49 protein-coding genes and 2 pseudogenes (1 of these 51 running past the window's edge) are annotated in these 57,671 nt (G+C 64.8%); 23 read left to right on the top strand and 28 right to left on the bottom strand.

Going from position 1 to position 57,671, the window contains the following annotated elements; all coding sequences use genetic code 11:
- The 6 genes from AB3X96_RS04195 to AB3X96_RS04170 all read left to right on the top strand — a co-directional run.
- A protein-coding gene (locus AB3X96_RS04195) for a YeiH family protein (protein WP_368588703.1) crosses the window boundary here: on the top strand, positions 1-812 show its 3' portion. The gene continues 268 nt to the left of window position 1, outside the view; 812 of the gene's 1,080 nt are visible here — the last part of the coding sequence; the start codon falls outside the window, past its left edge; the stop codon is at positions 810-812.
- A 202-nt stretch (positions 813-1,014) separates the two neighbouring features.
- Positions 1,015-1,752, top strand: a complete 738-nt coding sequence (locus tag AB3X96_RS04190) for a glutathione S-transferase (RefSeq protein WP_368588702.1) — start codon at positions 1,015-1,017, stop codon at positions 1,750-1,752.
- A 112-nt stretch (positions 1,753-1,864) separates the two neighbouring features.
- Positions 1,865-3,598 carry a ClcB-like voltage-gated chloride channel protein gene (locus AB3X96_RS04185; RefSeq protein ID WP_368589059.1) on the top strand — a complete coding sequence of 578 codons (1,734 nt, stop codon included), beginning with the start codon at positions 1,865-1,867 and terminating at the stop codon, positions 3,596-3,598.
- A gap of 153 nt (positions 3,599-3,751) precedes the next feature.
- Positions 3,752-5,089 (top strand): C45 family autoproteolytic acyltransferase/hydolase, encoded by a 1,338-nt coding sequence (locus AB3X96_RS04180; RefSeq protein WP_368588701.1) that lies wholly within the window; start codon positions 3,752-3,754, stop codon positions 5,087-5,089.
- A gap of 216 nt (positions 5,090-5,305) precedes the next feature.
- A complete protein-coding gene (locus AB3X96_RS04175) occupies positions 5,306-5,560 on the top strand; it encodes a hypothetical protein (RefSeq protein ID WP_176108347.1) in 255 nt (84 codons plus the stop codon).
- Positions 5,561-5,752: 192 nt separating this feature from the next.
- Complete coding sequence (locus AB3X96_RS04170; RefSeq protein ID WP_176379263.1) at positions 5,753-5,983, top strand: DUF2795 domain-containing protein; 231 nt, start codon at positions 5,753-5,755, stop codon at positions 5,981-5,983.
- A gap of 31 nt (positions 5,984-6,014) precedes the next feature.
- On the opposite strand, the gene AB3X96_RS04165 is transcribed toward AB3X96_RS04170, so the two are convergent.
- On the bottom strand, positions 6,015-7,082 hold the full coding sequence (locus AB3X96_RS04165) for a LysR family transcriptional regulator (RefSeq protein ID WP_368588700.1): 1,068 nt from the start codon (positions 7,080-7,082) through the stop codon (positions 6,015-6,017).
- Between the two features lie 266 nt (positions 7,083-7,348).
- On the opposite strand from AB3X96_RS04165, the gene AB3X96_RS04160 reads away from it, so the two are divergent.
- Positions 7,349-7,561 (top strand): hypothetical protein, encoded by a 213-nt coding sequence (locus AB3X96_RS04160; RefSeq protein WP_368588699.1) that lies wholly within the window; start codon positions 7,349-7,351, stop codon positions 7,559-7,561.
- Positions 7,562-7,638: 77 nt separating this feature from the next.
- Here the strand turns inward: AB3X96_RS04160 and AB3X96_RS04155 are convergent, their stop codons facing one another.
- The gene (locus AB3X96_RS04155; protein WP_368588698.1) at positions 7,639-8,256 is read right to left on the bottom strand and encodes a TetR/AcrR family transcriptional regulator; all 618 of its coding nucleotides are present in this window, start codon (positions 8,254-8,256) and stop codon (positions 7,639-7,641) included.
- 217 nt (positions 8,257-8,473) lie between these two features.
- On the opposite strand from AB3X96_RS04155, the gene AB3X96_RS04150 reads away from it, so the two are divergent.
- The 3 genes from AB3X96_RS04150 to AB3X96_RS04140 are packed head-to-tail and all read left to right on the top strand — an operon-like array spanning position 8,474 to position 14,336.
- Positions 8,474-9,622, top strand: a complete 1,149-nt coding sequence (locus AB3X96_RS04150) for an efflux RND transporter periplasmic adaptor subunit (protein ID WP_368588697.1) — start codon at positions 8,474-8,476, stop codon at positions 9,620-9,622.
- Positions 9,619-12,747 (top strand): efflux RND transporter permease subunit, encoded by a 3,129-nt coding sequence (locus AB3X96_RS04145; protein WP_368588696.1) that lies wholly within the window; start codon positions 9,619-9,621, stop codon positions 12,745-12,747. Before AB3X96_RS04150 ends, AB3X96_RS04145 begins: the two co-directional genes overlap by 4 nt.
- A 14-nt stretch (positions 12,748-12,761) precedes the next feature.
- The gene (locus tag AB3X96_RS04140; protein ID WP_368588695.1) at positions 12,762-14,336 is read left to right on the top strand and encodes an efflux transporter outer membrane subunit; all 1,575 of its coding nucleotides are present in this window, start codon (positions 12,762-12,764) and stop codon (positions 14,334-14,336) included.
- Positions 14,337-14,742: 406 nt separating this feature from the next.
- Here AB3X96_RS04140 and AB3X96_RS04135 read toward each other — a convergent pair whose 3' ends face one another.
- Positions 14,743-17,244, bottom strand: a complete 2,502-nt coding sequence (locus tag AB3X96_RS04135) for a penicillin-binding protein 1A (RefSeq protein ID WP_368588694.1) — start codon at positions 17,242-17,244, stop codon at positions 14,743-14,745.
- A 558-nt stretch (positions 17,245-17,802) separates the two neighbouring features.
- On the opposite strand from AB3X96_RS04135, the gene AB3X96_RS04130 reads away from it, so the two are divergent.
- From AB3X96_RS04130 to AB3X96_RS04120, 3 genes are all read left to right on the top strand, one after another.
- Entirely contained in the window at positions 17,803-18,465 is a 663-nt protein-coding gene (locus tag AB3X96_RS04130; RefSeq protein WP_368588693.1) for a hypothetical protein, read from the top strand.
- Positions 18,466-18,924: 459 nt separating this feature from the next.
- Positions 18,925-19,605: a PspA/IM30 family protein gene (locus tag AB3X96_RS04125; protein WP_018417715.1), complete on the top strand. Its 681-nt coding sequence runs from the start codon at positions 18,925-18,927 to the stop codon at positions 19,603-19,605.
- A 179-nt stretch (positions 19,606-19,784) separates the two neighbouring features.
- Positions 19,785-20,969, top strand: coding sequence for a tetratricopeptide repeat protein (locus AB3X96_RS04120; protein ID WP_368588692.1), 1,185 nt, complete (start codon positions 19,785-19,787; stop codon positions 20,967-20,969).
- 92 nt (positions 20,970-21,061) lie between these two features.
- Here AB3X96_RS04120 and AB3X96_RS04115 read toward each other — a convergent pair whose 3' ends face one another.
- Complete coding sequence (locus AB3X96_RS04115) at positions 21,062-21,730, bottom strand: TetR family transcriptional regulator (protein WP_368588691.1); 669 nt, start codon at positions 21,728-21,730, stop codon at positions 21,062-21,064.
- 211 nt (positions 21,731-21,941) lie between these two features.
- On the opposite strand from AB3X96_RS04115, the gene AB3X96_RS04110 reads away from it, so the two are divergent.
- On the top strand, positions 21,942-23,432 hold the full coding sequence (locus AB3X96_RS04110; RefSeq protein ID WP_176108334.1) for an NAD(P)/FAD-dependent oxidoreductase: 1,491 nt from the start codon (positions 21,942-21,944) through the stop codon (positions 23,430-23,432).
- A gap of 27 nt (positions 23,433-23,459) precedes the next feature.
- On the opposite strand, the gene AB3X96_RS04105 is transcribed toward AB3X96_RS04110, so the two are convergent.
- From AB3X96_RS04105 to AB3X96_RS04085, 5 genes and pseudogenes are all read right to left on the bottom strand, one after another.
- On the bottom strand, positions 23,460-23,585 hold the full coding sequence (locus AB3X96_RS04105; protein WP_255208739.1) for a hypothetical protein: 126 nt from the start codon (positions 23,583-23,585) through the stop codon (positions 23,460-23,462).
- 45 nt (positions 23,586-23,630) lie between these two features.
- The gene (locus AB3X96_RS04100; RefSeq protein WP_176108333.1) at positions 23,631-24,449 is read right to left on the bottom strand and encodes an ABC transporter permease subunit; all 819 of its coding nucleotides are present in this window, start codon (positions 24,447-24,449) and stop codon (positions 23,631-23,633) included.
- Positions 24,446-25,378 carry an ABC transporter permease subunit gene (locus AB3X96_RS04095; protein ID WP_368588690.1) on the bottom strand — a complete coding sequence of 311 codons (933 nt, stop codon included), beginning with the start codon at positions 25,376-25,378 and terminating at the stop codon, positions 24,446-24,448. The genes AB3X96_RS04100 and AB3X96_RS04095 overlap by 4 nt, the downstream gene beginning before the upstream one ends.
- Positions 25,375-26,463, bottom strand: a pseudogene (locus tag AB3X96_RS04090) (ABC transporter ATP-binding protein); the annotation flags it as partial. The gene AB3X96_RS04095 and the pseudogene AB3X96_RS04090, both read right to left, overlap by 4 nt.
- A gap of 168 nt (positions 26,464-26,631) precedes the next feature.
- Entirely contained in the window at positions 26,632-27,732 is a 1,101-nt protein-coding gene (locus AB3X96_RS04085; RefSeq protein WP_368588689.1) for a polyamine ABC transporter substrate-binding protein, read from the bottom strand.
- 534 nt (positions 27,733-28,266) lie between these two features.
- Here AB3X96_RS04085 and AB3X96_RS04080 point away from each other — a divergent pair.
- From AB3X96_RS04080 to AB3X96_RS04070, 3 genes are all read left to right on the top strand, one after another.
- On the top strand, positions 28,267-29,568 hold the full coding sequence (locus tag AB3X96_RS04080) for an Nramp family divalent metal transporter (protein WP_176125574.1): 1,302 nt from the start codon (positions 28,267-28,269) through the stop codon (positions 29,566-29,568).
- A 122-nt stretch (positions 29,569-29,690) separates the two neighbouring features.
- A complete protein-coding gene (locus tag AB3X96_RS04075; RefSeq protein WP_368588688.1) occupies positions 29,691-29,894 on the top strand; it encodes a DUF1289 domain-containing protein in 204 nt (67 codons plus the stop codon).
- Between the two features lie 43 nt (positions 29,895-29,937).
- Positions 29,938-30,822 (top strand): uracil-DNA glycosylase, encoded by an 885-nt coding sequence (locus tag AB3X96_RS04070; protein ID WP_368588687.1) that lies wholly within the window; start codon positions 29,938-29,940, stop codon positions 30,820-30,822.
- A gap of 102 nt (positions 30,823-30,924) precedes the next feature.
- Here the strand turns inward: AB3X96_RS04070 and AB3X96_RS04065 are convergent, their stop codons facing one another.
- Positions 30,925-32,517: an ABC-F family ATPase gene (locus AB3X96_RS04065; protein WP_176108328.1), complete on the bottom strand. Its 1,593-nt coding sequence runs from the start codon at positions 32,515-32,517 to the stop codon at positions 30,925-30,927.
- Positions 32,518-32,610: 93 nt separating this feature from the next.
- Positions 32,611-33,552 carry an NAD(P)-dependent oxidoreductase gene (locus AB3X96_RS04060; RefSeq protein ID WP_368588686.1) on the bottom strand — a complete coding sequence of 314 codons (942 nt, stop codon included), beginning with the start codon at positions 33,550-33,552 and terminating at the stop codon, positions 32,611-32,613.
- A gap of 247 nt (positions 33,553-33,799) precedes the next feature.
- Between AB3X96_RS04060 and AB3X96_RS04055 the strand changes: the two genes are divergently transcribed.
- Positions 33,800-34,009, top strand: a complete 210-nt coding sequence (locus tag AB3X96_RS04055; protein WP_018435559.1) for a dodecin — start codon at positions 33,800-33,802, stop codon at positions 34,007-34,009.
- A 108-nt stretch (positions 34,010-34,117) separates the two neighbouring features.
- On the opposite strand, the gene AB3X96_RS04050 is transcribed toward AB3X96_RS04055, so the two are convergent.
- From AB3X96_RS04050 to AB3X96_RS04035, 4 genes are all read right to left on the bottom strand, one after another.
- Positions 34,118-35,212 carry a BMP family ABC transporter substrate-binding protein gene (locus AB3X96_RS04050; protein ID WP_176379245.1) on the bottom strand — a complete coding sequence of 365 codons (1,095 nt, stop codon included), beginning with the start codon at positions 35,210-35,212 and terminating at the stop codon, positions 34,118-34,120.
- A gap of 62 nt (positions 35,213-35,274) precedes the next feature.
- Positions 35,275-36,204 (bottom strand): ABC transporter permease, encoded by a 930-nt coding sequence (locus AB3X96_RS04045; protein ID WP_368588685.1) that lies wholly within the window; start codon positions 36,202-36,204, stop codon positions 35,275-35,277.
- 40 nt (positions 36,205-36,244) lie between these two features.
- A complete protein-coding gene (locus tag AB3X96_RS04040) occupies positions 36,245-37,351 on the bottom strand; it encodes an ABC transporter permease (protein ID WP_368588684.1) in 1,107 nt (368 codons plus the stop codon).
- A gap of 92 nt (positions 37,352-37,443) precedes the next feature.
- Entirely contained in the window at positions 37,444-39,042 is a 1,599-nt protein-coding gene (locus AB3X96_RS04035) for an ABC transporter ATP-binding protein (protein WP_368588683.1), read from the bottom strand.
- Positions 39,043-39,314: 272 nt separating this feature from the next.
- Here AB3X96_RS04035 and AB3X96_RS04030 point away from each other — a divergent pair, with 272 nt between their 5' ends.
- Positions 39,315-40,247 carry a LysR substrate-binding domain-containing protein gene (locus AB3X96_RS04030; protein WP_018435555.1) on the top strand — a complete coding sequence of 311 codons (933 nt, stop codon included), beginning with the start codon at positions 39,315-39,317 and terminating at the stop codon, positions 40,245-40,247.
- 82 nt (positions 40,248-40,329) lie between these two features.
- Here AB3X96_RS04030 and AB3X96_RS04025 read toward each other — a convergent pair whose 3' ends face one another.
- Positions 40,330-41,718, bottom strand: coding sequence for an 8-oxoguanine deaminase (locus tag AB3X96_RS04025; protein ID WP_368588682.1), 1,389 nt, complete (start codon positions 41,716-41,718; stop codon positions 40,330-40,332).
- Between the two features lie 499 nt (positions 41,719-42,217).
- Here AB3X96_RS04025 and uraH point away from each other — a divergent pair, with 499 nt between their 5' ends.
- The 4 genes from uraH to AB3X96_RS04005 all read left to right on the top strand — a co-directional run bounded on the left by uraH (position 42,218) and on the right by AB3X96_RS04005 (position 45,816).
- A complete protein-coding gene (gene uraH / locus AB3X96_RS04020) occupies positions 42,218-42,571 on the top strand; it encodes a hydroxyisourate hydrolase (protein WP_176108321.1) in 354 nt (117 codons plus the stop codon).
- Positions 42,572-42,741: 170 nt separating this feature from the next.
- The gene (locus AB3X96_RS04015; protein ID WP_368588681.1) at positions 42,742-43,935 is read left to right on the top strand and encodes a urate hydroxylase PuuD; all 1,194 of its coding nucleotides are present in this window, start codon (positions 42,742-42,744) and stop codon (positions 43,933-43,935) included.
- 271 nt (positions 43,936-44,206) lie between these two features.
- Positions 44,207-44,473 carry a helix-turn-helix transcriptional regulator gene (locus tag AB3X96_RS04010; RefSeq protein WP_008920757.1) on the top strand — a complete coding sequence of 89 codons (267 nt, stop codon included), beginning with the start codon at positions 44,207-44,209 and terminating at the stop codon, positions 44,471-44,473.
- Entirely contained in the window at positions 44,470-45,816 is a 1,347-nt protein-coding gene (locus AB3X96_RS04005; protein ID WP_368588680.1) for a type II toxin-antitoxin system HipA family toxin, read from the top strand. The genes AB3X96_RS04010 and AB3X96_RS04005 overlap by 4 nt, the downstream gene beginning before the upstream one ends.
- A gap of 95 nt (positions 45,817-45,911) precedes the next feature.
- Here the strand turns inward: AB3X96_RS04005 and AB3X96_RS04000 are convergent, their stop codons facing one another.
- From AB3X96_RS04000 to AB3X96_RS03945, 12 genes and pseudogenes are all read right to left on the bottom strand, one after another.
- A complete protein-coding gene (locus AB3X96_RS04000; protein ID WP_368588679.1) occupies positions 45,912-46,424 on the bottom strand; it encodes an ureidoglycolate lyase in 513 nt (170 codons plus the stop codon).
- On the bottom strand, positions 46,421-47,431 hold the full coding sequence (gene alc / locus AB3X96_RS03995; RefSeq protein WP_368588678.1) for an allantoicase: 1,011 nt from the start codon (positions 47,429-47,431) through the stop codon (positions 46,421-46,423). Before alc ends, AB3X96_RS04000 begins: the two co-directional genes overlap by 4 nt.
- A 67-nt stretch (positions 47,432-47,498) precedes the next feature.
- Positions 47,499-48,020: a 2-oxo-4-hydroxy-4-carboxy-5-ureidoimidazoline decarboxylase gene (gene uraD / locus AB3X96_RS03990; protein WP_368588677.1), complete on the bottom strand. Its 522-nt coding sequence runs from the start codon at positions 48,018-48,020 to the stop codon at positions 47,499-47,501.
- Positions 48,017-48,967: an allantoinase PuuE gene (puuE, locus tag AB3X96_RS03985; RefSeq protein ID WP_368588676.1), complete on the bottom strand. Its 951-nt coding sequence runs from the start codon at positions 48,965-48,967 to the stop codon at positions 48,017-48,019. Before puuE ends, uraD begins: the two co-directional genes overlap by 4 nt.
- Positions 48,968-49,177: 210 nt before the next feature.
- Positions 49,178-49,972 carry an aspartate/glutamate racemase family protein gene (locus tag AB3X96_RS03980; protein WP_368588675.1) on the bottom strand — a complete coding sequence of 265 codons (795 nt, stop codon included), beginning with the start codon at positions 49,970-49,972 and terminating at the stop codon, positions 49,178-49,180.
- 55 nt (positions 49,973-50,027) lie between these two features.
- Positions 50,028-51,509, bottom strand: coding sequence for an NCS1 family nucleobase:cation symporter-1 (locus AB3X96_RS03975; protein ID WP_368588674.1), 1,482 nt, complete (start codon positions 51,507-51,509; stop codon positions 50,028-50,030).
- A 367-nt stretch (positions 51,510-51,876) separates the two neighbouring features.
- Positions 51,877-52,590: a GntR family transcriptional regulator gene (locus AB3X96_RS03970; RefSeq protein ID WP_368588673.1), complete on the bottom strand. Its 714-nt coding sequence runs from the start codon at positions 52,588-52,590 to the stop codon at positions 51,877-51,879.
- A 318-nt stretch (positions 52,591-52,908) separates the two neighbouring features.
- Positions 52,909-53,835, bottom strand: coding sequence for a muramoyltetrapeptide carboxypeptidase (gene ldcA, locus AB3X96_RS03965; protein ID WP_176108311.1), 927 nt, complete (start codon positions 53,833-53,835; stop codon positions 52,909-52,911).
- Between the two features lie 26 nt (positions 53,836-53,861).
- Positions 53,862-54,593 carry a tRNA adenosine(34) deaminase TadA gene (tadA, locus tag AB3X96_RS03960; RefSeq protein ID WP_368588672.1) on the bottom strand — a complete coding sequence of 244 codons (732 nt, stop codon included), beginning with the start codon at positions 54,591-54,593 and terminating at the stop codon, positions 53,862-53,864.
- Positions 54,590-54,991, bottom strand: coding sequence for a DnaJ family domain-containing protein (locus tag AB3X96_RS03955; protein WP_176125601.1), 402 nt, complete (start codon positions 54,989-54,991; stop codon positions 54,590-54,592). Before AB3X96_RS03955 ends, tadA begins: the two co-directional genes overlap by 4 nt.
- A 514-nt stretch (positions 54,992-55,505) precedes the next feature.
- Positions 55,506-56,105: a 2'-5' RNA ligase family protein gene (locus AB3X96_RS03950; protein WP_368588671.1), complete on the bottom strand. Its 600-nt coding sequence runs from the start codon at positions 56,103-56,105 to the stop codon at positions 55,506-55,508.
- Between the two features lie 1,124 nt (positions 56,106-57,229).
- Positions 57,230-57,490: pseudogene (locus tag AB3X96_RS03945) on the bottom strand (transposase); the annotation flags it as partial.
- Between the last annotated feature and the right edge of the window lie 181 nt (positions 57,491-57,671).

Genomic DNA, 57,671 nt, shown 5'->3' with positions numbered 1-57,671 from the left:
CGTTCTTCGGTCTGCGCGTGAGCCTGCAGGAAATCGCCCAGGTGGGCCTGCCGGGTCTCGCGGAATCGGTGCTGATCGTCGTCAGCACGCTCGTGATCGGCACCTGGGCCGGTATCAAGATCATGAAGCTCGATCGCGACACCGCGCTGCTGACGGCGGCCGGCAGCGCGATCTGCGGCGCGGCCGCGGTGCTCGCTTTCGAATCGACGCTGCAATCGAAGCCGCACAAGAGCGCGATGGCGGTCGGCACCGTCGTGCTGTTCGGCACGCTGTCGATGTTCCTGTACCCGGTGCTGTTCAACGCGGGCTGGCTGCATCTCGATACGGTCGGCGCGGGTCTCTTCTTCGGCGGCACGATCCACGAGGTCGCGCAGGTGGTCGGCGCGGCGAGCAACGTGAGCCCGGAAGCGACGCACATCGCGACGATCGTCAAGATGACCCGCGTGATGCTGCTCGTGCCGGTATTGCTGGTGGTCGGCCTGTGGGTGAACCGCGCGGCGCGCGGCGCGAAGGATGGCAGCACGGACGGCGTCGTCCCACGCAAGCTTGCGATCCCCTGGTTCGCACTCGGCTTTCTCGCCTGCGTCGCGATCAACTCGCTGCATGTGCTGCCGCAAAGCGCCACCTCGTCGCTGAACCTGCTCGACACCTTCGCGCTGACGATGGCGATGACCGCACTCGGCATGGAAACGCGCATTTCGCAGATTCGCGAAGCGGGTCCGCGCGCGCTGACCACGGGCCTGATTCTGTATGTGTGGCTGATCGCCGGCGGACTGGGCATCACATGGGCCGTCCAGCACCTGTTGCGCTGAGCCGTCGCCGGCTTCCCCGCCTTCCCCGACACCCCGCCGCGCGCGGGGTTTTGGGCATTCTGGCGCCCCATCCGGCCCGCTCACACGGCATACTCGTTGCTGCGAACTTTGCTCCCACAACCCGCCTGTGCGCATGGTCCGATGGCAGCGGTGAAACCGTCTTCCCGCGACGCGTCCCGGCGACCGGAATGAGGATCGATCGATGAGCCTGGAACTGTACTACTGGGATGGCCTGCAAGGCCGCGGCGAATTCGTGCGGCTCGCGCTGGAGGAAGCCGGCGTCGACTATGTCGAAGTCGCGCGCGGCAAGCCTTCGAAGGGCCTCGGCACCGAGGCGATGATGGCCGTGATGGACAGCCCCGACGAGCCGTATCCGCCGTTCGCGCCGCCGTTTCTGAAAGACGGCGATCTGGTGATCCCGCAAACCGCCAACATCCTGTTCTATCTCGGCCCGCGGCTCAATCTCGCGCCCACGGTGGAGAGCCTGCGCTACGTCGCGAACGGCCTGCAACTGACGATCGCCGACGTCGTCACCGAAGCGCACGACACCCACCATCCGCTCGCGAGCGGCCTCTACTACGAGGAGCAGAAAGATGCGGCGAAGGTGCGCGCGCACGATTTCATCGAGCATCGGATTCCGAAGTTCATGTCGTACTTCGAACGCGTGCTCGCGCAGAATCCGGCCGGCGACAGCTTCATGGTCGGCGACGCGCTGACCTATGTGGATCTGTCGATGTTCCAGTTGATCGATGGTCTGCTGTATGCGTTTCCGCGCGCGCTGAAGCGCTTCGGCGAGCACTATCCGCGGCTCGCCGCGCTGCACGACAGGGTGATCGCCAGACCGAACATCGTCGCGTACCTGGACTCGGACCGGCGCATCGCCCATAACGAAAGCTGCGTCTTCCGGCACTACCCGGAACTCGACAAGGCGGCGACTTGAACCGCGCCGCCCGGCCCCGCCCGCTCGCCGCCGCGCGCCCGCCATTCGACGCGGGCGCGCTGTTGTTATGGCGCGGATTTTTCAACCTCCCATCACGCCCCGTACCGTCGACGTGCTTTCATTCCTGCTGAAGCTGCGCACCCGCGCCCAACGCCTTTTCCGCCTCTCCGATGCCCATACGATGCTGGTCTGGTCGGTCGTCGTCGGCATTGCCGGCGCGTTCGCCACCGTGGCGTTTCGCAAGGGCATCGAACTGCTGCAACTGGCGATAACCGGCCACTCCGGCAGCTTCGTCGAAACGGCGCGCAGCCTGCCGTGGACCGTGCGCATCTGGGTGCCGGCCGCGGGCGGTCTGGTCGCCGGCGTGTTTCTGCTGATCGCGCAGCGTCACGCCGACCGGCACCCGCACTCCGACTACATGGAAGCCGTCGCGATCGGCGACGGCGCCGTGCCGGTGCGCCTGAGCTTGTGGCGCAGCGTGTCGTCGCTGTTTACGATCGCGAGCGGCGGCTCGATCGGCCGTGAAGGTCCAATGGTGCAGCTCGCGGCGCTCGCCTCGTCGCTGATCGGCCGCTGGGTCCACTTCGATCCGCCGCGGCTGCGCCTGCTGGTCGCGTGCGGCGCGGCGGCCGGTATCACGTCCGCGTACAGCGCGCCGATCGCGGGCGCGTTTTTCGTCACCGAGATCGTGCTCGGCTCGATCGCGATGGAGAGCTTCGGGCCGGTGGTGGTCGCCGCGGTCGTCGCGAACATCACGATGCGCGAATTCGCCGGCTACAAGCCGCCCTACGAGATGCCGGAGTTTCCGACCGTGACCGGTCCCGAGGTGCTGCTGTTCGTCGCGCTCGGCGCGCTGTGCGGCGCGGCCGCGCCGCAGTTCCTGCGGTTGCTCGATGCCTCGAAGCGGACCTTTCGCAAGCTGCCGGTGGCGCTGCCGGTGCGGCTCGCAATCGGCGGTCTCGTGGTTGGCATCATCTCGGTCGCGGAGCCCGAGGTGTGGGGCAACGGCTACAGCGTCGTGAACTCGATCCTGCATTCGCCGTGGACGTGGACCGCGCTCGTGCTCGTGCTCGTCTGCAAGCTCGCGGCGACCGCGGCGACGGCCGGCTCCGGCGCGGTCGGCGGCGTGTTCACGCCGACGCTGTTCGTCGGCGCGGCGGTCGGCTCACTGTTCGGCCAGGGCATGCACGCGTTGTGGCCGCACGCGACGTCGGCCGCTTATGCGTATGCGATGGTCGGCATGGGCGCGTTCCTCGCGGGCGCGACCCAGGCGCCGCTGATGGCGATCCTGATGATCTTCGAAATGACCTTGAGCTATCAGGTCGTGCTGCCGCTGATGGTGTCGTGCGTGGTCGCGTACTTCATCGCGCGCGCGATCGGCAAGACCTCGATGTACGAGATCACGCTGCGCCGCAATCGCGAGGAGCAGGAACGAACGCGACTGCGCGCGACGCAGATGCGCGAGCTGATCCGCCCCGCGCAGACCGTCGTACCGCCGAACGCGAGCGTGCACGACATGACGCGCGTGTTTCTCGAATATCCGGTCAAGTACCTGTACGTCGCCAACGACTCGGGCGCATTTCTCGGCGTGGTCGCGCTGAAGGACATCACGTCCGATCTGCTCGACCGGACCGACACGTCGATGAAAACCGCCGCCGATTATCTGCAGCCGCACTTCGACGTGCTGACGCCGGACATGTCGCTTGCCGTCGCGTTGCAGCACTTCATGGCGTTTCAGGGCGAGCGGCTGCCGGTGATCGAAAGCACCGCGCGTCCGTTGCTTGCCGGGGTCGTCTACAAGACCTCGCTGCTCGACGCGTACTTCCGCATGAATCCGTCGCGCTAGGGCCTTCGCGCAAGCTTCGCGGCGCGCGATGCAAAGCGCCGCGGATTCTCTACAATGAACAGACTGCCCGCCCTTCATGCGGCCGGCACACGTGAGCCCAGCATGGGCGCGGCGACAGCGCCCGCCCTATACGCCGTATCGTCGGAGCCGAAGATGAGCGAACCGTCCCCCGAGGCCGTACGCCGCGATCAGGCCGGCTGGATTTTCGTGCATATCGAAGGCGAGCCGTACGATCGCGGCGAACAGCACGGCCAGTTGCTCGCCGACGAAATCAGAAACGCGATCCGCACCGCGCGCTATCTCGCCAGGTGGGACACCGGCGAGGAGTTCGACACCTTCGTCAACGCCGCGACGAGTCAGTTCGCGAGCAAGCTCGACACCGAATTCGCCGACGAAATTCATGGCATCGCCGATGGCGCGAAGCTGCCGTTCGCCGAAGTGCTCGCGTGGAACGGCTACATGGATCTGCTGCAAAGCTGGTGGCCGACACATGCGGCGCAGGCACAGCCGCATCTGGGCGCGAAACTGTGGCGCGGCCGGCGCGGTCACCACTGCAGCGCGTTCATCGCGACCGGCAGCGCGACGCGCGACGGCCGCATCGTGATGGCGCACAACTCATGGGACCGCTATGCGGCCGGCGACGCGTTCAACGTCGTGTTCGACATCGTGCCCGACCGCGGCAACCGCATCCTGATGCAGGGTCTGCCGGGCTGCATCTCGAGCCTGACCGATTTCTGGGTCACGGCGGCCGGTCTGATGATCACCGAAACGACGATCTCGAACTTCGCGGGCTACAACCCGGCCGGCGCGCCCGAGTTCTATCGCTCGCGGCGCGCGTCGCAATATGCGAACAGCATCAAGGAATGGTGCGAGATGTTCTCGCTCGCAAACAACGGCGGCTACGCGAACAGCTGGCTGCTCGGCGACACGAAGACCGGCGAGATCGCGCGTTACGAACTCGGGCTGCACTATTCGGGCTTCGAGACCACCAGGGACGGTTTCTACAGCGGCTACAACACCGCGACGGATCTGAAGATCCGCAACCAGGAATGCATCGGCGAAGGCGAGGACTATACCGACGTGCGCAAGAACGGCGCGCGGCGTCTGCGTTTCATGCAGCTCGAGGAAATGCATCGCGGCAGCATCGACGTCGAACTCGCCAGGCAGATGATCGCCGATCATCACGACGTCTATCTCGATCGCAACGACAACCCGTGCTCGCGCACGATCTGCGGGCATCTGGAGCTCGACGACGCGCGCTTCGGCGGCACCGATCACGGCCCGTTCAATCCGTGGGGCGCGAACGACGGCAAGGTGGTCGATAGCGAAATGGCGCGCGAGATGGCGTTTACCGCGCGCTGGGGGCATCCGTGCGGCCGGCCGTTCGACGCGCAGGCGTTTATGAAGCGGCATCCGCAGTGGAACTGGCTGAACGGCTATATGCGCGACCGTCCGTCGTGGCCGTGGACGCGCTTCGACGTGCTGCGCTAACGCATGGCGGACGCGCGCGGTGGTTCGTGCGATGATGGAATCTACAATACGGTTTTGTCGCAAATGTGCGCGCCTTGCAGTATTTGCCGTCTAACATGGTAAGGAGCTTGCGCCGCGTAGCGCTACGCCGTCCTTGGCTTGCACCGTCCTTTCGACGCGGGACGGCACAGGGTTTGCTCGATTGTCAGCGCCGCATGAGCTTTAGGAGGTCGGGCGATGAAAACCTCGACACTGTTAATCATGGTGACGCTGTCAGCCTCGTGTTTCGCCGCGCCGGTTCATACCGCGCCGGACAGCAAGGATTCCATTACGCTTGCGCAACGCGTGGACGCCGCGCCGGTCGCGCCTCCTGCCCCGGACGTGGCGAGCGCCGACTCGAGCCGTCCGCAGCACTGGGAGCATATTGCGCTCCCAAAGTCCCGACATCTGGAACGCAGCCTGACCGGGCAGCACGAGCATCTGACCACGTGAGTGCGGCCGCAACGGCGGGCGTTGGCGCTGCCGCGACGGCGCGCCGGCCCGGCTTGCGCCGGCTGTCATGAAGATGGGGTGGCGATACGCGTGGGATTGCGACACGCTGCGAGAAACTCATCGCGGCGAGGCGCTAGCTTTTCGCGGCGGCAATAACAACGTGACTAACTCGAGCTCGACAGGAGCATGCGCATGACGGCCTCGGACATCCCCGGCGAATCGATCGATCTGCAGATCGCCGATCTTCTCAGCGAAGTCGAATTTCCCACCAACAAAGATGCGCTCGTCGACGCGGCACGCGAAGCCGGCGCGAGCAACGAGGTACTGGCGATGCTCGATAGCATGCCGGAGCAGGATTATGTCGACATCGAGTCGGTCACGCGCCTGATCGGCGGCAATTATGGTCCGGGCTTAGGCATCTGAAGCCGGATTCAGACACGCATCACCTCACCCTTCAGAACTGCGACGACGCCGCGATCCGCGTGCGCGGCACCCTTGTCACACGGCGTGTCGTGCGGGTGCGTTCGAGCGCGTCTTCGGCCATCTCGCGCGCGACCTGATCGTCGGCCCCCCTCACCTGCGCTACCGCCCGCACCAGCGCCGCACTGCGCGAATCCCGCACCTGTGCGCTTTCCGGTTGGAAATGCTCGACCAGATGATCGATGAACGTCCGTACCTTCGCCGGCAGATGCAGCCGGCTCGGATACGCAATCGTGATTTCGATGGGCGGCAGGCTGTACTGGTCGAGCAGACGCACGAGCCGCCCAGCCGCCAGATCCCGCCCGATCAGGTAGCTCGGCAGAATCGCCACGCCCATGCCCAGCAGCGCGAACTGCCGCAGCATCTCGGCGTTGTTCGCCGCGATCGCGTTGGTCGGCCGCACCCGCACTTCGCCGTCCGGCCCGCTGAACACGCGCTCCTCGCCGCCACCCTGCTCGGCCGGCCGGCTCAGGCACGAATGCCCGAGCAGATCGTCGGGGCGTTTCGGCGTGCCGTGTTGCGCCAGATACTCGGGCGTCGCGCACACTGTCATATAGCCGGTCGTCAGCCGCCGCGTGACGATGCTCGCGCTGCGCATCTGCCGCGCAACCAGAATACCGACGTCGAAGCCCTCTTCGACGAGATCGACGTGGCGGTCGGCGAGCGTGACGTCGGGCACGACGTCCGGATAGCGCGCCGCGTACGACTGCACGACCGGCGCGAGACTATGCAGCCCGAACACGACCGGCGCGACGATGCGCAGTGTGCCGACTGGTTCGTGATTGCGCGCCACCACCATCTGCTCGACGCCTTCGAGATCGGCGAGGATGTGACGTACGCGCTCCAGATAGGTCGCGCCGGATTCGGTCAGCGACAGACGGCGGGTCGTGCGGTTCAGCAATCGGGTGCCGAGCCGCGCTTCGAGATCCGCGACGTGCCGCGTGACGACCGCGGTGGACAGATCCAGCGCGGCCGCCGCGCCAACGAAACTGCCGAGGTCCGCCACCTTGACGAACACGCGCATCGACTGCAGTTGATTCATGGGACGACTCCTGCCTCGGTAAAGCCGGGCCGGCGCAATGGTTGCCGCCTGCGTGGACCCGCGCGGCATGCGCATGGGCCCGCCCAACCCAACCGATTCTAGCTATCGGACATGTCCCAACCCTGACCCAGACATGACATTCCGGTCAGATTCGAGGTGGCGTGTCGATCCCGCCACTATTGCGGCGTCTATTGTGGGTTTTAACTAGGTATAAACCCTAGTCTATTGGTAAAATAGCGGCCGAAAGAAATTACCGCCCCATCGCCATGCCACATCGTTTTCATCTGCTCGAAAAAATCGCGTTTTCGCTGGTTTGCTGGTCGGCCGCCGCCAGCTCGGCATATATCGCTTATGAGCGCTGCGCGGATATCAAGGTCGCCCTGCACGCAGGGGCAAAGATCCTCGACGCCAGCGGCCAATACGCGTTCGCTTGCGCGGCGCCCGCCGCCGAAGCCTGCGCGCAACTGCCGGTCGACTGATTTTTGCGGTTCTAGCCGTATCTGATGCGCGATCCGTCGGGGTCGCGCGTTCTTGCATCCGGGCTCAACGCCCACTGTCACGCATCGCGCCCGAACACCACGCGCGAGAAAAACCCCGCCAGCACCATTTCGGCCATTTCGGTCGGCACATTCTGCGGATCGACCGTGTAGAAGAACTGGACGCCGTCGCATAACCCCATCAGTCCGATCGCGAGCTGCTCGGGCGGCATCGACATCGGCGTGCCCACGCGCTCCGAGAACTCGCGCACATAGGCGCTCAACTGTTCGATCTTCTCGTGCATGTACGCGTTGAAGCGCAGCCGGAAACGGCCGTCGCGCACCGCCAGCAGCTTCGCCTCGACCCATAGCAGAAAACACTTGTTCTCGCGATGCAGCGAGCTGTAGTAGCGCAGCACGCGCGCCTCCATCTCCTCGCGCGACGCCGCGTTTTCGAAGATCGCATGCAGTCCCGCCTGCATCGCTTCGTGATCACGCCGCAACAGCTCCAGAAACAGCTCGGTCTTGCTGCGGAAGTTCGAATAGAACGCGCCGCGCGTATAGCCTGCCGCCGCCGCGATGTCCTCGACACTCGCCGCGACGAAGCCCTTCTTCATGAAAGTTGCCTGCGCAGCATCGAGCAGCCGCCCCCGCGTCTGGTCTTTGCTCTGCTCTCGTGTCAGTCTTTGACGTTTCATGGCCGCAAGCCTAGCATCCAAAAGAATTCAAATCCATCTATACATTCAGATACACGAGTGTATTAGAATGCATTTCGTCATCCAAAGCCATATCTGTATGCCATTAGCATGAACGGCGTGCAGGTCTTCGCTGGCGGGCCACGCGGCTTGCCGTGTTCGTTCGCTGTCTCCAGTTGGGGTAATTGTGAAGCGTCCCGGTTCTCCCGCATCGTCAGCGATGCGCCAGCAGTCTCCCCCATCCCATCACCGCGGTTTCGCCATGCAGACCTGCGCGCTGGCGCTGGCAGGCGTGCTCGCGCTCTCGGCCTGCTCGAAGAAGGAAGCCGCGGCACCCGCGCCGCGCCCGGTGGTCGCGCTCGCCGTGCATGCGGACGGTCACGCGCTGCAGGCGGCGTCGCTGCCCGGCGAAGTGCAGGCGCGCTATTCGACGCCGCTGTCGTTTCGCGTCGCCGGCAAGATCATCGAGCGGCGGGTGCGGCTCGGCGACACGGTGAAGAGCGGCGAAGTCGTCGCACTGCTCGACCCGGCCGATGCGCAGAAAAACGCCGCGAGCACACAGGCGCAGGTCGAAGCCGCGCAGCACAACCTCGTCTATGCGCAGCAGCAGCTCGAACGCGACAGGGCCCAGGCCAAGGAAAACCTGATTGCACCGGCGCAGCTCGAACAGACCACCAACGCCTACGCGTCCGCGCTCGCGCAGCGCGATCAGGCGCGGCAGCAGGCGGCGCTCGCGAAGAACCAGTTGCAGTACACGACGCTCACCGCCGGTCATGCGGGCGTCATCACGGCTGAACAGGCGGACACGGGACAAAACGTGTCGGCGGGTCAGGCCGTCTACAACCTCGCGTGGAGCGGCGACGTCGACGTGTTGTGCGACGTGCCCGAAAGCGCGCTCGCCGCATTCGCGGTCGGCCAGAATGCGAGCGTCACGCTCGCCGCGCTGCCGGGCCGCAAGCTCAGCGCGCGCGTGCGTGAGCTGTCGCCGGCCGCCGATCCGCAAAGCCGCACATGGCGCGCGCGTCTGACGCTCGTCGATGCCGGCGCCGACGTGCGCCTCGGCATGACCGCCGACGTCACGCCGGCCCTGCCGCTCACCGCGGCGGCCGCGCAGCACGGCGTGTTCACGCTGCCGGTCACCGCGCTGTTTCACGAGGGGCGTGAACCGGCCGTGTGGGTCGTGCGCGCCGCGGACAACACGCTCGAGCTGCGTCGCGTGACCGTCACGCGCTACTACGAGCGCACGTTTGTCGTCAGCGAGGGCCTGAAAGATGGCGAAAGCGTCGTACTGCAAGGGGTGCACACCGTGAGCGCCGGCGAGAAAGTCCGCGCGATCGCGCCGCTGCATCCCGAGGACTTCGCTTCATGAGCACGGCGCACGAAGAAGGCCGCTTCAATCTTTCCGCGTGGGCGCTGCGTCATCAGGCGCTGGTCGTGTTCCTGATCGCGCTCGCCACCGCGTTCGGCATCCTCGCCTACACGCGGCTCGCGCAATCGGAAGACCCGCCCTTCACGTTCCGCGTGATGGTGATCCGCACGTTCTGGCCCGGCGCCACCTCGCGCCAGGTGCAGGAGCAACTGACCGATCGCATCGGCCGCAAGCTGCAGGAAACGCCGTACATCGATTTCGTGCGCAGCTACTCGCGCCCCGGCGAATCGCTGATCTTCTTCACGATGAAAGACTCCGCGCCGGTGAGCCAGGTGCCCGAAACGTGGTACCAGGTGCGCAAGAAAGTCGGCGACATCTCGGCGACCTTGCCGCCGGGCATCCAGGGCCCGTTCTTCAACGATGAATTCGGCGACGTCTACACCAACATCTACACGCTCGAAGGCGACGGCTTTTCCGCCGCGCAACTGCATGATTACGCGGACCAGTTGCGCTCGGTGCTGCTGCGCGTGCCGGGCGTCGGCAAGGTCGACTATTTCGGCGACCCCGATCAGCACATCTACATCGAGATCGCGAACACGCAGTTGACGCGTCTGGGCATCTCGCCGCAACAGCTCGGCCAGGCGATCAACGCGCAGAACGCAATCGCGCCCGCGGGCACGCTCACCACCACCGACGACCGCGTGTTCGTGCGCCCGAGCGGCCAGTTCAACGACGTCAACGCGCTTGCCGACACGCTGATCCGCATCAACAACCGCACGTTCCGTCTCGGCGACATCGCGACGATCAGGCGCGGCTACGACGACCCGATCGTCACGCAGATGCGCTTCGGCGGCAAACCCGTGCTGGGCATCGGCGTGACGATGCAGCCTGGCGGCGACGTGATCCGCCTCGGCCGCGCGCTCGATCAGCAGATGACCCAACTGCGCGCCGCGCTGCCCGTCGGATTGAATCTGGTCGAAGTATCGAGCATGCCGCACGCGGTCGCGCGCTCTGTGAACGACTTCCTCGAAGCGGTCGCCGAAGCAGTCGCGATCGTGCTGATCGTGAGTCTGGTGTCACTTGGCGTGCGCACCGGCATGGTCGTCGTGATCTCGATTCCGGTGGTGCTCGCGGTCACCGCGCTGTGCATGTACCTGTTCGATATCGGCCTGCACAAGGTATCGCTCGGCACCCTTGTGCTCGCGCTCGGCCTGCTCGTCGACGATGCGATCATCGCGGTCGAAATGATGTCGGTGAAGCTCGAGCAAGGCTGGAACCGCACGCGCGCCGCGGCCTTCGCGTACACCAGCACCGCGTTTCCGATGCTGACCGGGACGCTCGTGACCGTGTCCGGCTTCCTGCCGATCGCGCTCGCGAAATCGAGCACCGGCGAGTACACGCGTTCGATCTTCGAAGTGTCGGCGATCGCGCTGATCGCGTCGTGGCTCGCGGCGGTCGTGCTGATTCCGCTGCTCGGCTATCACATGCTGCCCGAGCGCAAGCGCCATGCGCACGAGCCCGACGATCACGAACACGACATCTACGACACGCGCTTCTACACGCGCTTGCGCGGCTGGATCGGCTGGTGCATCGAGCGGCGCTTCGTGGTGCTCGCGATCACCGTGCTGCTGTTCGTGCTCGCGATGGCCGGCTTCTCGCTGGTGCCGCAGCAGTTCTTCCCGAGCTCGGACCGGCCGGAGTTGCTGGTCGATGTGCGGCTACCCGAAGGCGCGTCGTTCGATGCAACGCTGCGTCAGGCGCAGCGGCTGGAACAGGTTCTCAAAGGGCGGCCGGAAATCGATCACTCGGTCAGCTTCGTCGGCACCGGCGCGCCGCGCTTCTATCTGCCGCTCGATCAGCAATTGCAGCAGCCGAACTTCGCGCAGTTCGTGATCACCACGAAGTCGGTCAAGGATCGCGAGAAGCTCGCACAGTGGCTCGAACCGGAGTTGCGCAACGACTTCCCGGCGATCCGCACGCGCCTGTCGCGCCTCGAGAACGGCCCGCCGGTCGGCTATCCGGTGCAGTTCCGCGTGAGCGGCGACGACATCGCGACTGTGCGCTCGATCGCCGAACGCGTCGCCGCGACGATGCGCGCCAATCGCGGCACGCGCAACGTGCAGTTCGACTGGGACGAACCCGCCGAGCGCTCGGTGCGCTTCGAGATCGACCAGAAACGCGCGCGCGAGCTCGGCGTGACATCCGAAGACATCTCCAGCTTCCTCGCGCTGACAATGTCCGGCTACACGGTCACGCAGTATCGCGAGCGCGACAAGCTGATCAGCGTCGATCTGCGCGCGCCGCGCGCCGAACGCGTCGACCCGTCGCAGCTGACCGCGCTCGCGATGCCGACGCCGAACGGCCCGGTGCCGCTCGGCACCCTCGGACATCTGCGCAACGACCTCGAATACGGCGTGATCTGGGAACGCGACCGCCAGCCGACCATCACCGTGCAGTCCGACGTGTCGGCCGGCGCGCAAGGCATCGACGTGACCCACGCGGTGGACCGCGCGCTCGCGCCGATCCGCGCGACGCTGCCGGTCGGCTACCGGATCGAGATCGGCGGCTCCGTCGAGGAAAGCGCCAAGGGTCAAACCTCGATCAACGCGCAGATTCCGATCATGGTGATCGCGGTGCTGACGCTGCTGATGATCCAGCTGCAAAGCTTCGCGCGCGTGCTGATGGTCGTGCTGACCGCGCCGCTCGGCCTGATCGGCGTCGTGCTGACGTTGCTGCTGTTCGGCCAGCCGTTCGGCTTCGTCGCGATGCTCGGTGTGATCGCGATGTTCGGCATCATCATGCGCAACTCGGTGATTCTCGTCGATCAGATCGAGCAGGACATCGCGTCGGGGCACAAGCGTTTCGATGCGATCGTCGGCGCGACCGTGCGGCGGTTCCGGCCGATCACGCTGACCGCCGCCGCCGCCGTGCTCGCGCTGATCCCGCTCTTGCGCTCGAACTTCTTCGGGCCGATGGCGACCGCGCTGATGGGCGGCATCACGAGCGCGACGATCCTGACGCTGTTCTATCTGCCCGCGTTGTACGCCGCGTCGTTCCGCGTGCGTACCGACGAGCGCGAGCCGCAGACGCCGTCCGGTTCCGGCGCCACGCATACGGGTAACTGAGCATGAGCACGAGCATGACTACTCCCGCCCTATCCCACCGCCGCGCGCGCTTCGACGCGCTGGCCCGCACCACGCTGGCCACCGGCATCGCGAGCATCACCTGCATGCTCGGCGCCTGCTCGTTCGGACCGAACGGCGACGCGCCCGCGATGCCGCAGCCCGCGCACTACGGTGCCGAGCCGCTGCCGACGCAAACCGTGCCCGCGCAGGGCATCACGCAGCAGTTCGTGACCGGCGCGCAGCCGGTGCCCGAATGGTGGAAGCTGTACCGCTCCGAGGCGCTGAACGCGCTCGTCGACGAAGGCTTGCGCAATAGTCCGACGCTCGACGCGACCGACCGCAGTCTCGCCGCCGCGCGCGAGCAGTTGCGCGCGCAGGTCGGCAGTTCGCTGCTGCCGACCATCGACGCCGGCGGCCAGGCCACCCGCAATCGCGCGCTCGCGATCCCCGAGATCGGACCGAACACGTTTCTGTACAACGTGTTCGTCGGCCAGTTGCAGGCGCATTACACGTTCGATCTATTCGGCTCCGCGCGGCTCGCGAACGCGGCGCTCGCCGCGCGCGTGAACGTGCAGGTCTACCAGCTCGAGGCGGCGCGGCGCGCGCTCGCGGCGAACATCGTGACTGCGACGATCACGAGCGCCGCGCTGCATGCACAGATCGATACGACCGAGCGGCTCGTGGTCCTCGCCAACGATCAGGCACGCGATACCGAACGGCGCTTCGCGCTCGGCGCGGTCTCGCATGCCGATCTGCTGAACGCGCAGCAGAGCGCGGCGAGCGTGTCGGCGAGTCTGCCGGCGCTGAAGCAACAGTGGCTCACCACGCGTCACGCGCTCGCGGTGCTGCTTGGCCGCACGCCCGATGCAGCGCCGGACGACATCGATCTCGTGCAATTGCATCTGCCCGAGCAGGTGCCGGTCGTGGTGCCGTCGGAGCTGCTACGCACGCGGCCTGACATCGAGGCCGCCGACGCCGCGCTGAAGGCCGCTGCGACCGATGTCGGCGTCGCCACCGCGCAGATGTTCCCGAGTCTGTCGCTGTCGGCATCGATGGGACAAGGCGGGTTTAGCTGGCCGGTCGCGATGTCCGGTGCGGGGGCGATCTGGAGCATCGGCGCGTCGCTGTCGCAACCGCTGTTTCATGGCGGCGCGCTGCTCGCGCAGCGCCGCGCGGCGCAACACACCTACGAAGCGAGCGTGTCGCAGTACAAACAGACCGTGCTGGCCGCGTTCCAGAACGTCGCCGATACGCTCGCCTCGCTCGAGCACGACGCGCAGTCGCTCGATGCCGCGAACATCGCCGCGCGTTCGGCACAGGGCGTGTTCAACGAGACGTCGGCGCGCTATCGGCTCGGCTCGCTGCCCGTCGCGGCGACCCGTTCGAGCGAGCAGCAATGGCGCAACGCGCAGCTCGACGAGATCCGCTATACGAGTGCGCGGCTCAGCGACACGGCTGCGCTGTTGCAAGCGATGGGGAATCCGCCGCTCGATCAGGGCCGGACATCGTCCGCGCCGGCTGCGGCCGCTTCGACTGCTGCGTCTGCGTCGGCGCCCGTCGGTACACCGAACACAACCGCATCCAACTAAACCTGGGATTCCCTACCGAACGCCGCGCACTTATTCCCAATTCGTGTTATCCCCAGTTTGTGTTGACAGACTTGTTGATAAGCCAGCGGCGAAGCGTCTAAGTGCTTGAGGCGAATCGCTTTGTCCCGCGTGTTATCGGGCGTAGCAATTTCGAAGCAACGACGCGATCAAGCGGAGTCACGACGGTAAAAAAACGGCCAGCGCCGTTATCCACAGAATGTGTTGAAAGACCTGTTGATAAGGCCTGGAGATCGCGTCCAAGTGCTTGAGCGCGCGATGGATTCAGCCGCCGATGCATTCGCGCACGCATCGCGCAAAGAAGGAAGGATAGGTCAGGAATCCGACCCGAAGGGGTGAACGCGTGCGCGACCCGCCGAAGCCGACCGCGCACGCGCTGTCAAAAACATCAAGGCTTGTTCGACTCGAACAGATCCATGATCTGCTTCTTCTCGGTCGTCGACACGCTCGGCGGCGGGACCACCGGCGGCGTCATGCCCGCCGGCCCCACACCGCCCACCGCATCGGTCGCGCCGGCCATCGGATTGCTCGAATCGAGACCGATGCTCGCGACGAAGCCTTGCCCCGGCAACTTGTCGCTGAAGAACAACTCACCGTCCATCGCCGTCACACCGTCGGGTTGCGGCGGCTCGGCCTGTGGCACACCGCGCAGCGCGCGCTGCATGTACTCGACCCAGATCGGCAGCGCGAGCTGCGCACCGAATTCACGGCTGCCGAGACTCTTCGGCTGGTCATAGCCCATCCAGGCGACCGCCACCAGCGACTGCTGATAGCCGGCGAACCAGCCGTCCTTAGCATCGTTGGTCGTACCGGTTTTGCCCTGCAGGTCCGAGCGCTTCAGCACGTTGGTGCCCGCCCCCGTACCCGCGGTCGCGACCGAGTGCAACAGGCTGTTCATGATGTACGCGTTGCGCGGCTCGAGCGTGCGCGGCGCATCGTGCCCAGCGACGAGCGGCTGCGCCCGCGAGATCGCCACGCCACGCGCGTCGGTCACTTCGTTGATCAGATACGGATTGATCCGGTAGCCGCCGTTCGCGAACACCGAGTACGCGCCCGCCGACTGCAGCGGCGTGACGAGGCCCGCGCCGAGCGCCATCGGCAGATACGGCGGGGTCTTGTCGGCGTCGAAACCGAAGCGCTGCGTGACGAAGTCCTGCGCGTACCTGGTGCCGATGAACGACAGGATGCGGATCGACACGAGGTTCTTCGACTTCTGCAGCGCGAGGCGCATCGACATCGGACCATCAGGCTGGTCGTCGTCCTTCGGCTCCCACGCGTCGCCGCCCGGCGTGCTCGGCGGGAAGTACAGCGGCGCGTCGTTGATGATCGTCGCCGGGGCGAGACCCTTGTCGAGCGCGGCCGAATAGATGAACGGCTTGAAGCTCGAACCCGGCTGGCGCCACGCTTGCGTCACATGGTTGAACTTGTTCTTGTTGAAGTCGAAACCGCCGATCAGCGCGCGGATCGCACCGTCCTGCGGCGTCAGCGACACCAGCGCGCCCTCGACCTGCGGCAGCTGCGTGATCTGCCAGTTGCCCTTGTCGTCGGCGATGAGGCGCACGATCGAACCCGGCCTGATGTGCAGCGTCTGGTTCGCGCGTGGGCTCAGCGCGGCGGCGACGAAGCGCAGGCCGTCGCCCGACACCGTCACCTGCGTACCGTCGACCAGTTGCGCGACCACCTGCTTCGCGTTCGCGGCCGTCACCACGCCGGCGATGATCTCGCCGTTGTCCGGGTGATCGGTCAGCGCGTCGTCGATGGTCTGGTCGCGGTCGTCGCCGGCCTCGGGCAACTGCACGAAGCCCTCCGGTCCGCGATAGCCGTGGCGCCGCTCGTAGTCCATCACGCCCTTGCGCACCGCGCGGTACGCGGCGTCCTGGTCGGCGGAATCGATCGTCGTCGTGACGTTCAGGCCGCGCGTGTAGGTTTCATCCTTGTACTGCGCGTACATCATCTGCCGCACCATTTCGGCGACGTACTCGGCATGCACGCTGTACTCGTTGCCCGGATTCTTCGTGTGAATCTCTTCCTTCACGGCCTGGTCATACTGCTGCTGCGTGATGTAGCGCAGTTCGAGCATGCGTCGCAGGATGTACTCCTGACGGATCTTCGCGCGCTTCGGATTGACGACCGGGTTATACGCGGACGGCGCCTTCGGCAGGCCCGCGAGCATCGCGGCCTGGGCCAGCGAGATGTCCTTCAGGTCCTTGCCGAAGTACACGCGCGCGGCCGCGGCGAAGCCGTATGCGCGCTCGCCCAGGTAGATCTGGTTCATGTACAGCTCGAGGATCTGGTCTTTCGTCAGCGCTCGCTCGATCTTGTACGCGAGCAGCATTTCGTAGACCTTGCGGGTATAGGTCTTCTCGCTGGAGAGGAAGAAGTTGCGCGCGACCTGCATCGTGATCGTGCTCGCGCCCTGCGATGCGCCGCCATGCGCAAGGTCGGCGAAACCGGCGCGCAGAATGCCGACGAAGTCGACGCCGCCGTGTTCGTAGAAGCGGTAGTCCTCGATCGCGAGCACCGCTTTCTTCATCTGGTCGGGGATGTCCTGGAAGCGCACGAGGCTGCGGCGCTCCTCGCCGAATTCGCCGATCAGCACGTGATCTGCGGTGTAGACGCGCAGCGGCACCTTCGGGCGATAGTCGGTGAGCGCGTCGAGCGACGGCAACTGCGGCCCCATCACGACGAGCGCATAGCCGACGATCAGCGCGCCGATCACGGCGACGGTCGCGATCAGGCCGATAAACCACAGCACGAGCGACGCACCGATCGAACGACGGCCGTACTCGGCGTCGCGCGAAGCAGCATTGCGTCCTGGGGTGCGTTGATGGGAGTCCCGGTCTTCACCGGCCGGAGAATTCGAGGAATGCGGTCGTTTGATGATTGGCATGACTGGAGTAATGGGCCCGCAACTGCGCGCCTGTCTGCACGCGCACACGGCGCGCGCGTGGGTCGTGATCGACATCCTGGCCGGGGACGTACGCCGCCCTGCGGACCTTGCCCCCGGCCGGCCGCACGGCACGCCTCGGACCATGTCCGGCGCAACGTAACAGCGCATTTTAAAGAAATCAGCAGCGTTCCAACGCGGTTTTTTTGTAAGAATTCCCTTCGACGGCCGCCTTTTCCTGGTAAGGGGCTGTAATTTCGCGCAGTGCGGATCGCCGCGTGCGTGCGGAGCGCGGCTTATGCGGGGTTATCAACATTTTCTGTTGAAAGGGCTGTGGACAAACCGGCCGCAATCACTACAACTCATTGATGTCACGGGATTTTCGCATCACGCTTATTCCGTGGCGGCGCAACTCGTCATATGATGAACCCCGCGCACGTCTTTCGATGCGCGCGACGGGGACCCAGCGGCGGGTTCCACCAGCAGCTCCGTTGACGGGTTCGACACCGTATCCGGGGGCACGCGCCGACCCGCCCATGCCAACAAGACTGCGAGTCAATCATGTCCAAGCCCAGCGAGCGCATCGTCGTATTCGTCACGACTGCGCAGAAACGTGCGATTACCGCGACCGCGGAGGAACTGGGCATCAGCGTAAGCGAACTGATGCGGCGCGCGGTGCTGAGCTTCGGTGCGACCAGCGAGCAGGTCAAGGCCGCGAGCATCGTCGACCGGCTGCGCGCGCCGCGCGCGCCCGATGCGCTGAACGCGGCGCTGCAACGCGTCGCGCGCGGTACGCGCTATGCGCGCGCCGCCTTGCCGGCGTCGCTGCAAGCGCCTGACAAAGACGCGGCAAGCGCGGCTGCCGGCGCAGCCGATGCCGCGGACCCGCCCGCAATGCCGCCAGCCGGTCGCCCCGCTGTCGCGACGGACGCTGCCGATTCCCCCGCCCCGCTGCTTCCCGCGGGTGTCGCCGCCGCGCTCGCCGCCGAGCAGGCCGAACAGGCGGCGGCCACCGCCGAAGCCGTCGCGCGTCTGACCGCGGCACGAGCCGCCGACAACGCCGAAAACACGGAGACGGACGCAATCGAACATGCCGCGTCGCAGCGGCTGTCCGGCACCTCGGCGCGTCTGCGCAACTCTCTGAAGCGCCGCCCCAACGAGCCGGCCCCCGACGACGACGAACCGCACAGCGACCCGAGCGCCGAAGGCGGCCGCTTCGCGTGACCGAAAGCGTGACGGAAAATTACCGCGCATCGTGCCGCGATCACTGCATCCGAACGAACAGGCGGACGTATGCAACGAGTCCGCGTTGCATATCGTTACATCAGTGACACCTGTATGAACCGCTGCTCGATAATGCCCGCACACGCTTGCAAACAGTGGCTTTCCAGCATCGCTTCAGCCTCCGGAAGGCCGCATCGTTCAAGCCATCTTTAAGACAGCCGATGGTGTAATATCCGCCGTCAAGTCCATGCCCGTCGCGGCTTTCCATCATCCAGGCAATCCTCGACCCGGCATTGCGCCCCAACAAAAACGGACCGCGCTATTGCAATTGACAAGTACGCCCCGAACTCCGGTCCGAACGTTGCGCAGCATCGCGCGCGGCGGCGTAAAGTAGCAGTAGTTCAAAGCAGTCAGGCGCGCACGCATCGTCGGCGCCGCTCACATTCTCTGGAGGTTTTCATGTCGCTTTTTGACAGCATTTCGCGCACGCTCAAGGGTCTTCTGAACGATGCGGCCGACTCGGTGCAGGATCCGTCGCGTGACTCGCGCCAGATCGTGCGCGAACTCGACGACAGCATCGGCAAGGCCGAGAACTCGCTGATCGAGATTCAGGCGCAGGTCGCCACTCAGCAAAGCAAGCGCGATGTTGCCGCGGACAAGGCGAAGAAGTATGAAGACGGTGCTCGTCGTGCGCTGCAGTCCGGCGACGAAGCGCTCGCGCGTGAAGCGCTCGGGGCGCAGGCCACCGCCGAAGCCGAACGCGATGCACTGACGAAAGAGCTGACCTCGCTGGAGCCGTCGGTCGCGCAACTGAAGAGCCAGATCGAGGACATGCGCACGCGCCGCAACGACCTGAACGCACGCTCGAACATCCTGCAAGCCAAGCAGCAGATCGCGCAGGCGAAAGATACGGCGGCCACGGCACTCGGCGGCATCGGCGGCAAGAACCTCTCCGAAGATTTCCAGAAACTCGAAGACAAAGTCGCGCTGTCGAACGCGCGTTCCGACGCACGTCTGAACTCCGCCGACGAGAAAAGCGGCAAGGCGCTCGACGACAAACTCGCGGACCTGAACCGCGGCCCGTCCGTCGACGACCGCCTCGAAGCGCTGAAGAAGCAGCTCAATACGCCGGCGCAGTAAATGCTGGATGCGGGTGTACCACCTCATGGCAAGTACGCGAAGCAGGTACACGCGGCAGTGACAACAGCAGTAGCAGTACATGCCGGTGCGCTCGCTCCTGAACGCACCGGCATATCGGCCGCCACAGGCAGCCACCGCAATCGACTGATGGAGACGGGCGCGCCCCGCCCGGTCCGCAAATGAAAAAATTTTTCGCAACCGCCTTCGCTTCGCTGCTGCTCGTGTCGGCCGCGGCGTTCGCGGTGCCGACCGCTCAGCAAATCGAATCGGCGATGGCGCAGGGCAACTGGCAGCAGGCCGACGCCGGCCTCACCGAAGTGTTGCAAGCGCATCCGAACAACGCACACGCGCACTATCTGTACGCCCAGGTGCTCGATCGCGAAGGCCGTTCCGCCGAGGCGCTCGCGCAACTCCAACAGGCGAAGACGCTCGATCCGCAGATCCGCTTCACCGACCCGAGCCGCTTCGCGCAAACCGAAGCGCGCCTGCGCCGCGACGCGGAGCGCGCGGGCAACAACGTCACCCGTCATGCCGCGAATCCGTTCGCGCAGCAGAATGCGCCTGCTGTGCAGCAACAGTCGGCAATGGCGTCGCAAGCGCAATTACGGCATGGTCCGGGGGTGGGTATGTGGATCGGTATCGTTGTTCTGATCGTGGCGATCGCGTTTGTGCTGCGCTGGACCTTGCGCCGCGCGCGCGGCCAGGAAGACACTCGCGCTGACGAGGACCGTCGCGCGCAATTGAAGCGTGCAACCGACATGCTCAACACGGTGCGTTCGATCAAGCTCGACGTGAAGCTGTCCACCGCGCCGGGTCACGAGTTGCTCGAGAAAGACGTCGAAGCGACCGAAGAGCAGTTGCGCGGCACTGTCGAAACGCTGTCGAACGGCAAGAATCCGCTGCCGCCTTATGCACTCGACGAGTTCGAGCAACGCATCGCGAGCCTGCGTGCGCGCGCCGACGGCCGGCCCGATCCGACCGCCGCGTCGGTGGGCACCGCCCAGCAATCGGCGTATGCGCAGGAGGCCGAGCGCTTCGGCAATCCGCAGCCGCCTTATCCGCAACAGGGTCCGGTTCAGCAGCAGCCGCAGGTCATCGTGCAGCAAGGCGGTGGCATGGGTGGCGGCATGGGCGGTCTGCTGACCGGCGTGCTGCTTGGCGAGGCGCTCAGTCATGGGCGTGACCGCGTGATCGAGCGCGACGTGATCGTCGACCCCGACGAACTGCGCCGGCGCGGCAACGACGGCGGAAACGGCGGCGGCCTCGACTTCGGTCAGGGTTCGAACGACTGGAACGATGACGGCAGCGGCGGCGGCATCGACATGGGCAGCAACGACGATTCCGGCGGTTGGACCGATACCTGATTTCACCCGATCGATCCGCGTCGAACGAAACACAGGCTCCTTCGCGGAGCCTGTTTTTTGCCTGCCGGTTTTGTGTAGCGCTTGCGCTTATTTCAGGCCCGCGCCGATTCCGCCTGGCTAACCTCGTGCTGCGCGAGCACGACCGCCCCTGCGAACAGCCGCACGATGAAACGCTCGGCGTAATCGATCAATGCGTCGCGGCGCGTGTCGTTTGCGTCGATGTATTCAGCGGATAGATGAAACAGTTGGAGCACGATCTGCGTGCAGACTTCGTCGACGGTTTCGCGCGCAAGTCGCGGCATCAGTTCGAGTTGCACGACGTCGTCCGCCATTTCCGCCGACACCTCGTGCAGGTTCGCGCGCACCGCTTCGCGCAAGGCCGGCGACGTGCCGTGGTACTCCGCCAGCGCGCTCAGAAACGCCTCGCGGTTCGCGAGCGCAAACGCGAAAAAAGCGACGCACGCGCGCCGCGGCACGCTGTGCGGCTCGTCATGCGCGGCGAGCCAGCGCTCGCGCCGCAGCATCGGCCGAAGCCGACGGCTCACGGCGGCGACGGCTTCGCGCGCGAGTTCGTCGAGCGCGCTGAAATGACGGTAGAACGTGTTCGGATTGAGGCCCGCCTCGCGCGCGAGCTCGCGTAAGCCGAGGCTCGCGAAACTGCGGCCGCCGGCGGTCAACCGCAGCGCGGCTTCGATCAGCTTGCGCTTGCCGGGCGGCAACTCCGGGCCGGCGACGGACGATGCTTCGGGGACAGTGGTCATCGTGCGTTCAATCATCGCGCGGTACACGCGTTCAATAGCTGCACTCTAAACGATCTTGACGCGATGTGTACGGTTGTCTACCCTGCGCGGTAAGCCATGTATAGACAGGTGTTGACGCGCGATTTCGGTTTCGGCCGTACGCGCCGCGCGAGCCCGCCGCTCGGTAGCCGCTGTCGTTTCACCCCCGCTTTCGCCCGTGCCGGAGACCGCCGTGACGCCTGCCCCCTCCCCCTCATCCACCGCGCCGCGCATTGCGATCGTCGGCAGTGGCTTTGCCGGCATCGGCATGGCGATCCGTCTGCAGCAGATGGGCATCACATCGTTTACCGTCTACGAGGCCGCGAGCGGCATCGGCGGCACGTGGCGCGACAATACCTATCCCGGCGCGGCCTGCGACGTCCCCTCGCATCTGTATTCGTTTTCGTTCGAGGCGAATCCGGCGTGGTCGCGCTCGTTCAGCAGCCAGGCCGAAATTCTCGCGTATCTGCAGCACTGCGCGCGCAAGTACGGCGTCGATCGCTATGTGCGCTGCAATGCGAGAGTGAGCGCCGCGCGCTTCGACGAAGCGCGGCAGATCTGGCTCGTCGAGCTCGACACGAACGGTGTGCGCGAAATTATCGAGGCCGACGTCCTGATCGCCGCGAACGGTCCGCTGTCGCGTCCCGCGCTGCCGCGCATCGCCGGCATCGAACGTTTCGAAGGCAAGCTGTTTCACTCGGCGCGCTGGGATCACGCGTATCCGCTCGACGGCAAACGCGTCGCGGTGATCGGCACCGGCGCGAGCGCAATCCAGTTCGTGCCGAAAATCCAGCCGCGCGTCGCGCATCTGGACCTGTTCCAGCGGACTGCGCCGTGGGTGATGCCGAAGCGCGACAAGCCGATCGGCCCGCGCGCGCAATGGCTGTTCCGTACGCTGCCGTTCACGCAGCGCTTCGTTCGCAGCGCGATCTATTGGCAGCTCGAATCGCGTGGGATCGCGTTCGTCGTCAATCCGAAGCTGATGGAGATGCCGATGAAGTTCGGCCTCAGCTATCTGGAGCGACGCGTCAAGGACCCGGCGCTGCGCGCGAAGCTCACGCCGAACTATCGGCTCGGCTGCAAGCGCGTGCTGCTGTCGAGCGACTATTACCCGGCCGTGTGCCAGCCGAACGTCGATGTCGTGACGAGCGGCATTCGCGAGATCGTCGCGGATGGCATCGTGACCGAGGACGGCGTGCATCACCGCGCGGACGCGATCATCTGCGGCACCGGCTTCCAGGTCAACGACGTGCCCGCGCCGTTCGAAGTGACCGGCCTCGACGGCACCGACCTCAGCACGCTATGGCTGCGCGATGGCCCGGAGGCCTATCTCGGCACGAGCATCGCGAACTTCCCGAACTTCTTCATGATCGTCGGCCCGAACACGGGGCTCGGCCATAACTCGATGATCTACATGATCGAGTCGCAACTGCGCTACATCGGCGATTGCCTGCGCGTGCTGCGCAAACGCAATGCGCGCACGATGACCCTACGCGCCGACGTGCAGCGCGATTTCAACGCGCGTTTGCAGCAGGAGATGCGGCACGCGGTATGGACGAGCGGCTGCCATAGCTGGTATCAGACCCAGAGCGGCAAGGTCACCGCGATCTGGCCCGGCTTCACGTTCAGCTTTCGCAAGCGTACGCGGCGCGTGCGGCCGCAGGATTACCGCTTCGCGCGTTGAATCGGCCTCGCGCGGCGGCAGGCGCAATCACTGCCCTCCGCCACCGCTCAGCAATCGCAACAGCTCCCATAGAAACTTCACGATGATCACGATCAGTTCCCACAGCCGATAAAGCGGCTGCCAGTCCAGCACGCGCAGAAGGGACTCGAACATCGCTATCGCCAGAAGAAATGAAGGCGCCCAACGCGTCGCGCGACCTCAAACCGCCATCACGGCCCGCTTGCGCTCCGCGCGCTGCATGAAGAAGTTCGCCGCGACCACGCCGACCGTGACGACCGCGATGAACAGCGTCGCGAGCGCATTCATCTCCGGATTCAGGCCGAGACGCACGCGCGAGAACACGACGAGCGGCAAGGTCGTCGAGCCGGGACCCGACAGGAACGCGGACAGCACGAGGTCGTCGATCGACAGCGTGAACGACAGCAGCCAGCCCGACACCAGCGCCTGTGAAATCAGCGGCAGCGTCACGGAGAAGAACACGCGCAACGGAGTCGCGCCGAGGTCGAGCGCGGCTTCCTCGAGCGACGGATGCAGCTCCCGCACGCGCGACTGCACGATGATCGCGACGTACGAAATACACAGCATCACGTGGCCGATCCAGATCGTGAAGATGCCGCGTTCGGCCGGCCAGCCGATCCAGCGCGCCATTTCGATGAACAGCAGCAGCAGCGAAATGCCCTGAATCACTTCGGGGATCACCAGCGGCGCGTTGATCATGCCCGTGTACAGCGTGAAGCCGCGAAAGCGGCCCATTCGCGCGAGCACGAAGCCGGCCCACGTACCGATGATCACCGACGCGAACGCCGTCAGCAAGCCGATCCGCAGCGACAGCCACGCCGACGTGATGAGCTCGTCGTCCCGCAACAGCGCCGCGTACCAGCGTGTCGAAAAGCGTGTCCACACCGTGACCAGTTGCGATTCGTTGAACGAATACACGACGAGGCTAACGATCGGGATATATAGAAACAGAAAGCCGATGCCGAGAGCAATCAGCTGCAGCATGCGATTCGGTTTCATTGGCGGCCCTCCTCCAATGCCTTCGCCTGCGCACGCTGGAACAGCGCCATCGGGACCAGCAGCAGCAACACCATCGCGCAGGTGACGGCGGACGCCATCGGCCAGTCCGCGTTGTCGAAGAACTCGTTCCACATCACGCGGCCGATCATCAGCGTGTTCGCGCCGCCGAGCAGCTCAGGAATCACGTACTCGCCGACCGCCGGAATGAACACCAGCAGGCAGCCCGCGACGATGCCATTCTTCGACAGCGGCAGCGTGATCTGCCAGAACGCCTTCCACGGCTTCGCGCCGAGGTCGTAGGCGGCTTCGAGCAAGGTCAGGTCCATTTTCACGAGGTGAGCGTAAAGCGGCATCACGAGAAACGGCAGGTACGAATAGACCATGCCGATGTAGACCGCCGTGTTCGTGTGATACAGCTCGATCGGCGAATGGATCAGGCCGACCGACATCAGGAAGTTATTCAGCAGCCCGTTGTTCTTCAGAATGCCGATCCATGCGTACACGCGGATCAGGAACGAAGTCCAGAACGGCAGCATCACGGCCATCATCAGCAGATTGCGGGTGGCTGCATTGGAGCGCGCGATGTAGTACGCCATCGGATAGCCGATCAGCAGACACAGCAGGGTCGAAATCGCCGCGACCACGACCGAATTCACATAGGTCGCGAAGTACAGGCTGTCGGTCAGCAGAAACGCATAGTGCGATAGATCGAGCGTGATGTGCAGCGCGCCTTCCGCGAAGGTGACGAGCTGCGTGTACGGCGGAATGCCGAGCTGCGAATCGGCGAAGCTGATCTTCACGACCAGCAGGAACGGCACGAGGAAAAACAGTAGCAGCCAGATGAACGGTCCCGCCACCACCGCGCTACGTCCCGTGAGTTTCAGACGCCGCGCGGGCCATGTGAAAAACGAGTCAAGCGCTTCTTTCATGACGTCAGCACCACGCCGGCCGATGCGCTCCAGCGCACGTAGACTTCGTCGCCCCAGGACGGCGGATCGATTTCGGTGAGCGCGAGGCTCGTCACGTTCGCGATGACGGTCTTGCCGCCCTCGAGCTTCACGTGATACAGCGAATAGCCGCCCATGTACGCGATATTCGTGACGACGCCCTTGCCCCAGTTGTAGGCGCCCTCGGGCGGCTTGCGCGTGAGCGCGATGCGTTCGGGCCGCACCGAGATCGTCACCGGCATGCCGAGCGGACCGGTGATGCCGTGATTGACGTGCAAACGGCAGGTCAGATCCGGCGTTTCGATAAACACGTGATCGGGTTCGTCCTCGACCGTGCGGCCTTCGAACAGATTGGTCGAGCCGATGAATTCCGCCGAGAAACGGCTGTTCGGATACTCGTAGACTTCATGCGGCGTGCCGAGCTGCACGATCTGGCCTTCGCTCATCACGGCGAGGCGGTTGGCCATCGTCATCGCTTCTTCCTGATCGTGCGTGACCATCATGCAGGTGACGCCGACCTGATCGAGAATGTTGACGAGCTCGATCTGCGTGCGCTGGCGGATCTGCTTGTCGAGCGCCGACATCGGCTCGTCGAGCAGCAGCAGCTTCGGCCGCTTGACGAGCGAGCGCGCGAGTGCGACGCGCTGCTGCTGGCCGCCCGACAGCTGATGCGGCTTGCGCTTCGCGAAGCGGCCCATCTGCACGAGTTCGAGCGCGTTGTGCACGCGGTCTTTCAGCTCGGCCTTCGGCACGCCTTCCTGCTTCAGGCCGAACGCGACGTTCGCCTCGACCGTCATGTGCGGGAACAGCGCGTACGACTGGAACATCATGTTGACCGGCCGGCGATACGGCGGCAGTTGCGCGAGGTCTTCGCCATCGATCAGGATCTTGCCCGACGTCACGGTTTCGAGCCCGGCCATCATGCGCAGCAGGGTCGACTTGCCGCAGCCCGAACTGCCGAGCAGCGCGAACAGTTCGCCCTTCTTCACCGTCAGGTTGACCCCTTTGACCGCGACGGTCTCGCCGAACTTCTTCACGACGTCGACGATCTGGATGAACTGCTCCGCTGCGTCTCCCGTAACGGCGCTCGGGCCCGTCGACGGCACGGCCGTCCCGGCCAGCACGCCCGGCTGGTCACTACTCATCATAATGCTGCTTCACTCCGGCGTTTGACGAACAAAGCCCCCGGTGAACACCGAGGGCTTCATAGGCTTCTTATCTGTTTGTTGCCGCGCTTAGCGGCCGGACTTGAACTCGGTCCACAGTCGCGTTTGCAGCCGCTGGATTTCCTGCGGCAGCGGTTTCAACAGGAACAGCGTCTTGATGGTTTCCGGCGACGGGTACACGGCCGGATCGTTCGCGACGTCCTTGTCCACGTACTTGCGCGCTTCCATATTGACGCTCGGGTAGTAGACGGCGTTGGTGATCGCGGCGTGCACCTGCGGCGTCTCGATGTAGTTGATCCACTCGAGCGCGGCTTCCTTGTGTTTCGCATCCTTCGGAATCGCCATCACGTCGAACCACACCGGCGCACCGCCCTTCGGCACGAAGTACTCGATCTTGTACGGCTTCTTCGCTTCGAGCGCGCGATGTTTGGCAATCACGACGTCGCCCGACCAGCCGTACGCGAAGCACACGTCGCCGCCGACGAGGTCGTTGATGTAGCCCGACGAGTTGAACTGCGTGATGTACGGACGGATTTTCTTCAGCATTTCGAGCGCGGCGCGGTAGTCGGCCGGGTTCGTGCTCATCGGGTCCTTGCCCATGTAGTGCAGCGCGGCCGCGAACATCTGGTCCGGCGCGTCGAGCACCGACACGCCGCAGGCCTTCAGCTTCGAGATGTTTTCCGGCTTGAACAGAATGTCCCAGTTATCGAGCGGCACGTCCTTGCCGAGGATCTGCTGGACCTTCGTCACGTTGTAGCCGAGGCCGGTCGTGCCATACGCCCAGGGCACCACGTACTTGTTGCCCGGATCGGCGCCGGCGACGAGCGCCATCAGCGACGGGTCGAGGTACTTCAGGTTCGGCAGCTTCGCTTTGTCGAGCGGCTCGAAGATGCCCGCGGCGATCTGCTTGCCCGCATAGTTGCTGGTCGGCACGACGATGTCGTAGCCCGAGTTGCCGGTGAGCAGCTTCGCCTGCAGCGTGTCGTCGCTATCGTAGTTGTCGTACTTGACCTGAACGCCGGTCTGTTTCGTGAAGTTCGGGATCGTATCCTTCGCGATATAGTCGGACCAGTTATACACGTTCAGCTGCGTATCTTTCGCAGCGGCCGTCAACCACGGCGCCGCGCACAAGATCAGCGCCGCCACCTGCCCCACTATCCGTTTGTTCATCCCGTTCTCCGCTCCCGTCGTCACTCAAGCCGCGCCCTCGCGCGCACGGCCCCCTGAAAACCCCGAAAACTACCACCAATTATTGCCCACTCCAAAAAAAACCCGGAGCTGTCGCGCAAACAGTACAGGCTCTGGCCGCACCCTTGCAAAATGGCCGCAATTTTAACGGGTTATCGGCGCGTGTCTACCGGAAAATACGCGGGCCGGGGTCGCGCTTTCCCCGCGCTGGCGCAGGTTGCGGGGGTTTCGTCGCGTCGCTGTTATCTGCTTGTCAGGTCGGCGTCGGCTCGCACCTGGCCGGGGCGCCGCTCGCGCCCGCGCGGGTGCCGGACGCTGCATGCCGGTGCAGAGCCGCGTCGGCGCGGCAGCGCACCTTTCACGCGCACCGGCTTCGCCACGACGGCTCGAATGCTCCTATCATGATCCATTGATGCGGATTGCGCGACGTCGCCGCGCGACGGCCGGCCAGCCGCTGCGCGCCTGCGGTGGGCATATGACTTGCAACAGGCTGCGTTTCCCGGAAGCTCTGGCACGATGAACACCAATCCTTTCGCGATGCGTCCCAACCGGCGCCGGCGTCTGCCGGGCGAGCCGACGCGTCCGGCGCACTGGTTCTCGTTCCTCGGCGCCGGCGCGCTGATCGCGGTCGGCTATATCGACCCCGGCAACTGGGCGACCGCGCTCGGCGCCGGCGCGGGCTACGGCTACCGCCTGCTCGGCATCGTCCTGCTGGCGAGCCTGATGGGGATGCTGATGCAGTGGCTGTCGTCGCGCCTCGGCGTCGTGACCGGGCGCGATCTGGCGCAACTGTGCCGCGAGCGCAATGGCCGGCGCGCGACGCTGTTCTTATGGCTGACTAGCGAAGTCGCGATCATCGCCGTCGACGTCGCCGAGGTGGTCGGCAGCGCGGTCGCGCTGCAACTGCTGCTCGGCGTGTCGCTGACGGTCGGCGTGCTGATGTCGGCGGTCTGCACGTTCGCGCTGCTCGCGCTCCGGCAGAAAGGCGGCCGCAGGCTGGAAGCGGTGATCGCCGCGCTGATCGGCCTCGTCGGTCTGTGCTTCGTCGTGCAGCTCGCGCTCGCGCGGCCCGACTGGCACGCGGCGCTCGCCGGCACCGCGCCGAGCATCGAGCTGATCAGAAGCGCGGGCATGCTGTGGCTCGCCGCGGGCATCGTCGGCGCAACGGTCATGCCGCACAACCTGTATCTGCATTCGGCGCTCGTCAAGCACCACGCGCCCGAGAGCAGCGACGCGCAGATCAAGGCCGCGCTACACGTCGTCAATATCGACACCTTCGGCTCGCTTGCGTTCGCGTTCGTGATCAACGCCGCGCTGCTGATCGTCGCGGCAGCCGTGTTCTATGCCAGCGGCCATCGCGACGTCACCGATCTGGCCGATGCGCATCGGCTGATCGCGCCGCTCGTCGGCAACCGCTGGGCCGGCATCCTGTTCGCGGCGGCGCTGCTCGCGTGCGGACTCAGCGCGACCGTCACCGGCACGCTGGCCGGTCAGGCGGTGATGGAGGGCTTCCTGCGGCTGCGCTTGCCGCGCTGGAAACGCGCACTGCTCACGCGTGCGCTCGCGATCGGGCCGGCCCTGCTCGCGGTGGGCATGTTCGGCCAGCATGGCTCGAATCAGTTGCTGGTCGCGAGCCAGGTCGTGCTGAGCCTGCAATTGCCGCTCGCGGTCGTGCCGCTGATCCGCTGTGCGTCCGATCCGACGCTGATGCGCGGCTGGCGCGTGCACGGCCTGCCGCTCGTGCTGGCTTGGCTGTCGGCGTGGTTCATCATTGCGCTCAACGGCGCGTTGTTGTGGCAGCTGGCGACCGGGGCATGACGGCGGCCGCGCGTCGGCGCGCGGTGGCCGTGAACTTCGCATCGCGCTGACGCCGCTTGCAAGGCACGCTCCGCGCATCGGTTAACATAGCGGAACTTTGCCTCTCCGCCCCAAGGTTTCCGATGACTTCGAATCTCCACGATCTTCCCGACAGCCCGTGCATCGGCGTCTGCTCCACGCTCTTCGACGAGGTCTGCAAAGGCTGCGGCCGCACCGCGACCGAAGTGTCGAACTGGGTGTTCCTCAGCGACAAGGAAAAGCGCGCGATCTGGACCCGGATCGAACGGGAAGGCACGGCGATGCGCTTTCAGAACGACAAGGTGTGAGCCGGTCGTCTGCACGCATCGCAGTTCGAGGTTGCTTGCGACCATGAAGAATGCCGGGATGTCCCGGCATTTTTTTGGTTTGTGTTTTCCTCTATGCGCGTTGGAAGCGCATGCATCCAAACCCGGGAACGCTTCGGAAAACTTCGGCTCCATGACCACCACCAGGGACTTCGTTCAGTGCCTCGCGCAATGGCGCCGAATGGCCCACGTGTTCAATCCGTGGTCCGAGACCGATGAACGCGATCAGCCCGGCATCAACGCACCACTGATTCGCCAGCAACAGCTCGCAGCCTACCTGCAAGCCCGCCGGACGAGCGTCAAGGTGATCCTGATTGCGGAAGCGCTGAGCTGCCGCGGCGGACGTTTCACGGGCATCGCGATGACCTCCGAGCGGATTCTGCTTGGCAACGATGCGAAGCTCAACGGCTTCGCCAGGAGAACGGAGCGCGGCCCGCTACCGGACTATCTGCCGGGTTCGGCAACCCGCACCAGTTGCCGCGATGCGCTGCCTCGAATGACGGACCGCGAATACGGTGTCTATGAGAGAACGGCCTCGGTCGTCTGGCAGACGATGCTTTCCAATGGCTTCGAACCAACCGAGTTTGCGCTATGGAATGCATTCCCGTTTCATCCGTTCGCGGACGAAGACACCGAAAGCAACCGCCGCCCAACGAATCCAGAGCTACATGCGACAGTCCAGATTCTGACTGACTTCATCGGCCTGTTCCCTCCAAACGTGCGGTTCGTTGCGCTTGGACGGGAAGCGGAAAGCGCGCTGCTCAGTCACCCGATGCGGCCGCTGCACGAACTCGTGAGGCACCCTACAGCTAGAGCGGCGAAACCTGCAAATAGCGCGGTTCAAGCGAAGAATCGCCCCATGGGCAAGCTGGATGAAGTCATTCGACGGCTCGCGCTGAGCCGGCATTAGTCCAGCGCCTGGGGCACCGGCTAGCCACCAAAACAAAAGGCCCACGCCGGCAAACTGCCAGCATGGGCCTCTGGGGATCGCTGAAAACCAGCGACCCAGCGCTTATTGAACGCCCTGACTCGTCAGGAAGTCCTCATAGTTGCCGCCGAAGTCGTTCAGCGTGCCGTCCGTGCGCACTTCGATGATCCGGTTCGCGAGGCCGCTGACGAACTCACGGTCGTGCGAAACAAAAATCAGCGTGCCTTCGAACTTGTCCAGCGCAATCTGCAGCGACTCGATCGACTCCATGTCCATGTGGTTGGTCGGCTCGTCCATCAACAGCACGTTGTGGCGGCCGAGCATCAGCTTGCCCCAGATCATGCGGCCTTTCTCGCCGCCCGACAGCACCTTGACCGACTTGCGGATGTCGTCCGCATTGAACAGCAGGCGGCCTAGCGTGCCGCGCACCATCTGCTCGTCGTCGCCTTCCTTGCGGTACTGGTCGATCCAGTCCATCAGCGTGACGTCGTTCGGAAACTCTTCGTACGTGTCCTGCGGCATGTAGCCGACGTTCGCGTTTTCCGCCCACTTCACCGTGCCGTGATCGAGTTGCAGATTGCCGAGCAGCGAGCGCAGCAGCGTGGTCTTGCCCGCGCCGTTCTCGCCGATGATCGCGATACGCTCGCCCGGCTGCACGCTGATGCTGAAGTTATTGAAGATCGAGCGCTCGTACTTCTTCGAAATGCTCTCGGCGACCACCGCGATGTTGTGCAGCTTCTTCTCGAACTCGAAGCGGATGAACGGATTCTGCCGCGACGACGGCTTGAATTCCTCGATCTTGATCTTGTCGATCATCTTCAGACGGCTGGTCGCCTGGCGTGCCTTCGACTTGTTCGCCGAGAAGCGGCGCACGAAGTCCTGCAGATCGGCCACGCGCTCCTTCGCCTTCGCGTTGGCGGCCTGCTGACGCTCGCGCGCCTGGGTGCTCGCGAGCATGTAGTCGTCGTAGTTGCCCGGATAGACCTTCAGCGTGCCGTAGTCCATGTCGGCCATGTGCGTGCAGACCTGGTTCAGGAAATGCCGGTCGTGCGAGATGATGATCATCGTCGAGTTGTACTGGTTCAGAATATCTTCCAGCCAACGGATCGAGTTGATGTCCAGGTTGTTGGTCGGCTCGTCCAGCAGCAGCACGTCCGGCTTCGAGAACAGCGCCTGCGCGAGCAGCACGCGCAGCTTCCAGCCCGGTGCGACGTTGCTCATCGGGCCGTTGTGGTCTTCGATCGCGATGCCGATGCCGAGCAGCAGTTCGCCCGCGCGCGCTTCGGCCGTGTAGCCGTCGTACTCGGCGAACTTCGCTTCGAGTTCGGCCGCGTGCATGTAGTCGTCGTCGGTCGCGTCGGGGTTCGCGTAGATCGCGTCGCGCTCGGTCATCGCGGCCCACATTTCGGTGTGGCCCATCATCACGACGTCGAGCACGCGCACGTCTTCGTATGCGAACTGATCCTGACGCAGCTTGCCCAGACGCACGTTCGGCTCGAGCATCACGTTGCCCGAGCTCGGCTCCAGATCCGAACCGAGAATCTTCATGAAGGTGGATTTACCGCAGCCGTTCGCACCGATCAGGCCATAGCGGTTCCCTTCCCCGAATTTGACCGAAATGTTCTCGAAGAGGGGCTTCGGCCCGAATTGCATGGTGATATTGGCAGTAGACAGCACGGCGCGTCCCTTTGAATGTGATATCGGCGAAAAACCCACTATTTTAGCAGGTTTAGAGATTTCAACCCGATAGTTCGCCCGCCCCGGCCCGCGTCAACCGTTCGAGCCGTCGCGCGGCGTCTGCAGAATGTCGATGAAGGCCGAAAAATCCGCGTCGGCGAGCCCCATCGCGGCACCGAGTCGTAGCAATTGCTGGACCGTCGACGCGACCGGCATCGGCGTGCCGGTCTCGTAGGCGGCCGCCGCAACCGTATCGACGTCCTTCTGGAACGTGCGCAACGCGCCGATCGGCGCGAGATCGCTTTGCGTCATCCGCGGCACGAAGGTCCGCAGCAGCACCGAATCGGCCCAGCCGCCGGCGAGCGCCTCGGGCAGCTTCGCGGCGTCGATGCCGCTGCGCTGCGCGAGGCTCACCGCCTCGGCGATCGCGGCGACGGTCGCGGTGACGATCGCCTGATTGCACAGCTTCGCGGTTTGCCCGGCGCCGACCTCGCCCATGTGCGTGACGCGGGCGGCATAGGCGTCGAGCAAGGGGCGCACCGCGGCGAGATCGCTGGCCGCGCCGCCTGCCATGATCGCGAGCGTGCCCGCCGTGGCGCCGGCGACGCCGCCCGACACCGGTGCGTCGATCCAGCCGATCGAAGCGCCATCCCGACAGGCTCCCGCGCCCGCCATCCCGCCCTGCCCGGCGAAATCCGCCACCCGTCGCGCCAGCGCGCGCGTCGCGGCAGGCGCAATGCTCGAATGATCGACGATCCAGCGCACACGGCGCGGAGTCGAAGGATCGCCATCGAGCAGCCCCGCCGGGCCGAACACGGTCTGTTCGACCGCCGCCGCGTCCGCGACGCACAGCAGCACCGCGTCGCAGCGCGCGGCCAGCTCACGCGGCGCATCGACGACGTGCGCGCCCTCGGCCCGCAACGCCTCGGCCTTCGCTCGCGTGCGGTTCCAGACATGCACGGTATGGCCCGCGCGTAGCAGGTGCCGGATCATCGGCGCGCCCATCAGACCGGGGCCGCAAAAACCAATTTCCACGTTCGAACCTCGTTGCTATCAGATTGAATGGGTTATGTTGCGTACACATGATAACGACCATGCGATACCGGGCACGCGACGTGCGGGATCGATGGTCCGGGCAAAGACGCTTGATCCGCCGCACAGGCGATGACGCTCGCGAGCACGCATATGTCCGACGGACTGCGCGAACCGTTGCCTATACTTTTTCCATGCGCGTTTCCGAGCAGCGTTTTATCGACCAGCGGCGCACACCAAGGAGGAATTCATGTCAGAACACGTTTACAAGAAGATCGAACTGACCGGTTCGTCGAAGAAATCGATCGACGACGCGATCACCACCGCGATTGCCAAAGCGTCGGAAACGCTGCGCAATCTGCACTGGTTCGAGGTCACGGAAACGCGCGGCCAGATCGAGAACGGCAAGGTCGCGTACTGGCAGGTGACGCTGAAGGTCGGCCTGCGCATCGAGGACTGAGCGGCGACCGCACGACACGCTTGCGCGCTGCCACGCGCAGGCCGCAAACAGAAAAGCTGCATCCAGCCCCGCTGGACGCAGCTTTTTTTCAACAGCGGACCGCCCGCTTTACTTCGGCAGCGACCCGTCGACACCCTCGACGTACCAGTTCAGGCGCTGCAATTCCGCATCGGTCAGGGTCTTGCCTTCCGGCACCTTCACCGTGCCCGACTGATCCTTGATCGGGCCAGTGAACACGTCGCGCTTGCCGCTCGCGAGTTCTTCGCGCCTGGCGGCGACCTGCTTCTGCCCATCGGCCGGAATCGCCGACGTGTTCAGGTTTTCGAGGTTGACGGCCTTTTGCGGAATGCCCCACCACACCGGATCGTTCTTCCACTTGCCGTCGAGCACCTGCTGGATCACCGCGCTGTAGTACACGCCCCAGTGCGCGACCACCGAGCCGAGATGCGCATCAGGACCGAACTTCTTCATGTCCGAATCCCAGCCGAACGCGTGCACGTGCTTCTCCGAAGCTGTGGCGAGCGTCGCGCTCGAATCGGTGTTCTGCAGCAGCACGTCGGCGCCCTGGCCGATCAGCGTTTCGGCGGCCTGCTTTTCCTTGCCCGGATCGAACCAGCTGTTGATCCAGATCACCTTCGTATGCACCTTCGGGTTCACCGAGCGCGCACCCAGCGTGAACGCGTTGATGTTACGCACCACTTCCGGAATCGGCACCGACGCGACGAAGCCGAGCGTGTTGCTCTTCGTCACGTAGCCCGCGGCGACGCCAGCCAGATATGCGCCCTGGTACATGCGCACGTCGTAGGTGCCGAAGTTCGGCGCCTTCTTGTAGCCGGTGGCGTGCAGGAAGATGGTGTCCGGGAAGTCCTTCGCGACCTTCAGCTGGAAGTCCTGGAAGCCGAAGCTCGTGCCGAAGATGATCTTGTTGCCCTTGTTGGCGAGATCGCGGAACACGCGCTCGGAGTCGGCCGATTCCGGCACGTTCTCGACGCGCGTGACCTTGATCCGGTTACCGAACTTCGCTTCGGCTTCGCGCGAGCCTTGATCGTGCGCGAAGGTCCAGCCGGCATCGCCCGGATTGCCGAGATAGACGAACGCGACGCCCGGCACATCGGCGGCCTGCGCGGTTTGCGCGAGCGGCGCGGCGAGTGCCAGCGACGCCGCACCCCACGCGAAAGCGGTCAGCAGATTTCTTCTCTTCATGTTTTTCCCCTGTCGTGATGAGCGAATAGTAGTGAGCGGATCGACAAAAAACTGTGTCGCGGTCAGCCCGCCGAAAAAAACGGCTTGCCGAGCGACGCGGGCGCATTCAGGCGAATCGTGTTCGGATTGCGCGAGATCAGCGCCAGCACGACGATCGTCGCGACGTAGGGCAGCATCGCGAGGAACTGCGTCGGCACTGGCACGCCGATCGCCTGCGCGTAGAACTGCAGCCCCGTCACCGCGCCGAACAGCAGCGAGCCGATCAGCAGACGGCCCGGGCGCCACGTCGCGAACACGACGAGTGCCAGCGCGATCCAGCCGCGGCCCGAGGTCAGGTTCTCCTGCCACAGGTGCAGATTGACGATCGAATAGTAGCCGCCCGCGAGCCCCGCCATGCCGCCGCCGAACGCGACCGCGCCATAGCGCACGCCGACCACCGGAAAGCCGACCGAGTGCGCGACCTGCGGCGATTCGCCGACCGAGCGCAGCACGAGCCCCGCGCGCGTGCGGTACAGGAACCAGCCGATCGCCGCGAACATCAGGAACGCGAGGTAATCGAGCGGCGTGAGCGTAAACAGCGCGGGGCCGAGCACCGGGATTTTCGACAGGCCGGGGATCGTCCACGTATCGATCGTCGCGCGCACCGCGGCCGACGTGTACGGCTTGCCGACGTACGCGGACAATCCGATGCCGAAGATCGTCAGCGACAGGCCGGTGGCGACCTGGTTGGCGAGCATCGTCAGCGTCAGGAACGCGAACAGCAACGACATCGCGAGACCGGCGCCGATCGCGGCGAGCACACCGAGCCACGGGTTGCCGGTGATCGACGTGACCGCGTAGCCGCTGACGGCGCCCATCAGCATCATCCCTTCCACGCCGAGGTTGAGCACGCCCGATTTTTCGGCGACGAGTTCGCCGGCGCCCGCGAACATCAGCGGGATCGACGCGGTGATCGCGCTCGACGTGAGCGCGCTGGCTTGCTGGATATCCATATCGAGTTCTGAAAGCGGTTTAGCGAGCTGATTGGCAAGCTCAATGACCCACTGCCACGGCCGAGCGGCGCCGCACGCGGTAGTTCACGAACAGGTCGGCGCCGAGCAGGCAGAACAGCAGCAACCCCTGAAAAACGCCCGACAGCGCCTGCGGCAATTGCATCGAGGTCTGCACCGCTTCGCCGCCGAGATACAGCAGCGCCATCAGCAGACTGGCGAGCACGATGCCGAGCGGATGCAAGCGGCCGACGAACACGACGATGATCGCGGTGAAGCCGTAGCCCGGCGACCACGTCGCCTGCAACTGGCCGATCGGACCGGCGATCTCGCCCATGCCGGCGAGGCCCGCGAGGCCGCCGCTAATGAGCAGCGAGGTCCAGATCGTCTTCTTGTCGGAGAAGCCCGCGTAGCGCGCGGCCAGCGGCGCGAGTCCGCCGACGTTCATCCGGTAGCCCGCGAAGCTTTTGCGCATGAACAGCCAGACGAGTGGAATCGCGATCAGCGTGAGGAACACGGACGCGTTCAGGCGCGTGCCGCGCAGAAATTTCCAGTGCCAGTCGCCATACAGCGTCGGAAACAGCGCGTCGCCGCTGAACATCTCCGACAGCGGAAAGTTCATGCCCTGCGGATCGCGCCACGGGCCGCTCACAAGGTAGATCAGTAGTTGGGTCGCGACGTACGTGAGCATCAGGCTCACGAGAATCTCGTTGGTATTGAAACGGCTCTTCAGGAAAGCGGGAATCGCAGCCCACGCCATGCCGCCGATGATGCCCGCGAGCATCATCGTCGGCAGGATCCACCAGCCGCTCGCCTGATCGAAATAGATCGCGACGCCGCTTGCCACGATGCCACCGAGCAGCATCTGCCCTTCGGCGCCGATGTTCCACACGTTCGCGCGATAACCGATCGCGAGACCGAGGCCGATCAGGCACAACGGCGACGCCTTCAGCAATAGCTCCGACCAGCCGTTGATGCTCGACAGCGGCTCGATGAAGAACGCGTGCATCGCCTGCAACGGGTCGCGGCCGACGAGGCCGAAAATCAGAAAGCCGATCGCGAGCGTCAGCACTGCGGCGATCAGCGGCACGGCGAGCTGCATCGTGCGCGAGGGCGTGGTGCGGGCTTCGAGTCGATAAGGAAGCATCATGGGTGGCGTGGGTTGTTCGGGTTTTGTTTTTCAGGGTCCGCATTCTAGTGCGTGCTTTGCGTTTTGGCGTGGCCGGCGGGCAACGCCTCGCCTCACGCATGCGCTGGTTGGTCTGCCGCAGGCGCCGCGCCCTCGCGGTCGCCGAATAGCCCCGCCATCCAGCGGCCGATTTCCTCGGCGTTGGTCGCACCGGTCGCGCGCACCGGCGAGAGCCGCCCGCCCGCGAGCACCGCGATGCGATCGCAGATATCGAACAGCTCTTCCAGTTCCTCCGAGATCACCAGAATCGCGACGCCGCGCGCCGACAGATCGAGCAGTTGCTGACGGATGAATGCGGACGCGCCGACATCGACGCCCCACGTCGGCTGCGCGACCACCAGTACCTTCGGCGCCTGCAAAATCTCGCGGCCCATGATGTATTTCTGCAGATTGCCGCCCGACAGACTTTGCGCGAGCGCGTCGGGGCCGCCGCAGCGCACGTCGAACGCGTCGATGCAGCGCTTCGCGAACGCGCGCATCGCGCCCGCCCTGATCCAGCCCGACTTGACCATGCTCTGCCGATGCGCGGTCAGCAACGCGTTGTCGGCAAGGCTCATCGCCGGCACCGCGCCGCGGCCGAGCCGCTCCTCGGGCACGAAGCCAAAGCCGAGCGCGCGCCGGCGGCCCGCGCCGAGGCGCGCGGCCGGTCTGCCGCAGATCTTGATCGCGTCGGCCGGCAGGCTGCGTTTTTCAGCGCGCTTTTCTCCGGACAACGCCGCGAGCAGTTCCGCCTGGCCGTTGCCCGACACACCGGCAACGCCGAAGATCTCGCCCGCATGCACGCTGAACGACACGTCGCGCAACGACGTGCCGAACGGATCGTCGCTCGCGACCGACAACTGCCTGACGTCGAGCAGCACCGCGCCCGGCTTGTGCTCGCGCCGCGTGTAGTCGGGCAGCGAGTGGCCGACCATCAACTGCGCGAGCGACGCATGCGTCTCGTTCTTCGGCGTCACATTGCCGGTCACGCGGCCGCCTCGCATCACGGTCGCGGTGTCACACAACTCCTGGATTTCGTCGAGCTTGTGGCTGATGTAGAGAATGCTGCAGCCTTCGGCCGCGAGCCGGCGCAGCGTCGTGAACAGCTTGCGGACCGCCTGCGGCGTCAGCACCGAGGTCGGTTCGTCCATGATCAGGAGACGCGGATTCTGCAGCAGGCAGCGCACGATTTCGACGCGCTGGCGCTCGCCGACGGTGAGGCTGTGCACGTGCCGTTGCGGATCGATGTCGAGCCCGTAGTCGGCCGACACCTCGCGAATGCGTTTCGCAAGGGACTTCAGATCGAACGGTTCGTCGAGCGCGAGCGCGATGTTTTCGCCGACCGTCAGCGTTTCGAACAGCGAGAAGTGCTGGAACACCATGCCGACGCCGAGCTTGCGCGCGGCCGCCGGGCTCGCGATGTCGACCGTCTCGCCTTCCCAGCGGATCTCGCCGGCGTCGGGCCGCACCGCGCCGTAGATGATCTTCATCAGCGTGCTCTTGCCCGCGCCGTTCTCGCCGAGCACCGCGTGGATTTCGCCGGGCGCGACGACGAGCGTGACGTCGTCGTTGGCGCGCACGGCCGGGTACTGCTTGGTGATGCCCGTCAGCGCGAGCCGGGGCACCGCCTGGCCGGTGAGTTGTGCGCCGTCGCTAAGTGGAGTGTCGCTCATGAGATTCCGTAGTGCGTTTGAGACGCCGCTTGCTGCCTGAATACCGCCGGGTCGACGTCGATGACGTCCACCGTGCCGACGGGCGATCCGTCACCACAACCGAATGACGATACCTAATTCGATCCACTCAGTCGAGTTGACAAAATTCCCGCAAACCCGCGCCGCTACAAGCTCTGCGGGTATGTCACCCTTGACGTCGTTTTTCGTCCATATTAAAACGCATATACCCCTACGTCCGTTCGATCAGCCAGCACATATATTTCGGAGAATCCATGAGCCAGCAACGCGAGGCGATCGACACGTACCTGCTGCGCGTGTTGCACACGCTACTGATGGAGCGCAGCGTCACGCGCGCCGCCGTCAAACTGAATCAGTCCCAACCCGCGATCAGCGCGGCGCTGCGCCGTCTGCGCGACATCACCGGCGACCCGCTGCTGGTGCGCGGCAAGTCCGGCATGGTGCCGACCGAATACGGTTTGCGCCTGCTCGAACCGGTGCAGAACGCGCTGCGCGAAATCGAGCGCATCAAGTTCCAGCAGCACAACTTCGATCCGGCCACATCCATCCGCTGCTACCGGATCGGCTGTCCGGACTACCTGAACGTGCTGTTCGTGCCGACGGTCGTCGAACGTTTTCGCCAGGCCGCGCCAAACGCGACGCTCGAATTCCATTCGCTCGGCCCCGCGTTCGACTACGAACTCGCGCTCGAGGACGGCAAGCTCGACATCGTGGTCGGCAACTGGCCGGAGCCGCCCGAGCAATTGCATCTGTCGAACCTGTTCGTCGATCAGATCGTCTGCCTGATGAGCAACTCGCATCCGTTCGCCAAACGTGGCGGGCTCACGCTCGACCAGTACCTGAACGCACCGCATCTCGCGCCGACGCCATACTCGGTCGGCCAGCGCGGCGCGATCGACGTGCATCTCGCGCGCGAGCGGCTCAAGCGCCATGTGGTCGTCACGCTGCCCTACTTCAATCTCGCGCCGTACGTGTTGATCAAATCCGATCTGATCTTCACGACGACGCGCCTCTTTGCCGACTACTACGCGAAGTTCCTGCCGCTGACCGTGGTGCCCGCGCCGCTCGACTTCCCGCCGATGCAGTACTACCAGCTGTGGCACGAGCGCGTGCACTACTCCGACGAAGTGCGCTGGCTGCGCGGGCTGGTTGGCGAGGCGACCCGGACGTTGATCGACAAGCCCTGAGCCCGCATGCGGCGCCGCTCAGAGATCAACGACTCGCGGCATCCGCGCATCAGAGCGTGAGTGCCGCCCCTTCCGCTCAAGCTCAAGCCGCCGCCTCGTAAAGCTGCCGCGCGAGCGCGTTATGCCGCTCGATCACCGGCCCGAGTTCGAGCGTCGCCAAGCGCCCCTCCTTCACCACCACCTTGCCGTCGATCACGCTATAGCTGACCTGCGACGGCGCGCAGAATACCAGCGCCGCCACCGGATCGTGCAGTGCGCCGGCAAACTGCGGCTGACTCAGATCGAACGCGACGAAATCCGCGGCCATGCCAGGCGCGAGCGCGCCGATGTCGTCGCGATTGAGCACGCGCGCGCCGCCCACGGTCGCGATTTCGAGCGCCTCGCGCGCGGTCATCGCATCGGGCCCGAAACCGACGCGCTGCAACAGCAGCGCCTGGCGCACTTCGGCGACCATCTGCGCACCGTCGTTCGACGCCGAGCCGTCGACACCGAGCCCAACCGACACGCCCGCGAGCCGCATGCGCTTGATCGGCGCGATGCCCGACGCGAGCCGCATGTTCGAGCATGGACAGTGCGCGACGCCGGTGCCGGTGTGGGCGAACAGCGCGATGCCCGCGTCGTCGAGTTGCACGCAGTGCGCATGCCATACGTCGCGGCCGACCCAGCCGAGATCGTGCGCATACTCAGCCGGCGTCATGCCGAACTTCTCGCGGCTGTACTCGACGTCGTTGACGTTCTCCGCCAGATGCGTGTGCAGCGACACGCCGTAGTGGCGCGCGAGCAGCGCCGATTCGCGCATCAGGTCGCGGCTCACCGAAAACGGCGAGCACGGCGCCACGACGACGCGCAGCATCGCGTAGCGGCCGTCGTCGTGATACGTCTCGATCAGACGCTGCGTGTCCTTCAGGATGTCCGCTTCGCGCTCGACCACCGAATCGGGCGGCAAGCCGCCGTCTTTCCTTCCCACGCTCATGCTGCCGCGCGCCGCATGAAAGCGCATGCCGATGCGGCGCGCCGCGGCGATGCTGTCGTCGAGACGGCTGCCGTTCGGATAGATATACAGATGGTCGCTCGACGTCGTGCAGCCCGACAGCAGCAACTCGGCCATCGCGGTCAGCGTCGATACTTCGATCATGTCGGGCGTGAGGTTCGCCCACACCTTGTACAGATTCGTCAGCCAGCCGAACAGCTCGGCGTTCTGCGCGGCGGGAATCGCGCGCGTGAGGCTCTGGTACATGTGGTGATGCGTGTTGACGAGCCCCGGAATCACCAGGTGGCCGCGCAGGTCGAGCACTTCGTCGGCCGTTTGCGGCAGTTGCGCGCTCGGGCCGACCGCGACGATCCGGTTGTCCTCGATATACAGACCGGCGTCGCGCAGTTCGCGCCGCTCGCCATCCATCGTGACCAGCACGTCCGCGTGCTTCACGAGCATTGTTTTGCCGGGTTGTTTCGGTGCTTCATTCATCGTCATTCGTCTGTCCGCCTGTTTGCCTGCATGCAAAGCCGTTCGAACGCGATGCGGCGGCACGCCACCGTGCCGCCGCGTTCGGTTGAACGCCATTGGCCCGGTTACCCAGCGTGAGTCGCCGTCTTCGGGGTTTCCCGCGCCAAAGGCCTGCCTTTGCACGGGTGTGTCGCACAGCGCTTACCTTCGGTAGCCAAAATCCCGCTGGCAACTCGCGCGGTTGCGATACCCAACTTCACACCGCCAATATAGTGGTGCATTTTTGGCGCCGGTACGATCGGCCGATGAGCCGGCGCGGCTTTCGACTGGCTGTCCATCATGCGCGAACTATTATCTTTCCTATCGCTCGCGCGCTGAACAGGGCATCCTTTTTACAATGGCTGCCACGGCGCTCGCTTCAATTCGCCGACGGGTATGTAGCCACTGACGTGGAGCCTCGATCCGCCGCAAACGTAATGGATCGGGCCGCCGCCGACACCTCGCATTCACACAAGGACAATTGCGAATGGGCAAGCTCACTACCCACGTGCTCGACACCGCGAACGGCCGTCCCGGCGCAGGCATCAAGGTCGAACTCTTCGCGCTCGCCGGAGACACGCGCCGCGCGCTCAAAACCACTGTCACCAATCACGACGGCCGCTGCGACGAGCCGCTGCTCGAGGGCGACGCGCTCGTCGCTGGCGAGTACGAACTCGTGTTCGGCGCGGGCGACTACTTCGCGTCGCTCGGCACCAGGTTGCCGGAGCCGCGCTTCGTCGATCGCGTTGTGCTGCGCTTCGGCGTCGCCGATGCCAGCGCGCACTATCACGTGCCGCTGCTGGTGTCGCCGTTTTCGTACAGCACGTATCGGGGCAGCTAGCCCTGCCGGATGCAAGCCGCGTCCGCTTCGGCACGAACAGACACCAATACGCACAAGCGCCCCGCGATACCCATAACAAGCCGCGCTGCGTCTTCTATCCGCAGTCGGCGCGATGACCGGCGACGTCGAACGTCATCGCGCGCACAACGAATCAGAAGTGGAGGAGTTTCATGGAAGGCTTTATCACCGACTGGTTGAACCTCGCGATTCGCTGGTTCCACGTCATCGCCGCCATCGCATGGATCGGCGAATCGTTCTATTTCGTCGCGCTCGACAACAGCCTGAAACCGCCGACCGATCCGAACCAGCGCCGTCGCGGCGTGTTCGGCGAGCTGTGGCACGTGCACGGCGGCGGCTTCTACAACATGCAGAAGTACACGGTCGCGCCGCCGGAAATGCCCGAAGACCTGCACTGGTCGAAATGGCCGTCGTACACGACGTGGCTGTCGGGCTTCGGCCTCTTTACCGTGCTGTACCTGTTCTCGCCGAGCACCTACCTGATCGACAAGAACGTGCTCGACATGGGACCGGTGGTCGCAGCCTCCTCGGCGATCGGTTTCCTCGCGGCCGGCTGGATCGTCTACGACTCGCTGTGCCGCATTCTCGGCACGCGCGACAAACTGCTCGGCATCTGTGTCGGCGTATATGTGCTGATCGCGGCGTATCTCGCCTGTCATATCTTCGCGGGCCGCGCGGCGTATCTGATCATGGGCGCAATGCTCGCGACGATCATGTCGGCCAACGTGTTCTTCGTGATCATTCCGGGCCAGCGCAAGATGGTCGACGCGATGCTGAAGGGCGACACGCCGAACCCGATCTACGGCAAGCGCGGCAAGCAGCGCTCGGTGCACAACACCTACTTCACGCTGCCGGTCGTGTTCGCGATGCTGTCGAACCACTACGCGATGACCTATACGCATCCGTACAACTGGGCGGTGCTCGTCGTCATCATGCTGGCAGGCGCGCTGATCCGTCAGTTCTTCGTGATGCGCCATCGCGGCCAGGTGTTGTGGTATCTGCCGCTCGTCGGCGTCGCGCTGATGTGCACGGCGCTCGTGTGGACCATGCCGCGTCCGGTAGTGCCGCAGGCGCAGGCCGCCAACGCGCCGACGCTGAAGGTCGCCGACATCGCGCCGGTGCTGCAGCAGCGCTGCGTGGCTTGCCACTCCTCGCATCCGACGATGATGGGCAGCGCGCCCGCCGGCGTGCTGATGGATACCCCCGACGAAATCTCGCAGAACGCGCAGCGCATTTACCAGCAGGCGGTCACGTTGAAAGCGATGCCGCTCGGCAACGTCACGCACATGACCGACGACGAGCGGATGAAGATCGCCGCGTGGTTCGAAGGCGGCGCGGCGAAGTAAAGACGTCTGTCGGGATCACGATTCCGGTGCCGAGGTAGGGGCTGGTATGTGTCCGGGCTTGTCGCGAGAGCGGCAAGCCCGTTGTCGTTTGGGCAGGAATGGCGGGTGCAGTCAGTGGCATCGATACATTAGCTTTGTCGCCCTTGGGCCACAAAATAAGCCAAAGTTACATAAAATGTAGCCCTAAAGGCACAAAAACAAACAACCTTGTTGTGCCTCTTGGGCTACAATAAATGGCAAATACGCTGAATTTGACGCCCTGAGGCCACAAATGACCAACCTCGCCGATGTCTCGGACATGCTGAAAGCCGTGCGACGCGACAGCAAGCTATCGCAGGAAGAGCTTGCGCGCCGCGCGGGCGTGGCCCGCACGACCGTCGCGCGGATGGAGACGCTCGCCAAAAACGATATGAGCGTGTCCGTGCTCGTGCGCCTGCTCGAAGCCGCCGGTTACGACCTCAAGTTCGTCGCGCATGGACATGGCCGCACGCTCGAAGACATCCTCGCTGAACAGCGCAGCCCGGACGCGCAGCCATGAAGCTCGACGTTCAGGTACTAGGCAAGAACGTTGCCACGCTGTTTCGCGAGCGCGACGACTATGTCCTCAAATACAACCGCGATGCGAGCGCGGCCGACTTCGTCAGTCTGACGATGCCGGTGCGCGAAGAGGCCTGGCGCTGGCCGCGCGACCTGCATCCGTTTTTCCGGCAGAACCTGCCCGAGGGCTATCTGCTGAATCTGATCCGCGAGCAATTCGGGCCCTTGCTCGACGGAACCGATCTGTCGCTGCTCGCCGTCGTGGGCTCGATGGGGATCGGCCGGGTCACCGTCACGCCAGAAGGCGTGGCGCCGGGCACCGAACTGGAGGCGCTCGACGTCCAGCACATTCTGCACGGCGACAACACCGCCGAACATTTCGCGCAACTGGTGCGTGAATACGCGCGAGCGGCCATTTCAGGTGTCGTGCCGAAGTTCATCGCGCCGGAAGCGCAGCCTGCCGCATCGACACCGTTGCAGCTCGGAAAGCCGACGATTCGAACGAGCCGTCACATCGTCAAAGGTTCGGACGACAACACGCCCTTTCTCGGTTTCAACGAGTTCCATTCGATGCGGGTGCTGGAGCGGCTGGGGGTGGCGCCCGTTGCGCGCACGCAGATGTCGGACGATGGCCGGGCGCTCGTCGTCGAGCGCTTCGATGTCGACGCACAAGGACTGCCGGCGTACGGCGTCGAAGACCTGTGCGGCCTGCTCGGTTTGCCGCCGCACGAAAAATACAATTCGACCAGCGAGAAAATGCTCAACGCGGCAAGAGCGTATCTGCTCGATCGCGACACCACGCGAACGCAGCTCCAGCAGCTCGGCTGGCATCTGCTGACCAACTACGTCGTGCGCAATGCGGACTGCCACACCAAGAACGTCGCGCTGTTCTATACGTCGGTCGACGATGTCGCGTTCACGCCCGTCTACGATGTCGTGACGACCCAGGCTTATCCGCGCTTCGCCGCCAATCCGCCGGGCCTCGCCATCGACGGCCGCAAGACCTGGGCAGCCGGTAAAACGCTGGAACGCTTTTTCAACACGCGCATGGGCATCGCTCCGCGGCAATATGCGCAAATGGTCGAGGCGCTGTGCGACTCGGCTGTCGACGTCGGTCACGAGTTGATCGAGGCAGCGCGCAACGAACCGCAGTGGCGCACGGTCGCCAAGCAGATGCTGCATGCGTGGGACGACGGCATGACATCGCTGCGTTCACCAAAGAAGAGCCTGCAATTCAGGGGTCTCAAGCCGGCCATCGAAGCAGCGGGATTTTCGGCGCCGGAGCCGCCCGAGCGGTCAAGAGAAGTCATCGGGCATTCGCCGCTGCTCGGCAGGCGCAAGTGATCGTGATCCATGCAAGAAAGCCCGCGACGTAACGCACGTCGCGGGCTTCTCTTTTCAACCGCAACGCTACCGGCTACCCGGCAGCTCCATTGCCATCAAACCGCCACCGCGCTCAACGCATCTTCCGTGAGCCAGATCGACTCCGCCAGATCCTGCTCGTTCAGATTGAGCCCCTCGCCGCCACGATCGACGACGATAAAGTCGCTCACCTCGCCCAACGCGATCAGCGGATGGTGCCATACGCCCTTCGCGTAGTTGACGCCCTGCCAACCACTCGTGACGAACGCGCGAATCTTCGCCGCGTCCAGTTCGCCCGCGGGTGCGACGACGACCAGATACGGCTTGTCGTTCAGCGGCACGAATGCCTGGCTGCCGAGCGGATGACGCTCGAGCATCTTCACTTCGAACGGCAGCGCGCGCGGCTGGCCACGAAACAGATTGACGAGCGTGCGGCCGTGCTCGTCGGTCACGTCGACTTTCGCGAGGTCGTGATAGCGGATCGTCGTGCCGCGGTTGATCGGAATCTGCTTCGCGCCTTCGAGTTCGATCACGTCGCCGAATGCGGCGAACGCCTCTTTCGTCAGCGGTTCGATGGCGAGCGTTTTCATTCGAGCGTACCCCACAGACGCAGACGCGACACACCGCCGTCCGGATAGATGTTGAAGCGCACATGCGTGACGGGCCCGAGCGCCGCGATCTCGCTTTCGAAGAAATGCTGCTTGTCCATCTGCAGTTTATGCTCGCCGAGCAGCACCGGCCAGAACATCGCCTGCGTGACGAGCGAACTATCGGTGCCTCCCTTCACGTACGCGGCCTGGATCGAGCAGCGATCCGGATAGTTGCCCTTGAAGTGCGCGGTGTCGACTTCGATCTTGCGGATCACGCCCGGCTGCGCGAGCGCGATGATCGCCCAGTCGTTGCCCGGCTCGCGACGACGACGCGTTTCCCAGCCATCCCCCATATTCACGCCGCGGCCCGGCATCAGCAGCGTCGAGGCCGCGCCGAAGTGCTGGTTGTTCGCGCCGACCAGATACGCGCCGTTTTCCATCGCGGCGAGATCGAACTGCTCGGTGCGGCTCGCGCCCGCCCAGTCCACCTGCGGCTGACCGTACACACGCAGACGCGCGATGCCGCCGTCCGGATAGATGTTCACGCGCAGATGCGTGTACGCGTTCGCGTCGGCGACTTCGAGGTAGTGGTGGCTATTGCCCTGCAACGTGGTGGACGGCACGATCTCGGTCCATTGCGTCGACTGGTTCGGCTCGCCATCGACGACCCGCGCCGCTTCCACCGAAGCCGCCGGCGGGAAGTTGCCGGTGAAGTGGCTGGTGTCGAGGTCGAGTCCCTTGATCACGCCCGGCCGCGCGAGCCTGACGACGCACCAGTCGTAGCCGGTCGTGCGCTTGCGGCGCGTTTCCCAGCCGTCCATCCACTTGCCGTTGTCGTCGTACTTGCCCGGAATGAAGACGGCCGGTTCCGGATTCAGCATGCGGTCCTTCGGCGCGAAGAATTCGTCGCTAGCCTCGAGCGCCTGCGCGCCCAGACGCGGGTCCGCCAGATTCACGTAACGGCGCGTGAATTCCGGTGCGTTGGGGTCGAGAATCGGAAGTGCCATCTTTGTCGTCCTTGAGATCGAGTGGTGCGGGAAATACGTTGCGACTTGCTGCCTGAGGCCGTGCGCGTCACGCGCCGATCAGGTCGTCGAGCCGCAAACGTGCAATGCGATAGATCTGATCGAGGCTCGCGCGCAGTTCGTCGGCGCGGCTATTGTTCACGCGCGCTTCGAAGTTCGCGATGATGCCGTGGCGGTCGTAGCCGCGCACCGCGAGAATGAACGGAAAACCGAACTTCTCGCGATACGCGTGATTGAGCGCATGCAGCTTGTCGAACTCTTCCTGCGTGCATTGCGCGAGCCCGGCGCCGCTTTGCTCGCGGGTCGATTCGGCGGTCAGCTCGCCACGCACCGCGGCCTTGCCGGCCAGCTCCGGGTGCGCGTTGATCAGCGCGAGCTGCTTGTCCTCGCCCGAGGTTTCGACGATCTGCGACATGCTGCGATGCAGCTCCTCGATGCTCGCGAACGGCCGCTGCCGCGCCGCAATCTCCGCGACCCACGGCGAGTGCTCGAAGATGCCCGACAGCGTCGCAACGAACGCGTCGGTCGAGAGGCTGTTGAGTTGGTCCAGGGTGTATTGCATCGCCTTCATGCCGCAGCCTCGCGGTCGTCTTGTTGGTAAGGATGAGTTTCGTGCCAGTGCCGCGCGATATCCATTCGCCGCGACACCCATACGCGATCGTGCTGTTCGATGTGATCGAGAAAGCGCTGCAGCGCGCGGAAACGCCCCGGCCGTCCGAGCAGCCGGCAGTGCATGCCGATCGACAGCATCTTCGGCACTTCGTCGCCCTCTTCGTACAGCACGTCGAACGCGTCGCGCAGGTAGGTGAAGAAGTGGTCCGCGGTGTTGAAGCCTTGCGGCGTCGCGAAACGCATGTCGTTGGTGTCGAGCGTGTACGGCACGATCAGTTGCGGCACGCTCTTGCCGCCCGCCACCTCGACGTCCATCCAGAACGGCAGGTCGTCGCCGTAGTAATCGGAGTCGTACAGGAAGCCGCCGTATTCGGCGACCAGCCGATGGGTGTTCGGACTGTCGCGGCCGGTGTACCAGCCGAGCGGCCGCACGCCGGTCACGCGCTCGATTGCCTCCATGCCGAGGCGCATGTGCTCCGCTTCCTTCTCCGGCGACATGTCCTGATAGTGAATCCAGCGGTAGCCGTGGCACGCGATCTCATGCCCGAGTTCGACGAAGGCCCGCGCGACTTCCGGATTACGCTCGATCGCCATGCCGACGCCGAACACCGTCAGCGCCAGGTCACGTCTTTCGAATTCGCGCAGGATGCGCCACACGCCCGCGCGCGAGCCGTATTCGTAGATCGACTCCATGCTCATGTGCCGCGCCGGATACGCCGCCGCGCCGACGATCTCCGACAGGAACTGCTCGGAACCGGGGTCGCCGTGCAGCACGCAGTTTTCACCGCCCTCTTCGTAGTTGAGGACGAATTGCACCGCGACGCGCGCTCGCCCCGGCCAGTTCGCGTGCACCGGGTGGCGGCCGTAGCCGATCAGATCGCGTGGGTAGTTCGGGTCGAGTGGCATGGTTTGACGGATGCGTAGTGACGGGACCAGGAATTTGCGTGAAGCTCGCGCATGAAGCTCGGGCTCGAAACCCCTCGGCAACGACGCCGGAACTGACCTTTGCAAGCGCTCGTTTGGAGGCTTCAGCGGCGGCCGAAGCCGCCGCACCGAGTTGACCCAGTGTAGCGAAAACGCCCCGGTGAGCCCATACGGCCGGGCAGATAGTGCGTGTTACTGCGAGTGTATGTGCGCGTCCCCCTGGGTCTCCGCCGAGTCGGCGTTTACCCGCAGCGGGCCGGGGCTGAACGAGGCGAGCGCGCCGTCGTAGCGCTTCGTGAGCGGCCGTGCGTAGTCGCCGCGCTTGGCCGTCGCGAGACGCAGCGCCACCAGTGCCTCGGTCCATTTGACGGCCGCCGTCACGCCTTCGATCACCGGCGCGCCGAGCGCGTCCTCGATCTCCGCGCATAGCTCGGCCATGCCCGCGCAACCGAGCACGATCGCGTCTGAGCCGTCCTCGTCGAGCGCGCGCCGGCATTCGTCGAGGATGATGCGGCGCGCCGCCGAGCCGGGCTTGTCGAGATCGAGCACGGCGACGTCGGTCGCGCGCACGTTGCGGCAGAAGCGCTTCATACCGTAGCGCTCGGCCAGATGCCAGGCCATGCCGCAGGTGCGCGCGAGCGTCGTCACGACCGAAAAGCCCGGCGCGAGCACGCTCGCCGCGTGCATCGCCGCCTCGGCGATGCCGATCACCGGCCCGCGCGCCAACTCGCGGGCCGCGTAGAGACCCGGGTCGCCGAAGCACGCGATCACATAGCCGTCGCAGCCTTCCCGCTCGCCGGCCGCGACTTCGGCGAGCAGACCGGGCGTGGCGAGCGCTTCGTCGTAATAGCCTTCGATCGACGGCGGGCCCATCGTCGGATTGACGGCAATCACTTCGGTGCCGGGCGCGGCGACCTCGCGCGCGCAGCGCCCCATCGCCTCGGTCATGCGGCGTGTCGTGTTCGGATTGATCAGTTTGATACGCATGGCGACTCCTGTTCGACTCATATTGCAGCGGCGAAAACCTGGCGCTCCATGAAGCTCAGCGCGTGAGCATCCGGTAAAACAGCGCGCCGAGTCCCGCGCCGATGAACCACGAGAAATTCGCGAGGCCGTCGAGGCCCGGCACCATCACGCAGATCACCGCGATCAGCGCGGCCGGCAGCAACGCGGCCACCGCACGATAGTTGACGCCGTTGCGATACCAGTACGAACCGTTCGGCGCAACCGTGTACAGATCGTCGAGCACGATCTTCTGACGCTTGACCAGATAGAAATCGACGATCAGGACGCCGTACAAAGGTCCGATGAAGCTGCCGAGCACGTCGAGCGTGTAGTGAATCACGGCCGGATTGTTGAACAGGTTCCACGGCGTGATGAACACCGACGCGACCGCCGCGAGCATGCCGCCCGCACGCCAGCTGATCAGACGCGGCGCGACGTTCGAGAAGTCGAAGGCCGGCGACACGAAGTTCGCGACGATGTTGATGCCGATCGTCGCGATCGTGAAGGTCAGCGCGCCGAGAATCACGGCCATCGGATAGTCGATGCGGCCCACCGTTTCGACCGGGTCCGTGATCAGCTCGCCGAACACCGGCAGCGTGGCCGCGGTCGTGATCACCGTCACCAGAGAGAACGCGAGGAAGTTGACCGGCAAGCCCCAGAAGTTGCCGCGCTTGACGCTGCGAAAGCTCTTGCCGTAGCGCGAGAAGTCGCCGAAATTCAGCATCGGTCCGGAGAAGTACGACACCACCAGCGAGATTGCCGTGATCATCACCGGCACCACTTCCATGCCGTGATATTTGACGCCGCCGAGGTTGATGCCGATGTTGCGCCAGCCCGCGCGATACACCATGTAGCCGGCGAGAATGAACATCACGACGTAGACGGCCGGACCGGCGAAATCGATGAACTTCTTGATGGTCTCCATGCCATGCCAGAACACCAGCGCCTGCAGTACCCACAGCAGCATGAAGCCGGCCCAGCCGAGCGTCGACAGACCGAGCAGGCCATGCCGATGCACGTCCGCATATGGCAGCAGTTGCGGCACGAACTTCAGCACGACGATCACGAGCGCGCTCGACGCGAGATAGGTCTGGATGCCATACCACGCGACCGCGATCAGGCCGCGGATCACCGCGGGAACGTTCGCGCCGAGCACGCCGAAGGTCGCGCGGCACGCGACCGGATACGGCACGCCGTTCAGCTGGCTTGGCTTCGCAATCAGGTTGCACAGCACGTTTACGAGCGTGATGCCGACGAGCAACGCGACCAGCACCTGCCAGCTCGTCAGGCCGAGCGCGAAGAGACTCCCCGCGAAGACATAGCCACCCACGCTATGCACGTCCGACATCCAGAACGCGAAGATGTTGTACGCGGTCCAGTTCTGCGCGCGCAGCGGCGCGAGGTCCGCGTTGTAGAGCCGCTCGCTGTAGCCGGCCGGCATCGACGGATCGGTCTGGGTCGTGCCGTCCGGGTAGTTGGAGATGGGGTGACTGCCTGGCGCTGCACTGAACTGAGCCATGATTCCTCCTTTGGATAGGGACCGTCGAAAGCGCATCGACGGACATTGCACCGGCCATGCCAGTTGCTCGCTTCTTGCCCTGTATGGGGCGTAGAAGTCGGCGTCGTGGTCCCGGACCGTGCCGCGCGTGTCTCCGTACTGACGTACTTGTGGTTGTCGCATCGCCGGCCGCAGCGGATTTCCGGCGATGCGTCGCTACCCTAAGGTCCGTCGTCTCGCGACGGACGTGCGTGTTCAGGCCGGCGGCGCTCACGCGAGGCCGCCCTGCCGTGCATCTAGCGGTTCAGTTCAATTCAGTGCGGCGCGCACCAGCAACGGGAGCTCGCCTGCTACTTGCCTCAGCCTGGGTGGAGTCGGCTTCGGCTCTTTACGTGGATGTTTCTTTCGGTGCGAGCGCACCGAATACTTCGTGCAGATCCGCTGCACCGCGCGCGGGGCGCTCCAGCATCTTCAACTCGACGCTTTGCAGATGGCGCGACATCAGCGCGGCCGCCTGCTTCGCATCGCCGGCGTCGAGCGCGGCGAGAATCGCTTCGTGGTCCTCGAACGAGCACGGGCTGCGTCCGAGCGACTCGTACAGCGCGGAAATCAGCGTGGAACGCGCGACCAGCCCGTTCAGGCAATCGCACAGCACCGAGTTGCCGGTCAGGCTCGCGAGCTCCGTATGAAACTCGCCCGACAAGCGGATCCATGCCGGAAAATCCCGCGTTTCGAATGCCTTGCGTTCCCGGCCGATCATGCCGCCGATGTTCTTCAGACGCCGCATGCCGTGTCCGCTACAGATCTTTTCGACGACGGCCAGCTCGATGATGCGGCGCATTTCGAACACCTCGTGCACCTCCTGCAACGACGGACTCGCGACGAACGCGCCACGGTTCGGCTCGAGATCGACGAGCCGCTCACCCGCCAGCTGCGACAGCGCCTGACGGATCGGGCCGCGCTTCACGCCGAATACTTCGCATAGCTGAGCTTCGGTGAGCTTCGCGCCGGGTGCCAGCCGATGCTCGAGGATCGCCGCGCGGATGCGCTCGGCGATTGCTTCGGGCTTCGAACTGTTCGCGACTGATTCGGTGTCGGACATGATTGGCGTCTCGGTATGTTGGTCATCATAGGACGGACACAAATATTGTCAACAATTTTTGCGTCAATTTTCGACAGCTCTCGTGCTGCGTTGCGTCAGGAAAGCCTGCAAGTCAAGCTGCGCGGCTGTCTGACGGAAATATTCCCCGTTGTCACGGCGCCAAGCCGACTGTTGGCGGCCGGGTTTTTGTCAACAAAAACTGAAAACATTGGCGACGGGTTTGGGTCGTGGTGAGCTGCATAATGCAGACAGTTAGTTGCGTTAATAACGCGAAAAAAAGCGGGCTATCCGCCCGCCTCTGCCCCACCCTCGCGGGCTTCAGCCAAGGCTCGGATAGCCCGATGCCGTCAGCCTGAAGCCATGCGCATTCGCGACCAGATGCGCATTAGCGCCGACCGGCAGCGTCACCATGTTGTGGACATGCCCGAACTGCAACCCCGTCACGACTGGAATGCCGATCAGCGAGCGCACTTGCTCGACCATCGCCTGCAGGTCGTAGCCATTGTCGTAGTCGTAGGGCTTGCCGCCCGTGAAGTCGCCGAGCACGAGCGCCTGCTGCTGCGCGAGGATGCCGGCCAGATGCAGCTGATAGATCATCCGCTCGATGCGGAACGGCTGCTCGTTGACGTCTTCGACGAACAGGATGCCGCCCTGCACCGGCGGCATGTACGGCGTGCCGACCAGCGACGCCACCACCGCCAGATTGCCGCCCCACAGCGTGCCCGTCACATCGACGTTCTGCGCTTGCGGCGTGTTGCTCGCGATCGTGAGGGTCGGCTGCGTCAATGCCGACCAGAAATGCCGCATCGTGAATTCGCTGAGCTCCTCGGCGCCGAAATCGCTCATCAGCATCGGGCCGCCAAAGGTCTTCAAGCCGGCGCGCGCGAGCAGCGCCAGTTGGATCGCGGTGAAGTCGCTGTGACCGACGAGCGCGATCGGCTGATCGGTGAGCCGCCGCTGCAGGCCTTCGTAGTCGAGACCGTGCAGAATCCGCACCGCGCCGTAGCCGCCGCGCACGGCCAGCACGACATCGGGCAACTCGCGCGATGGATCGGCGAGCCGGTTCAGATCGGCCGCGCGCTCACCGTCGGTGCCGGCGAAGCGCTGGTAGCGGCGCTTCGCGGCCGCCTCGCCGTCGACACGATGCCCCTGCGCCCGCAGCCGATGCAACGCGCGATGCAACACCTCCGGATCATGCGGATAGCCGGATGGCGCAATCAATTCGATGGTGCGGTGAGCGGTCATGGCGAGACCCGTTGGGTGTTGTTCTTTTAGAGCGGCGTGGTTGGGGGCGGTTCGCTGCTCGGGGGTGTTGCGGGGTCAGTGGCGGTGCCAACGGACCCTTCAGCCACTTCACCACGAGCCGCCGCGCGCGCTGCGCGGCTCGCGCGACGCCGCTCGGCAAAAAACGACCTGAGCGCGGCACCGCATTCGGCTTCGAGGACACCGCCGCTGACCGTCGTGTGATGGTTCAGCTGGGGATTCGCGAACGCATCGACCACGCTGCCGCACGCGCCGGTTTTCGGATCGCGCGCACCGAACACGACACGCGCGATGCGCGCGTGCATGATCGCGCCGGCGCACATCAGGCAAGGCTCGAGCGTCACATAGAGCTCGCAAGCCGGCAGACGATAGTTTTCGAGCGACTGCGCGGCGGCGCGCAGCGCAACCATTTCGGCGTGCGCGGACGGATCGTGCGCGCCGATCGGATGATTGAAGCCCGTGGCGATGACTTGGTCACCGCGCACCAGCACCGCGCCGACCGGTACTTCGCCGACCGCGCGCGCTTCTTCGGCGGCGGCCTGAGCGAGCGCCATGAAGCGCAAGTCGCGTTCCGAGATGATGGGAGCTTCGGAATTTCCGGGAGGGATGGCAGGACCGGCCACAGGTCCATCAGCCGCCGGCGCGGACACTGCGCCGATGCTAGCGTCAACGGATTTCTCGCCGTCCTCGGTTTGCGCCGAAGAGCCGATCGAGGCGGGACACGCGAGCGGCTCGTTCACTGTGAACCTGCTCCCGCCACATCGACATTGCCCACGCGTTCCGACAGACGTTCGGCGATGCGGCGGCAATATTCGCGCGGCAGGACCATCGGGCCGCCGCGCAGCGATTCGAGCGCCATATCGAGCGCGAGCATGCGGGCCTGGAGACGGCAACGGGTCGCCTGATCGCTCACGGCATTCAGCTCCGTTTGCAGGTCGCGCAACGCGCGAAGCTGCTCGACGGCGGGCGGCACGAAGCCCGCGTTTTTCAGAATCCGGTTGGCGACGCGCACCTCTTCCGGCACTAACGCATCATCATCGAGGGCCAGCGGCGCGCCCGCGCCCGGCAAGTCGTCGAACTCTCCGCGCGCGGCGGCGGCGGCAATACGCTGTTCGACAAGCGCATCAAGCAATTTCATCTGCAATCCACTACGTTGCGGCCCGAGCATTCTATCAGGGAGTGCACGGGCGTTCAGTGCTCCCCCGACGGCATAAAAGCGCCGATTTGCCGGCTATTCGGCGTTTGACGGTGCTTCAGCGTCGACTTAGAGTAAGTCATCGAGCCGTACGACGCGCGCAGCGCTTGACTGGCGCGGCAAACCAGGATTTTTCCTCTCGTCGAAGTCGATGCCGCGATGTCATTCAAACCGATCAGCCGTCCCAGTACTTTTCCCGTTGCGCATCCGCGTCCTGTCGGCGCCGTGCAGCCGGTGCGAGGGAGCCCGCTCACGTGTCGGCGCATCGGCGTGGGTACCGCGCTGACGGCGATTGCCGCGGCCTTGCTGCTTTCCGGCTGCGGCGTCTTTTGCGCCGGCGCCGCGGCAAGCGGTGCCGCCTATGCCGGAGGCTGCGGAACAAGCGTGCGGTTCTAGCGGTTGCCAGGCGATACACCCGCGCATGCGACGCCGCGGTGGCCGGCGCGCCCCCCGCTCCTCAGCTTCGCCCCACCAACGGCCAGCGCGCGAGAACGATATGTTTGGTTCGTCCCAGCAGGCTGTGCATCAGCGCAAACTCGCGCACGTTCCAGCATGCCGGCTCGGCCGGACGGCGCTCGATCCACGGCATCCCGTACGCCAGCGTCACGTGCGGCGTAAAACGTGCATCGGGCTCGATGCCGTCGTCCCGCAAGCTCGCTTCGAGCGCATCGTGAAGCGCCTGCAGTCCGCGCACACCGTGCTCGCCGACCAGCACCGCCGGCCCGAGCCGCGGCTTTTTCGCGAAGCTGGCGATCGCGTCGAATTCGACCGTAAACGGCGCCATGCTGACCGCGGCGGCCGCCCGTTTCGCCGCCTCGACCACATTCGCCGGCAAGCCGCCCGCGAAATTGCCGAGATGCCTCAGCGTCACGTGCAAACGGTTCGCCGCGAGCGCCTTGCCGCGCACGCCGCTGCGCCCGCGTACCTCCGCGCAAAGCTGTTGCGCCAACTTCGCCATGCCGGCCGCGTTATTGGCATCGGGATAAACCGCGAAAAAGAGCCCGTCGGTGGGCGGGGGCGGCGCCTCTAGCCCGGGCAACCACAGTTGTTCAGGCATCGCGCCTCGTTCCCTAGCTGAATTTTTCCGCCAATTCGCATACCGCCGCACAAGCGGCCCATTGCAGCCATGTTACTGTATATTCATACAGTATGACAGGCCATGCGCAATCACAGCGCGCCACTGGCCGGCCGGGTTGCCGATGCGCTTGTACCAAAGCTCGATGAAGGACTCAGCGGCCGGCGACAACGAATGCTCGGCGCGTCGGATCAGATTCAGTCGCGCGTAACGAGCGGCGCTTCGAGCCGGCGCGCGATCAAATCGCGGTGCGGAAACGACGCCAGCGGAACGCCCGGAAAAATCGCGATGCCAAGACCGCCCACCTGGGGTTACCGCCGAATCGTGTCGTCGAGATGGGGCGCGGCTCGATCTGGTCTGACATGCCGGCGTCAATCGCGGCGCCGTTCACAACCTGCAAATCCAGCGGCCCAAAACAAAAAAACCCGCGAAAACGCGGGCTTTGATGTGTTGTGTTGCCAGGTCGTGCCGGTACGGTCGGGACGGCTGATCACTCCCACTCAATTGACAACAACCCGCCGCAAACCCAACGCTGGGCCTGACGCGGGTCCCCTAGCGCCCGCCGATACCGTCAGCGATACCGGCATTCCCGCCCGGCACTCAACGGCCTTAGGTGGGCCGCATCGGAAAATCAGCGCAGCCTGCTTAAGAAAGATCGTCTAAGCCATGCATCTCCAGATGACTTCGGAGGTTGATACCGTCCGTGATACCGTCAGGTCACAGCCGCCTAACTAAGTCTGCCGGCGGCTGGTCTTTAGGTTTGTTCGACGCCTGCCCATGTCCGCAGGCTCGCAAGCGCGCTTCAGCGCATGCGGGCAGGCGTTGGACAAACCAGAAGGGAGGAAACCGCGGAGTGCTCCGATGTGGTGTAAGTCGTGAAGGCTATGGTGATTGATAGCCCGCAATGTTCAGGGGCGTTACCCGATGAGTGATCGAACCGTCTGGCAGATGGGCCGTGACGCGGTGACGAAGCGGCGCAGTCCGGCAATCTGGCAGACGGAGCAGATGTGTGTGAGTCTGCGCGAAGTGCCAGGGGCAAACGTCCGCCCGCGGACCGCATTGCCACCGGGCCGATGGTCGGGTTGCACGTTCGGGAACAGTTGTCTTCATGGCATGCTCCGGGGCGTGGGTGGCGCGCGAATCGGCGCGGTCCGCGCAAGGATACCGGTGATGATCATCGGGGCGCCGCAGTGCCGGCAGATGAAGGCCGGTCTCGTTTCGATGACCGTGTCTTCGGGTGATGCGCTGATCTCTGGCGTGACGTGCAGCAGTTCACGCACCTTCGCGAGACTGGCGCGGCGCACCGGGTTCGCAAGCAGTCCATAGTGACGGATGCGGTGGAAGCCACCGGGCAGCACATGCAGCAGGGAATGAAATGAACGCGTCCCACCCGTGAATGTGAGCGCAAAGGGAGGTGGATCCTCACGGGCCAACGGCATCGATGTGCCCACGTGGAAAATACGAAGTTTCCAGGCAAACCGGAGGATCCGTCGTGAAGCTTACGCCAGTGGGGATTGACATTGCAAAGTCGGTTTTTCAGGTCCACTA

The organism is Paraburkholderia sp. BR13439, from assembly GCF_040948805.1.
Classification (GTDB): Bacteria; Pseudomonadota; Gammaproteobacteria; order Burkholderiales; family Burkholderiaceae; genus Paraburkholderia; species Paraburkholderia youngii.
Note: the sequence above shows the minus strand (reverse complement) of the source record. Positions and strands in the feature narration are given on the sequence as shown.

Coding starts and splice junctions, on each gene's coding strand:
- puuE (WP_368588676.1), bottom strand. CDS start 48,967: ATGCCACTCGACCCGAACTACCCACGCGATCTGATCGGCTACGGCCGC.
- AB3X96_RS04120 (WP_368588692.1), top strand. CDS start 19,785: ATGAAAAAATTTTTCGCAACCGCCTTCGCTTCGCTGCTGCTCGTGTCG.
- AB3X96_RS04155 (WP_368588698.1), bottom strand. CDS start 8,256: ATGAAACGTCAAAGACTGACACGAGAGCAGAGCAAAGACCAGACGCGG.
- AB3X96_RS04135 (WP_368588694.1), bottom strand. CDS start 17,244: ATGCCAATCATCAAACGACCGCATTCCTCGAATTCTCCGGCCGGTGAA.
- AB3X96_RS04105 (WP_255208739.1), bottom strand. CDS start 23,585: ATGTTCGAGTCCCTTCTGCGCGTGCTGGACTGGCAGCCGCTTTATCGG.
- uraD (WP_368588677.1), bottom strand. CDS start 48,020: ATGAAGGCGATGCAATACACCCTGGACCAACTCAACAGCCTCTCGACC.
- AB3X96_RS04080 (WP_176125574.1), top strand. CDS start 28,267: ATGAACACCAATCCTTTCGCGATGCGTCCCAACCGGCGCCGGCGTCTG.
- AB3X96_RS04015 (WP_368588681.1), top strand. CDS start 42,742: ATGGAAGGCTTTATCACCGACTGGTTGAACCTCGCGATTCGCTGGTTC.
- AB3X96_RS04085 (WP_368588689.1), bottom strand. CDS start 27,732: ATGAACAAACGGATAGTGGGGCAGGTGGCGGCGCTGATCTTGTGCGCG.
- ldcA (WP_176108311.1), bottom strand. CDS start 53,835: ATGACCGCTCACCGCACCATCGAATTGATTGCGCCATCCGGCTATCCG.
- AB3X96_RS04045 (WP_368588685.1), bottom strand. CDS start 36,204: ATGGATATCCAGCAAGCCAGCGCGCTCACGTCGAGCGCGATCACCGCG.
- AB3X96_RS04055 (WP_018435559.1), top strand. CDS start 33,800: ATGTCAGAACACGTTTACAAGAAGATCGAACTGACCGGTTCGTCGAAG.
- AB3X96_RS04035 (WP_368588683.1), bottom strand. CDS start 39,042: ATGAGCGACACTCCACTTAGCGACGGCGCACAACTCACCGGCCAGGCG.
- AB3X96_RS04070 (WP_368588687.1), top strand. CDS start 29,938: ATGAAGAATGCCGGGATGTCCCGGCATTTTTTTGGTTTGTGTTTTCCT.
- AB3X96_RS03975 (WP_368588674.1), bottom strand. CDS start 51,509: ATGGCTCAGTTCAGTGCAGCGCCAGGCAGTCACCCCATCTCCAACTAC.
- AB3X96_RS04180 (WP_368588701.1), top strand. CDS start 3,752: ATGAGCGAACCGTCCCCCGAGGCCGTACGCCGCGATCAGGCCGGCTGG.
- AB3X96_RS03980 (WP_368588675.1), bottom strand. CDS start 49,972: ATGCGTATCAAACTGATCAATCCGAACACGACACGCCGCATGACCGAG.
- AB3X96_RS04095 (WP_368588690.1), bottom strand. CDS start 25,378: ATGAAAGAAGCGCTTGACTCGTTTTTCACATGGCCCGCGCGGCGTCTG.
- AB3X96_RS04130 (WP_368588693.1), top strand. CDS start 17,803: ATGTCCAAGCCCAGCGAGCGCATCGTCGTATTCGTCACGACTGCGCAG.
- AB3X96_RS04190 (WP_368588702.1), top strand. CDS start 1,015: ATGAGCCTGGAACTGTACTACTGGGATGGCCTGCAAGGCCGCGGCGAA.
- alc (WP_368588678.1), bottom strand. CDS start 47,431: ATGGCACTTCCGATTCTCGACCCCAACGCACCGGAATTCACGCGCCGT.
- AB3X96_RS03950 (WP_368588671.1), bottom strand. CDS start 56,105: ATGCCTGAACAACTGTGGTTGCCCGGGCTAGAGGCGCCGCCCCCGCCC.
- AB3X96_RS04005 (WP_368588680.1), top strand. CDS start 44,470: ATGAAGCTCGACGTTCAGGTACTAGGCAAGAACGTTGCCACGCTGTTT.
- AB3X96_RS04050 (WP_176379245.1), bottom strand. CDS start 35,212: ATGAAGAGAAGAAATCTGCTGACCGCTTTCGCGTGGGGTGCGGCGTCG.
- AB3X96_RS04160 (WP_368588699.1), top strand. CDS start 7,349: ATGCCACATCGTTTTCATCTGCTCGAAAAAATCGCGTTTTCGCTGGTT.
- AB3X96_RS04115 (WP_368588691.1), bottom strand. CDS start 21,730: ATGACCACTGTCCCCGAAGCATCGTCCGTCGCCGGCCCGGAGTTGCCG.
- AB3X96_RS03970 (WP_368588673.1), bottom strand. CDS start 52,590: ATGTCCGACACCGAATCAGTCGCGAACAGTTCGAAGCCCGAAGCAATC.
- AB3X96_RS04040 (WP_368588684.1), bottom strand. CDS start 37,351: ATGATGCTTCCTTATCGACTCGAAGCCCGCACCACGCCCTCGCGCACG.
- AB3X96_RS04075 (WP_368588688.1), top strand. CDS start 29,691: ATGACTTCGAATCTCCACGATCTTCCCGACAGCCCGTGCATCGGCGTC.
- AB3X96_RS04150 (WP_368588697.1), top strand. CDS start 8,474: ATGCGCCAGCAGTCTCCCCCATCCCATCACCGCGGTTTCGCCATGCAG.
- AB3X96_RS04010 (WP_008920757.1), top strand. CDS start 44,207: ATGACCAACCTCGCCGATGTCTCGGACATGCTGAAAGCCGTGCGACGC.
- AB3X96_RS04125 (WP_018417715.1), top strand. CDS start 18,925: ATGTCGCTTTTTGACAGCATTTCGCGCACGCTCAAGGGTCTTCTGAAC.
- uraH (WP_176108321.1), top strand. CDS start 42,218: ATGGGCAAGCTCACTACCCACGTGCTCGACACCGCGAACGGCCGTCCC.
- AB3X96_RS04165 (WP_368588700.1), bottom strand. CDS start 7,082: ATGAATCAACTGCAGTCGATGCGCGTGTTCGTCAAGGTGGCGGACCTC.
- AB3X96_RS04170 (WP_176379263.1), top strand. CDS start 5,753: ATGACGGCCTCGGACATCCCCGGCGAATCGATCGATCTGCAGATCGCC.
- AB3X96_RS04030 (WP_018435555.1), top strand. CDS start 39,315: ATGAGCCAGCAACGCGAGGCGATCGACACGTACCTGCTGCGCGTGTTG.
- AB3X96_RS04175 (WP_176108347.1), top strand. CDS start 5,306: ATGAAAACCTCGACACTGTTAATCATGGTGACGCTGTCAGCCTCGTGT.
- AB3X96_RS04140 (WP_368588695.1), top strand. CDS start 12,762: ATGACTACTCCCGCCCTATCCCACCGCCGCGCGCGCTTCGACGCGCTG.
- AB3X96_RS04000 (WP_368588679.1), bottom strand. CDS start 46,424: ATGAAAACGCTCGCCATCGAACCGCTGACGAAAGAGGCGTTCGCCGCA.
- AB3X96_RS04025 (WP_368588682.1), bottom strand. CDS start 41,718: ATGACGATGAATGAAGCACCGAAACAACCCGGCAAAACAATGCTCGTG.
- AB3X96_RS04100 (WP_176108333.1), bottom strand. CDS start 24,449: ATGAAACCGAATCGCATGCTGCAGCTGATTGCTCTCGGCATCGGCTTT.
- AB3X96_RS04145 (WP_368588696.1), top strand. CDS start 9,619: ATGAGCACGGCGCACGAAGAAGGCCGCTTCAATCTTTCCGCGTGGGCG.
- AB3X96_RS03955 (WP_176125601.1), bottom strand. CDS start 54,991: ATGAAATTGCTTGATGCGCTTGTCGAACAGCGTATTGCCGCCGCCGCC.